Annotated in this window: 55 protein-coding genes (2 of these 55 only partly in view); 15 read left to right on the top strand and 40 right to left on the bottom strand. The window is 66.1% G+C overall.

Annotated elements, in window-relative coordinates:
- The 3 genes in view from L7H23_RS13880 to L7H23_RS13870 are tightly spaced (at most 40 nt apart) and all read right to left on the bottom strand, a layout consistent with a single transcriptional unit that may run on beyond the window.
- Positions 1-1,147 carry the 5' portion of a M20/M25/M40 family metallo-hydrolase gene (locus L7H23_RS13880; RefSeq protein WP_237836459.1) on the bottom strand. 131 nt of this gene lie to the left of the window's left edge, so the window shows 1,147 of its 1,278 coding nt (coding positions 1-1,147); its start codon is at positions 1,145-1,147; the stop codon falls past the left edge of the window.
- A 39-nt stretch (positions 1,148-1,186) separates the two neighbouring features.
- Positions 1,187-1,789 (bottom strand): thymidine kinase, encoded by a 603-nt coding sequence (locus L7H23_RS13875; RefSeq protein ID WP_237836458.1) that lies wholly within the window; start codon positions 1,787-1,789, stop codon positions 1,187-1,189.
- A gap of 40 nt (positions 1,790-1,829) precedes the next feature.
- Positions 1,830-2,261, bottom strand: coding sequence for an Rrf2 family transcriptional regulator (locus L7H23_RS13870; protein ID WP_237836457.1), 432 nt, complete (start codon positions 2,259-2,261; stop codon positions 1,830-1,832).
- Between the two features lie 80 nt (positions 2,262-2,341).
- Here L7H23_RS13870 and L7H23_RS13865 point away from each other — a divergent pair, with 80 nt between their 5' ends.
- The 4 genes from L7H23_RS13865 to L7H23_RS13850 all read left to right on the top strand — a co-directional run bounded on the left by L7H23_RS13865 (position 2,342) and on the right by L7H23_RS13850 (position 5,040).
- Complete coding sequence (locus tag L7H23_RS13865) at positions 2,342-2,818, top strand: group III truncated hemoglobin (protein ID WP_237836456.1); 477 nt, start codon at positions 2,342-2,344, stop codon at positions 2,816-2,818.
- Positions 2,811-3,233 carry a hypothetical protein gene (locus L7H23_RS13860; protein WP_237836455.1) on the top strand — a complete coding sequence of 141 codons (423 nt, stop codon included), beginning with the start codon at positions 2,811-2,813 and terminating at the stop codon, positions 3,231-3,233. The genes L7H23_RS13865 and L7H23_RS13860 overlap by 8 nt, the downstream gene beginning before the upstream one ends.
- A 2-nt stretch (positions 3,234-3,235) precedes the next feature.
- Positions 3,236-3,556 carry a DUF1971 domain-containing protein gene (locus tag L7H23_RS13855; RefSeq protein ID WP_237836454.1) on the top strand — a complete coding sequence of 107 codons (321 nt, stop codon included), beginning with the start codon at positions 3,236-3,238 and terminating at the stop codon, positions 3,554-3,556.
- 65 nt (positions 3,557-3,621) lie between these two features.
- Positions 3,622-5,040 carry a wax ester/triacylglycerol synthase family O-acyltransferase gene (locus tag L7H23_RS13850; protein WP_237836453.1) on the top strand — a complete coding sequence of 473 codons (1,419 nt, stop codon included), beginning with the start codon at positions 3,622-3,624 and terminating at the stop codon, positions 5,038-5,040.
- 12 nt (positions 5,041-5,052) lie between these two features.
- Here the strand turns inward: L7H23_RS13850 and L7H23_RS13845 are convergent, their stop codons facing one another.
- Genes L7H23_RS13845 through rimP form a run of 7 tightly spaced genes read right to left on the bottom strand, consistent with a single transcriptional unit; the run spans position 5,053 to position 12,201 of the window.
- Positions 5,053-5,748 carry a hypothetical protein gene (locus L7H23_RS13845; RefSeq protein WP_237836452.1) on the bottom strand — a complete coding sequence of 232 codons (696 nt, stop codon included), beginning with the start codon at positions 5,746-5,748 and terminating at the stop codon, positions 5,053-5,055.
- On the bottom strand, positions 5,745-6,158 hold the full coding sequence (gene rbfA, locus L7H23_RS13840; RefSeq protein WP_237836451.1) for a 30S ribosome-binding factor RbfA: 414 nt from the start codon (positions 6,156-6,158) through the stop codon (positions 5,745-5,747). Before rbfA ends, L7H23_RS13845 begins: the two co-directional genes overlap by 4 nt.
- Positions 6,155-6,709 (bottom strand): DUF1697 domain-containing protein, encoded by a 555-nt coding sequence (locus L7H23_RS13835; RefSeq protein WP_237836450.1) that lies wholly within the window; start codon positions 6,707-6,709, stop codon positions 6,155-6,157. Before L7H23_RS13835 ends, rbfA begins: the two co-directional genes overlap by 4 nt.
- 36 nt (positions 6,710-6,745) lie before the next feature.
- Entirely contained in the window at positions 6,746-9,277 is a 2,532-nt protein-coding gene (gene infB, locus L7H23_RS13830) for a translation initiation factor IF-2 (protein WP_237836449.1), read from the bottom strand.
- A 17-nt stretch (positions 9,278-9,294) separates the two neighbouring features.
- On the bottom strand, positions 9,295-10,065 hold the full coding sequence (locus L7H23_RS13825) for a DUF448 domain-containing protein (RefSeq protein WP_237836448.1): 771 nt from the start codon (positions 10,063-10,065) through the stop codon (positions 9,295-9,297).
- Entirely contained in the window at positions 10,046-11,656 is a 1,611-nt protein-coding gene (nusA, locus tag L7H23_RS13820) for a transcription termination factor NusA (RefSeq protein WP_237836447.1), read from the bottom strand. The genes L7H23_RS13825 and nusA overlap by 20 nt, the downstream gene beginning before the upstream one ends.
- Entirely contained in the window at positions 11,656-12,201 is a 546-nt protein-coding gene (rimP, locus tag L7H23_RS13815) for a ribosome maturation protein RimP (RefSeq protein ID WP_237836446.1), read from the bottom strand. The genes nusA and rimP overlap by 1 nt, the downstream gene beginning before the upstream one ends.
- Before the next feature lie 155 nt (positions 12,202-12,356).
- Between rimP and L7H23_RS13810 the strand changes: the two genes are divergently transcribed.
- Entirely contained in the window at positions 12,357-13,292 is a 936-nt protein-coding gene (locus L7H23_RS13810; RefSeq protein WP_237836445.1) for a homocysteine S-methyltransferase family protein, read from the top strand.
- Here L7H23_RS13810 and chrA read toward each other — a convergent pair.
- Entirely contained in the window at positions 13,289-14,470 is a 1,182-nt protein-coding gene (gene chrA / locus L7H23_RS13805; protein WP_237836444.1) for a chromate efflux transporter, read from the bottom strand. The two genes, L7H23_RS13810 and chrA, sit on opposite strands and share 4 nt — an antisense overlap.
- A gap of 179 nt (positions 14,471-14,649) precedes the next feature.
- Here chrA and L7H23_RS13800 point away from each other — a divergent pair, with 179 nt between their 5' ends.
- Together L7H23_RS13800 and dmeF are read left to right on the top strand one after the other, a co-directional pair.
- Entirely contained in the window at positions 14,650-14,925 is a 276-nt protein-coding gene (locus L7H23_RS13800; protein ID WP_237836443.1) for a metal/formaldehyde-sensitive transcriptional repressor, read from the top strand.
- An 8-nt stretch (positions 14,926-14,933) separates the two neighbouring features.
- Entirely contained in the window at positions 14,934-15,866 is a 933-nt protein-coding gene (dmeF, locus tag L7H23_RS13795; protein ID WP_237836442.1) for a CDF family Co(II)/Ni(II) efflux transporter DmeF, read from the top strand.
- A 3-nt stretch (positions 15,867-15,869) separates the two neighbouring features.
- On the opposite strand, the gene L7H23_RS13790 is transcribed toward dmeF, so the two are convergent.
- A complete protein-coding gene (locus L7H23_RS13790) occupies positions 15,870-16,337 on the bottom strand; it encodes a hypothetical protein (RefSeq protein ID WP_237836441.1) in 468 nt (155 codons plus the stop codon).
- Between the two features lie 42 nt (positions 16,338-16,379).
- Complete coding sequence (locus L7H23_RS13785) at positions 16,380-16,886, bottom strand: hypothetical protein (RefSeq protein WP_237836440.1); 507 nt, start codon at positions 16,884-16,886, stop codon at positions 16,380-16,382.
- 201 nt (positions 16,887-17,087) lie between these two features.
- Between L7H23_RS13785 and L7H23_RS13780 the strand changes: the two genes are divergently transcribed.
- Complete coding sequence (locus L7H23_RS13780; RefSeq protein WP_237836439.1) at positions 17,088-18,212, top strand: cell wall hydrolase; 1,125 nt, start codon at positions 17,088-17,090, stop codon at positions 18,210-18,212.
- A gap of 45 nt (positions 18,213-18,257) precedes the next feature.
- Positions 18,258-18,647: a VOC family protein gene (locus L7H23_RS13775; RefSeq protein WP_237836438.1), complete on the top strand. Its 390-nt coding sequence runs from the start codon at positions 18,258-18,260 to the stop codon at positions 18,645-18,647.
- A gap of 54 nt (positions 18,648-18,701) precedes the next feature.
- Here the strand turns inward: L7H23_RS13775 and L7H23_RS13770 are convergent, their stop codons facing one another.
- The 5 genes from L7H23_RS13770 to L7H23_RS13750 all read right to left on the bottom strand — a co-directional run bounded on the left by L7H23_RS13770 (position 18,702) and on the right by L7H23_RS13750 (position 24,810).
- Positions 18,702-20,414 carry an ATP-binding protein gene (locus L7H23_RS13770; protein ID WP_237836437.1) on the bottom strand — a complete coding sequence of 571 codons (1,713 nt, stop codon included), beginning with the start codon at positions 20,412-20,414 and terminating at the stop codon, positions 18,702-18,704.
- A gap of 82 nt (positions 20,415-20,496) precedes the next feature.
- Positions 20,497-21,267: a TIGR02186 family protein gene (locus L7H23_RS13765; RefSeq protein ID WP_237836436.1), complete on the bottom strand. Its 771-nt coding sequence runs from the start codon at positions 21,265-21,267 to the stop codon at positions 20,497-20,499.
- Positions 21,264-22,172, bottom strand: coding sequence for a sulfite exporter TauE/SafE family protein (locus tag L7H23_RS13760; RefSeq protein ID WP_237836435.1), 909 nt, complete (start codon positions 22,170-22,172; stop codon positions 21,264-21,266). The genes L7H23_RS13765 and L7H23_RS13760 overlap by 4 nt, the downstream gene beginning before the upstream one ends.
- Positions 22,173-22,279: 107 nt before the next feature.
- Positions 22,280-23,350, bottom strand: coding sequence for a hypothetical protein (locus L7H23_RS13755; protein WP_237836434.1), 1,071 nt, complete (start codon positions 23,348-23,350; stop codon positions 22,280-22,282).
- A gap of 44 nt (positions 23,351-23,394) precedes the next feature.
- Complete coding sequence (locus L7H23_RS13750; RefSeq protein ID WP_237836433.1) at positions 23,395-24,810, bottom strand: glycosyl transferase family protein; 1,416 nt, start codon at positions 24,808-24,810, stop codon at positions 23,395-23,397.
- A gap of 145 nt (positions 24,811-24,955) precedes the next feature.
- Between L7H23_RS13750 and nhaA the strand changes: the two genes are divergently transcribed.
- The 4 genes from nhaA to L7H23_RS13730 all read left to right on the top strand — a co-directional run bounded on the left by nhaA (position 24,956) and on the right by L7H23_RS13730 (position 29,608).
- A complete protein-coding gene (gene nhaA, locus L7H23_RS13745; protein ID WP_237836432.1) occupies positions 24,956-26,230 on the top strand; it encodes a Na+/H+ antiporter NhaA in 1,275 nt (424 codons plus the stop codon).
- The gene (locus L7H23_RS13740) at positions 26,227-27,573 is read left to right on the top strand and encodes a hypothetical protein (RefSeq protein WP_237836431.1); all 1,347 of its coding nucleotides are present in this window, start codon (positions 26,227-26,229) and stop codon (positions 27,571-27,573) included. The genes nhaA and L7H23_RS13740 overlap by 4 nt, the downstream gene beginning before the upstream one ends.
- 143 nt (positions 27,574-27,716) lie before the next feature.
- Positions 27,717-28,484, top strand: a complete 768-nt coding sequence (locus L7H23_RS13735; protein WP_237836430.1) for a tryptophan 2,3-dioxygenase family protein — start codon at positions 27,717-27,719, stop codon at positions 28,482-28,484.
- Positions 28,481-29,608 (top strand): aminotransferase class V-fold PLP-dependent enzyme, encoded by a 1,128-nt coding sequence (locus L7H23_RS13730; RefSeq protein WP_237836429.1) that lies wholly within the window; start codon positions 28,481-28,483, stop codon positions 29,606-29,608. The genes L7H23_RS13735 and L7H23_RS13730 overlap by 4 nt, the downstream gene beginning before the upstream one ends.
- Here L7H23_RS13730 and L7H23_RS13725 read toward each other — a convergent pair.
- From L7H23_RS13725 to L7H23_RS13715, 3 genes are read right to left on the bottom strand one after another with little or no spacing between them, the layout of a single operon-like run.
- Positions 29,605-31,029 carry an amidase family protein gene (locus tag L7H23_RS13725; protein WP_237836428.1) on the bottom strand — a complete coding sequence of 475 codons (1,425 nt, stop codon included), beginning with the start codon at positions 31,027-31,029 and terminating at the stop codon, positions 29,605-29,607. The two genes, L7H23_RS13730 and L7H23_RS13725, sit on opposite strands and share 4 nt — an antisense overlap.
- Positions 31,030-31,076: 47 nt before the next feature.
- Positions 31,077-32,084, bottom strand: a complete 1,008-nt coding sequence (locus tag L7H23_RS13720) for an NAD(P)-dependent alcohol dehydrogenase (protein ID WP_237836427.1) — start codon at positions 32,082-32,084, stop codon at positions 31,077-31,079.
- Entirely contained in the window at positions 32,084-33,823 is a 1,740-nt protein-coding gene (locus tag L7H23_RS13715) for a D-aminoacylase (RefSeq protein ID WP_237836426.1), read from the bottom strand. Before L7H23_RS13715 ends, L7H23_RS13720 begins: the two co-directional genes overlap by 1 nt.
- Positions 33,824-33,963: 140 nt before the next feature.
- On the opposite strand from L7H23_RS13715, the gene L7H23_RS13710 reads away from it, so the two are divergent.
- Positions 33,964-34,713 (top strand): methyltransferase, encoded by a 750-nt coding sequence (locus tag L7H23_RS13710; protein ID WP_237836425.1) that lies wholly within the window; start codon positions 33,964-33,966, stop codon positions 34,711-34,713.
- Positions 34,714-34,716: 3 nt separating this feature from the next.
- The gene (locus L7H23_RS13705) at positions 34,717-35,028 is read left to right on the top strand and encodes an alkylphosphonate utilization protein (RefSeq protein ID WP_237836424.1); all 312 of its coding nucleotides are present in this window, start codon (positions 34,717-34,719) and stop codon (positions 35,026-35,028) included.
- Here L7H23_RS13705 and L7H23_RS13700 read toward each other — a convergent pair.
- The 19 genes from L7H23_RS13700 to L7H23_RS13610 form a co-directional block, all read right to left on the bottom strand.
- Positions 35,025-35,549: a cupin domain-containing protein gene (locus tag L7H23_RS13700; RefSeq protein ID WP_237836423.1), complete on the bottom strand. Its 525-nt coding sequence runs from the start codon at positions 35,547-35,549 to the stop codon at positions 35,025-35,027. The genes L7H23_RS13705 and L7H23_RS13700 overlap by 4 nt on opposite strands.
- 64 nt (positions 35,550-35,613) lie before the next feature.
- Positions 35,614-36,909, bottom strand: coding sequence for an acyl-CoA dehydrogenase family protein (locus L7H23_RS13695; RefSeq protein ID WP_237836422.1), 1,296 nt, complete (start codon positions 36,907-36,909; stop codon positions 35,614-35,616).
- A gap of 22 nt (positions 36,910-36,931) precedes the next feature.
- Entirely contained in the window at positions 36,932-37,759 is an 828-nt protein-coding gene (locus L7H23_RS13690) for a TIGR04222 domain-containing membrane protein (RefSeq protein WP_237836421.1), read from the bottom strand.
- Between the two features lie 16 nt (positions 37,760-37,775).
- A complete protein-coding gene (locus L7H23_RS13685) occupies positions 37,776-38,330 on the bottom strand; it encodes a hypothetical protein (RefSeq protein WP_237836420.1) in 555 nt (184 codons plus the stop codon).
- Positions 38,327-39,658: a phosphotransferase family protein gene (locus tag L7H23_RS13680; protein ID WP_237836419.1), complete on the bottom strand. Its 1,332-nt coding sequence runs from the start codon at positions 39,656-39,658 to the stop codon at positions 38,327-38,329. Before L7H23_RS13680 ends, L7H23_RS13685 begins: the two co-directional genes overlap by 4 nt.
- Positions 39,659-39,785: 127 nt before the next feature.
- On the bottom strand, positions 39,786-40,568 hold the full coding sequence (locus L7H23_RS13675) for an enoyl-CoA hydratase (RefSeq protein ID WP_237836418.1): 783 nt from the start codon (positions 40,566-40,568) through the stop codon (positions 39,786-39,788).
- Positions 40,568-41,563 (bottom strand): cupin-like domain-containing protein, encoded by a 996-nt coding sequence (locus tag L7H23_RS13670; protein WP_237836417.1) that lies wholly within the window; start codon positions 41,561-41,563, stop codon positions 40,568-40,570. Before L7H23_RS13670 ends, L7H23_RS13675 begins: the two co-directional genes overlap by 1 nt.
- An 80-nt stretch (positions 41,564-41,643) precedes the next feature.
- Entirely contained in the window at positions 41,644-42,918 is a 1,275-nt protein-coding gene (locus tag L7H23_RS13665) for a serine hydrolase domain-containing protein (RefSeq protein ID WP_237836416.1), read from the bottom strand.
- A gap of 98 nt (positions 42,919-43,016) precedes the next feature.
- Positions 43,017-43,946, bottom strand: coding sequence for an electron transfer flavoprotein subunit alpha/FixB family protein (locus L7H23_RS13660; protein ID WP_237836415.1), 930 nt, complete (start codon positions 43,944-43,946; stop codon positions 43,017-43,019).
- Positions 43,943-44,692 (bottom strand): electron transfer flavoprotein subunit beta/FixA family protein, encoded by a 750-nt coding sequence (locus L7H23_RS13655; RefSeq protein ID WP_237836414.1) that lies wholly within the window; start codon positions 44,690-44,692, stop codon positions 43,943-43,945. Before L7H23_RS13655 ends, L7H23_RS13660 begins: the two co-directional genes overlap by 4 nt.
- Positions 44,693-44,800: 108 nt before the next feature.
- Entirely contained in the window at positions 44,801-46,009 is a 1,209-nt protein-coding gene (sucC, locus tag L7H23_RS13650; protein ID WP_237836413.1) for an ADP-forming succinate--CoA ligase subunit beta, read from the bottom strand.
- A 127-nt stretch (positions 46,010-46,136) separates the two neighbouring features.
- The gene (locus L7H23_RS13645) at positions 46,137-46,448 is read right to left on the bottom strand and encodes a hypothetical protein (protein ID WP_237836412.1); all 312 of its coding nucleotides are present in this window, start codon (positions 46,446-46,448) and stop codon (positions 46,137-46,139) included.
- Positions 46,449-46,451: 3 nt separating this feature from the next.
- The gene (locus tag L7H23_RS13640) at positions 46,452-47,594 is read right to left on the bottom strand and encodes a serine hydrolase (protein ID WP_237836411.1); all 1,143 of its coding nucleotides are present in this window, start codon (positions 47,592-47,594) and stop codon (positions 46,452-46,454) included.
- A gap of 137 nt (positions 47,595-47,731) precedes the next feature.
- The gene (gene msrA / locus L7H23_RS13635; RefSeq protein ID WP_237836410.1) at positions 47,732-48,406 is read right to left on the bottom strand and encodes a peptide-methionine (S)-S-oxide reductase MsrA; all 675 of its coding nucleotides are present in this window, start codon (positions 48,404-48,406) and stop codon (positions 47,732-47,734) included.
- 289 nt (positions 48,407-48,695) lie between these two features.
- Entirely contained in the window at positions 48,696-49,907 is a 1,212-nt protein-coding gene (locus L7H23_RS13630; protein WP_237839256.1) for a pyridoxal phosphate-dependent aminotransferase, read from the bottom strand.
- A 124-nt stretch (positions 49,908-50,031) separates the two neighbouring features.
- Positions 50,032-53,067 (bottom strand): VIT domain-containing protein, encoded by a 3,036-nt coding sequence (locus L7H23_RS13625; RefSeq protein WP_237836409.1) that lies wholly within the window; start codon positions 53,065-53,067, stop codon positions 50,032-50,034.
- A 1-nt stretch (position 53,068) separates the two neighbouring features.
- A complete protein-coding gene (gene pabB / locus L7H23_RS13620; RefSeq protein WP_237836408.1) occupies positions 53,069-54,898 on the bottom strand; it encodes an aminodeoxychorismate synthase component I in 1,830 nt (609 codons plus the stop codon).
- Positions 54,899-54,924: 26 nt separating this feature from the next.
- Complete coding sequence (locus tag L7H23_RS13615; RefSeq protein WP_237836407.1) at positions 54,925-55,467, bottom strand: hypothetical protein; 543 nt, start codon at positions 55,465-55,467, stop codon at positions 54,925-54,927.
- A gap of 79 nt (positions 55,468-55,546) precedes the next feature.
- A protein-coding gene (locus L7H23_RS13610) for a hypothetical protein (protein WP_237836406.1) crosses the window boundary here: on the bottom strand, positions 55,547-55,994 show its 3' portion. Its footprint extends 329 nt past the window's final position; the window shows 448 of its 777 coding nt (coding positions 330-777); its start codon lies off the right edge, out of view; it ends in the stop codon at positions 55,547-55,549.

Genomic DNA, 55,994 nt, shown 5'->3' with positions numbered 1-55,994 from the left:
TCACCGCCGGAATGCCGAGGCTCATCGGCAGGTTGGAATCGGTCGATGAAAAGGAGGATACGGGATTGAGCCCGTTCGCGCGGATGATCGCATTGGCATTCTGCACGATCGGCTGCGTCGCCGCGGTCTCGCCCGCAGGGCGGTCGCCGATCATCTTGATTTCGGCGGTGATCGGCCCTTCCCTCACCGACCGCGCGGCGTTTTCGCCCTCGACGCTCTTTTTGACCACGCCAAGAAACGCCTGTTCGAGCTTGGCGAGTTCGGCAGGACTTTCGGAGCGCATGTCGAACTCCATGAAGGTCTCGTTCGGGATCGAATTGACCGACGTGCCGCCGCCCGTGACGCTGGCCGCGTAAGTGGTCTTGGGCTTCGCGGGGACTTGTATCTTGTAGAAATCGACGACCGTCTGGCTCATCGCCGCCATCGGATTCACGAGGCCGAACGCGCTGAAGCTGTGGCCGCCCGGCCCCCTGTAGGTGATGCGATAGCGCTTCGACCCGACCCCGCCGGTGACGATGCGCGAGGGATCGAGCCCGTCCATCGAGAAAAAGGCCTTCACCCTGTCCTTGTATTTGCCCTTGGTCAGAAGGTAGCGAACGCCGCGAAGGTCGCCGGGGCCTTCCTCGCCGACATTGCCGACGAAGATGATGTCCTGCTTCACCTTGACGCCGCTCTCCTTCATCGCGCGCGCATAGGCGAGCAGCACCGCAAGGCTGCGCGTATCGTCGCCGATACCGGGGGCATGAAGGCGCGTGCCTTCGCGGCGGACCTTCACCGGCGTGCCTTCGGGAAAGACGGTATCGAGGTGCGCGGCGATCATCACCGCCGGACCGCCCGCGGGGCCGGTACCGCGATAGACGCCCGTCACATTACCCTCTTCGTCGATTTCGACGTCCTCCAGCCCCGCGTCCTTCAGCATGTCGCGATAGGCGGCCGCGCGCGCAGCTTCCTTGAACGGCGGCGCGGGAATTTCGGTCAGCCGGATGATCTCGTCGACCATCCGGTCGTGATCGCGGTCGAGGATCTTCGTCGCCGCCCGATAGGCCCTGGTCTTGAGCACCGCCTCGGGCTTCGACGCCGGGGCCGCCTGGACAGGGGAGACGGCGAGCAACGCGGAGGCAAGGCTCAGCGACACGATCTTGTGCATGATAGTCCTTTCGAAAAAGCCGGAGATAGCGGCGCTGGATCAGGCCGACGTCAGCGCCGCGGCAGCCTCGCGCCGCTTTTCCATGAAATGACGGCGGCACATCGCGACATAGCGGTCGTTGCCGCCGATCTCGGTCTGGGCGCCCTGCACCACCGCACGGCCCCGCTCGTCCACGCGCAGGTTCATCGTTGCCTTGCGCCCGCATTCGCACACGGCCTTCAGCTCGACGAGCGCATCGGCGATGCCGAGCAAGGCCGCCGAGCCCGGAAACAACTCGGCGGAGAAATCGGTGCGCAGGCCGTAACAGAGCACCGGTATGCCGGCTTCGTCGGCGAGCCGCGCGACCTGCAGCACCTGTTCGCGCGACAGGAATTGCGCCTCGTCGATCAGCACGCAGGCGAGCGGGCGCTGGCGGCTCTCCTCGCTCACCGCCTCGAACAAATTGCTCTCGGGATCGAACTTGTGCGCCTCCGCCATCAGCCCGATCCGGCTCGTCACCTGTCCGACGCCGTAACGATCGTCGAGCGCCGCGGTCCACAGCATCGTTTCCATGCCGCGCTCGCGATAGTTGAAGTCCGCCTGCAGCAGCGTCGTCGATTTGCCGGCATTCATGCTGGCATAATAGAAATAGAGCTTGGCCATGCCGCTGCGATACCGCCTTGGCAGCGGCGCGCAACGGGAATCAGACGGCCCCGAGCAGGGCGCGGAACCGGCCGGGCTGCGGCAGCAAGTCGGCGAGCGTATAGTCGTCGAGATAGCGGACGAACGCGCCGAGCGCGCCGCCAAGCACCCCCTGCAATCCGCACGCGCCGCGCACCGGACAGGTCGAGGTCGCGGCGTCCATGCATTCGACGAACGTATCGAGATTCTCGAACTGGCGAACGACCGCCCCGACGTTGATCTCGCCGGTCTGCCGCGCCAGCCGCATCCCGCCGCCGCGTCCGCGCTGGGTCGCGACATAGCCAAGCCCCTGCAGTCGCTGCGCGACCTTTGCGAGATGGTTGCGCGAGACGCCATAATGGCCCGCGATCTCGTCGACCGACATCTGCTCGCCGGTGGCGCCGAGCGCCATCAGGATGCGCAGGGCATAATCGCTGTGAAGGCTTAACCGCATAAAATGCGCATATCAGATATTGATTTTACACTCAATCGCGAATAAAAGGTATTTCAGATACCAATTATCGAGTCGGAACGATGAAACACGCCGCCCCCACCCATCCCCATGCGATCGCTGCGCGCGCGGACCGTCAGGCCGAAGCGCAGGCGATGGGCATCGATGCGGACTTTATCGCGGCGCTCGTCGACCGCTTCTATGCCGCCGTCCGCACCGACGCCGACCTCGGACCGATCTTCGGAGCGCGGGTCGACGACTGGCCCCTGCACCTGGGGCAGATGAACCGCTTCTGGCAGTCGATCCTTCTCGGCACGGGCAGTTTCACCGGCAATCCGATGATGAAACATCTCGCGATCCCGGCGCTCGGACAGGCGCACTTCGAGCGCTGGCTCACGCTCTTCTACGGCACGTTGCGCGAGGTCGCGCCGACGCCGGAGGCACGAAACCATATCGGGGCCAAGGCACGCATGATCGCCGACAGCCTCCTCACCGGAATCCGGGTCCATCGCGACCGGGATGAAGCCTTGTCCAGCAAAGTGGAGCTTCCCCATGTTTGAGCATCTGACATCCGACCATGACAAAGCCGCCATCCACCTGCCGAACGACCCCTATGAGGTCCATGGCATGCAGGCAGGCTTTCAGTTGCCGCGCGCGATCTGGCGGACGATGTTCGCGCTTTATGGCATCTTCTTCGTCGGCATCGCCGCCGCGACGGGGCGCGACACCGCGACGATATTCATGCTCGTCGTCTCGTTGCTCTATACGTTGATGTACTTCGTCACCGCCGGAATCCTGCACGCGCAGAAGGGCGAGGAACATGCCTCGCCGCTCGATCGCAGCGACGGCGTGCTGCAAACCTGGACCGGGCCGATGGACCGCCATACGGTCGCGGCGCAGATCCTGGCCGTGCCGGCGGGCTTCGCCTTCCTCGGCGTTACCTTCCTCGTCATCCGCGCGAGCGCAGGCTTCTGATCGTGGCCGGACCGATCGCCGATCGCGGGCCGCCGCTTCCCGCCGAAGCGCGGCCCTATCGGCACCTCGGCCCCTTCGATACTGACGCCATTCCCAAGGGCTTATGGAGCCGCCATGCGCTGAAGGCGGGCGTCTGGGGCCTGCTGGCCGTCGAGGCCGGATCGATCCTGTTCCGCTGGGACGACGCAAAGGGCGGCGCGCGCCGCCTCTCGGCCGGCGACACCCTGCTGATTCCGCCGGTCGTCCCGCATCATCTCGAACGCGAGGGCCCGGTCACGATCGCGCTCGCTTTCTGTGCCATTCCGGAAATCGCCCCCGCTTGACTCGTCCGCGCCCCCTGCCATGCTGCGCAGCATAAAGTCGCAACATAACAGTGGGGAGAGCGACCATGCGGCTGATGCCGATCAGCGATGCGATGTTCCTGGTGGGGGAAACGCGCGAGATGCCGATGCATGTCGGCGGGATCAACCTCTATACGCTGCCCGACAAGGTCGACGAGACCGAATGGCTGAACGAACAGCTTGCGAACCTCCGCCAGTCGCAGGGGCTGCGCCGTCCCTTCTCCGAAGTCCTGAAGCTCACCCCGCTCGGCCAGTACGGCCCGATCCGGCTCGAGCCCGACCGCGACATCGACATGCACTATCATGTCCGCAGCGCCGCGCTCCCGAAGCCCGGGCGCTATCGCGAAATGTTCGAGCTGGTCTCGCGCCTCCACGGTACGCTGCTCGACCGGACGCGGCCGATGTGGGAGATCACCTTGATCTCGGGCCTGCCCGACCGGCAGATCGCGACCTATTTCAAGATCCACCACGCGCTGATGGACGGCGCGGCGTCGATGCATTTCACCAACGCGATGCTGAGCGCCGACCCCAAGGAGAAGCGCAGCTATTCGCCGATGTCGGTCGAGGCCTATGAAGCCTATAAGCGCAAGTTCCCGGCGCCGAAGAAGACGCCGACCCCCAGCCTCACCGACCTCAAGGCTATCGGCAGCTTCCTGAAGGATCAATGGGGCAACAGCGTCGGGGTGACCAAGGCGCTGAACCAATATGCCGCGGCGATGTTCGGGCTCGGCGGCAGCGACCTTGCGACGCCGTGGGCGGGGCTACCGCGCACCAGCTTCAACCGCAACATCACCGGCGCGCGGCGCTTCGTCGCGCAAAGCTGGTCGCTCGAACGCGTGCGCGCGATGGGCAAGGCCTATGACGGGACGATCAACGATGCGGTGCTCGCGATGTGCTCGGGCGCGATGCGGAAATATCTGCAGTCGCTGAACGAGCTGCCCGACAAGCCGCTCAAAGCCATGGCGCCGGTATCGATCCGTGCGAAGGACGATATCGACTCCGGCAATTCGGTCGCCGCGGTGACCGCGAACCTCGCGACGCATATCGACGACCCCGCGACGCGCATGGCGACGATCCAGGCCTCGATGAACGCAGCGAAGGCACAGCTTCGCGAAATGACCGCGCAGCAGATCCAGATCTACACCGCGATCACCCAGATGCCGCAGATGCTGACCGCACTGACGCGCACCGCCGACAAGTTCCCGGCGTACAGCGTCACCATCTCGAACGTCCCCGGCCCGCGCGAGCAGCTCTACTGGAACGGCGCGCGACTCGACGGCATGTATCCTGCGAGCATCCCGGTCGACGGCATGGCGATGAACATCACGCAGGTCAGCAACAACAAAAATATCGATTTCGGCATCACAGCCTGCCGCCGCAGCGTGCCGCACGTGCAGCGCCTGATCGACTATCTGGAAGACGCACTGGTCGAACTGGAGGAAGCGGCGGGGATCAAGGGGAAGTAGGCATTCCCCAGCTCAGGCGATCCAGCGGCTCTGAACAGCTATGACCCGCCATTTTCCATTTATCTTGCGAAGTGCGTACCCTGTACCCATTCCGCACATATCGCCACAGTGCAAGCCGACTTCGACAAATGCTGTATCTCCGACGACCCAGGGAGCAAGGTAGGTTCGAACATCACCCGGCCGCGTATCGGCACGCAATTTTACATGCTGCCGAACAAGGGCATCCGTGAGCCCCGATGGCACGATCTGGCGGTCTTGCCTTCGCGAGGCCGAAATCTGAAGCCCGAGAAGATATTCGGAGGCGGGTGACGCACTCTCTTCAAAGCTCTCCGTCAACTGGCCCGCTTTCTTGCTGCGATCAGCGATAAGCTTTGAGGCATCTTGCCAAGATGCGAGAAGCATCCGGCCGATCTCGCTCCTCTGCTCGATTTCGATCGGATGGCATTTAATCGGCTCAGCTATTTCACCGCACGGCGCAGCATCCAGAACTCTTACTTTCCCAGTCTTCTCCGCTTCCGGCATCAACGGCCCGGGGGCAGTGCCATACTCTGCCGCAATCGACTGAAACTCGTAGTCGCCGACAGCTTCGATTATGCCCAAGGCTTCCTCGGAAGAAGGACGGACGAACTGCGGGGTCAGGAAGGGCGAAGACAGCGCCACAGCGATTGCCACCAACGTGGCCACCACGAGCGGCACCATTTGCTTCATTCGCTCTGGCCACCGCTCTCCAGATCGCGCGCCACCTTCGGATCGCGCAGCAATTTTTCTATGTGGCTTGCTTCGTCAAAGCTTTCGTCGGGCAGGAATTTCAGCTTCGCGGCATATTTCATCCGGATCTTCGCGGCGACGCTCTTCTGCAGATAGGCGGTGTTGGTGCGCAGCGCCTTGATCACCGCTTCCTCGTCCTTGCCGAGCAGGGGTTTGACGAAGACCGTCGCGTGGCGCAGGTCGGGCGACATGCGGACTTCGGTGATGCTGACCGGATGCGTCGCGAGAACATCGTCGTGCACGTCGCCGCGCGCGAGAATTTCCGACAGCAGATGCCGCACCTGCTCGCCGACGCGCAGCACGCGCACCGACGGGCCTGCATCCTGTTTCCGGTCCCTGTCCTGCTTCATGACGCCTTCGTCTCTTCATCCAGTTTCGCGATGATCCGCGCGATCGAGCGCATGTTGCGCGCCGTTCCCTTGTGCCCCAGCCGCCGTTCGATCAGCCGCGGGTGCAGCTTGCTGTCGGCCGCGCCGTCGCCGAAATCGATATAGAGCGCACGGTCGCCAAGCGCGAGGCGCTCGTTCGGGCGGACCCGGTGATCGGTCGCCAGCGCATCGAACTGCTCCGCCGTCGGCTGCCCGTCGAGGAACATCGTGTGGACGATCCGGTCCTCGTTCGTACCCGCAAAGGGATTGTCGGCGATCGCCGCGGCCAGTTCGTCACGGCTCCGCACAAGCGCGGCGCTGACCATGTCGAAGCGATCCTCGACCATCAGCGTCAGCTTTTCTTCCAGCCCGCGCGTCGGCCGCGCCGCGTGGTCGAACAGCACATTGCCGCTCGCCACCACGGTTTCGACATTGCCGAAGCCCTCGGCCTCGAACGCCCCGCGCAGGTCGGCCATCGTCAGCCGGTTGCCGCCGACATTGATGCTGCCGAACAACGCCACATAGCGAGCCATGCCGGCACCTCCTGATCCGCGCGGAGCGGACGCCTGTTAGAGCGTCCGTTCGCGCAGCTCGACTTCGAAGACTTCGAGGTGGTCGCCCGCCTTGATGTCGTTGGTGTCCGCCAGCACGACACCGCACTCCAGACCCGCGCGCACTTCGGCGACGTCGTCCTTGAAGCGGCGGAGCGAGGCGATCGTCGTCGCCGAAACGATGACGTCCTCGCGCGTGAGGCGCGCGTGGAGTCCCTTGCGGATGACGCCTTCGAGCACCAGCAGACCCGCCGCCTTGTCGCGCTTGCCGGCCGGGAAGACTTCCTTGACCTCGGCGCGGCCGACGACGTTTTCGATCCGCTCCGGACCCAGCTCGCCCGCCATCTCCTTCGCGACTTCGGCGGTCAGGTGATAGATGACGTCATAGTACATGAAGCGCACTTTTTCGCGGTTCGCGATCTCGCGCGCCTTGGCGTTCGGACGGACGTTGAAGCCGATGATCGGTGCGCCCGAAGCGGCCGCCAGCGTCACGTCGCTTTCGGTGATCGCGCCGGCCCCCGACTGGAGCACGCGGACGCGGATCTCGTCGGTCGACAGGCGGTTGAGCGCATTGACGATCGCTTCGACCGAACCCTGCACGTCGCCCTTGATGACCACCGGATATTCGATGACCTTCGCCTTGTCGGCGAGCGCCGAGAACATGCCTTCGAGGCTGACCGGCGCCTGCGCCGTCCGCTTCTTGAGCGCTTCGCTCTGGCGATAGGCGGCGACCTCGCGGGCGCGTGCCTCATTCTCGACGACGGTCAGCGTGTCGCCCGCCATCGGCACGCCGCCGAGGCCGAGGACCTCGACCGGCATCGACGGACCGGCTTCCTTGATCTGCTTGCCCTGATCGTCGACCAGTGCACGGACGCGGCCGCTTTCGGCGCCGCAGACGAAGATGTCGCCGACGCGCAGCGTCCCGCGGCGGACGAGGATCGTCGCAACGGGACCGCGGCCCTTGTCGAGCTTCGCCTCGACCACCGTGCCTTCGGCGGCGCGATCGGGGTTGGCTTTCAGCTCCATGATCTCGGCCTGCAGCGCGATCGCGTCGAGCAGCTTGTCGAGACCGGTCTTCTTCAGCGCCGACACTTCGACATTCTGCACGTCGCCGCCCATTTCCTCGACCACCAGCTCATGCTCAAGCAGGCGTTCGCGGACGCGCTGCGGATTGGCGCCTTCCTTGTCGACCTTGTTGATCGCAACGATGATCGGCACGCCGGCCGCCTTCGCATGGTTGATCGCCTCGATCGACTGCGGCTTCAGGCCGTCGTCGGCCGCGACCACCAGGATCACGATGTCGGTGACGTTCGCCCCGCGCTGGCGCATCTCGGTGAAGGCTTCGTGGCCCGGCGTATCGAGGAAGGTGACGAGCGAGCCGTCGGGGGTCTTCACCTGATAGGCGCCGATATGCTGGGTGATGCCGCCGGCTTCGCCCGCCTGCACATTCGCACCGCGCAGCGCGTCGAGCAGGCTGGTCTTGCCGTGGTCGACATGGCCCATGATCGTGACGACCGGCGCGCGCGGCTTCATATGCGCCGCATCGTCGACGTCCTCGTCGTGGCGGATGTCGACGTCGGCCTCGCTCACGCGCTTGATCTCGTGCCCGAATTCGGTGACGAGCAGTTCGGCGGTGTCCTGGTCGATCGTCTGGTTGACGGTGACGGGCATGCCCATCTTGAACAGCGCCTTCACCAGGTCGGCGCCCTTTTCGGCCATGCGGTTGGCGAGTTCCTGCACCGTGATGCTGTCGGGCACAACGACTTCGCGAACCTGCTTCTCGCGCGGGCCGCTCGACACCATGTGCGAACGCTTTTCCTTTTCGCGGGCGCGCTTCAGCGCGGCGAGGCTGCGCGCACGCGCGCCCTCGTCGTCGTTGAGCGCACGCGTGACGGTCAGCTTGCCCGACTGGCGGCGGTTATCGGCGCCGCGGGTCGCCTTCGGCTCGGGGCGCTTCGGCTCGGGACGCTTCGGCGCCTCGACCGGCGTGAAGCGGCGCGGCGCGGGGGCGGCGCTGGTCGTCGCGCGCGGCGCGGCCTCGCCGGCTTCCTTCGGCGCAGACGCCTCCACTGCGGGCGCTTCGGCTTCGGGCGCCGCAACAGGAGCCGGGGCGGCCTCCGGAGCCTTCGCTTGGCGTGCCTCGGCGGCACGCGCCTTTTCTTCCTCGGCGGCGCGGGCGCGCGCGGCCTCGTCGCGGCGGCGACCTTCCTCGAGCGCATTCATGCGCGCCTCTTCGGCCTCGCGCAGCAGCTGGGCCTGGCGTTCCTGCCGCGACATCAGGCTGTCGGCGGCGGGCTTCGGCGCCGCGGGCTTCTCCGCAACCGGTGCGGGCGCAGGCGCGGGAGCCGGCGCCGGAGCGACAACTTCCTCGACCTCGGTCGCGGGGGCGGCTTCGCCCGGGCGGCCAAGTACGCGGCGGCGCTTCACCTCGACCACCACCGTGTTCCGGCGGCCGTGGCTGAATTGCTGCTGCACCTGGCCGGCCTCGACCGTCCGCTTCAGCCCCAGCGGCTTGCGGGTAAGGGTCGGCTTGTCCTGTTCGTCGCTCATCTAAACTCTATTTTCCTTCAATACGCGCCCGAAGCGTCGGAAACCGTATCGGAATCCGTGGACGCCGTCCCATTACCCGCCATGCGGGAACCTGTGTCGGAAACGCGGTTGGCCGCGTCCCTACTCCATCCGGTGAAAAACTGCCAGCGGCCAAGATGCGCCAGCACCCGGTCTGCGGCACGGGCGTCGGTGACAGCCAGATGTACCGCATTTTCACGCCCCAATGCCATAGATAGGGATTGCCGGTCCACCGGCAAGATCATCCCTTCACGGCCCGAGCCTTCGTCGTCTTCGCCTACGCGCCACGCCTGCGCGAGCTTCTTGCGACCATCCTCGCCCGCGTCGCTTGCGTGCAACAGCAGGCGGACCTGTCCGCGCCGCGCCGCCTGCTCGATCTTGTCGTTGCCGCTGATCAGCGTGCCCGACCGCGATTCGAGCCCGAGCCGGTCGAGCGTCGCGCGCTTCAGCTGCGCCTCGATCCGCTCGCCGAGATCGTCGGGGATCGTGAAGCTGCCTTCGTGCAGCGCCCGCGCGAGCCCGCCCTTGAGCTTGCCCTTCGCCTGCGCGGCTTCGAGCGTCGCGCGGTCGACGCCGATCCACGCGCCGCGCCCCGGCGCCTTGCCGAGAACGTCGGGCGCGATTCCGCCGTCCGGCCCGAGCGCAAGGCGCACGAGCCGTTCGGCCGGCGCAACCTCGCCGGTCACCACACAGCGCCGCTCGGGCACGTGGCTTCCGCGCTTACCCGCGCGGTCGGTTTGGCTTAGCTGATCATTGCGCGGGGTCCGCATCGGCGGCCTCCCCGGCTTCAGGCTCGTCCGCAAACCAGTGCGCACGCGCCGCCATGATGATCTCGTTGCCCTGCTCTTCGCTCAGGCCATATTCGCCAAGCACGCCGCCCTTGTCCTCGGCACGCTCGCTGCGCGCCGGGCCGCGGCGGTTGTCCTGCCGCTTCTTGGCGATCAGCTCGTCGGTCGCGAGATCGGCCAGATCGTCGAGCGTCTTGATGCCGGCCTTGCCGAGCACGACGAGCATCGCTTCGGTCAGGTGCGGGATGTCGGCCAGATCGTCGTCGACGCCAAGCTCGCGGCGTTCCTGACGCGAGGCTTCCTCGCGGCGTTCGAGCGCCTCGGTTGCGCGGCTCTGCAGTTCCTGCGCCAGTTCGTCGTCGAAACCCTCGATGCTCGCGAGTTCGTCGATGCCGACATAGGCGACTTCCTCGAGCTCGCCAAAGCCTTCGGCGACGAGCAGCTGTGCGAGCGTCTCGTCGACGTCCAGCTCTTCCTGGAACATCGTCGAGCGTTCGACGAATTCGCGCTGGCGCTTCTCGCTCGCGTCGGCCTCGGTCATGATGTCGATCTGGCTGCCGGTCAGCTGGCTGGCGAGACGGACATTCTGGCCGCGGCGGCCGATGGCGAGGCTGAGCTGATCGTCGGGAACGACGACCTCGATGCGGCTGTCATCCTCGTCGATGACGACGCGCTGCACCGTCGCCGGCTGGAGCGCGTTGACGACAAAGGTCGCCGTGTCTTCGGACCAGGGGATGATGTCGATCTTTTCGCCCTGCATTTCCTGGACGACCGCCTGGACGCGGCTGCCCTTCATGCCGACGCAGGCGCCGACAGGGTCGATCGAGCCGTCATAGCTGATCACGCCGATCTTCGCGCGCGAGCCCGGATCGCGGGCTGCGGCCTTGATCTCGATGATGCCGTCATAGATTTCGGGCACTTCCTGCGCGAACAGCTTCTTCATGAAGTCGGGGTGCGCGCGGCTGAGGAAAATCTGCGGGCCGCGGTTCTCGCGGCGCACCGACAGGATCAGCGCGCGGACGCGATCGCCGACGCGCATCAGTTCGCGCGGGATCTGCTGGTCGCGGCGGATCACGCCTTCGGCGCGGCCGAGGTTGACGACGATGTGACCGAATTCGACCGACTTCACGACGCCGGTGATGATCTCGCCCGCACGGTCCTTGAATTCCTCGAACTGGCGCTCGCGATCGGCTTCGCGGACCTTCTGGAAGATCACCTGCTTTGCCGACTGCGCGTCGATGCGGCCAAGGTCGACCGCGGGCAGCGGGTCGACGATGAAGTCGCCGATCTTGGCATCCTTCTGCAGCTTCTGGCCGGCGGCCAGATCGACCTGCTTGAAATAATCCTCGACCTGTTCGACGACCTCGACGACGCGCCACAGGCGAAGGTCGCCGGTCTGCGCATCGAGCTTGGCGCGGATGTCGTTCTCGGCGCCGTAGCGCGCGCGCGCGGCGCGCTGGATCGCTTCCTCGATGGCCTCGATAACGATGCCCTTGTCGATCATCTTCTCGCTGGCGACGCTGTTGGCAATCGCGAGGAGTTCGGCCTTGTTGGCGGAAATGGCAGTGGCCATCAGTCCTGTCCTTCTTCTTCCATTTCGTCGGCGCCCTCGATCGAGAGCGGGACGGTTGCGGCAATCAATTTATCGGTGAGGACCAGCTTCGCCGTGTCGATCGCGTCGAACGGCAGCTTGTGCTCCACACCTTCCTTGTCCGAAATCGTGACGGTATCGCCGTCAATGCCGACGAGTTCGCCGTTGAAGCGTTGGCGCCCATCGCGCTTCTCCTTGAGCGCAATCTTCGCCTCATGCCCCGCCCAGTCGGCGAAGTCGGCGCGGCGCGTCAGCGGCCGGTCGATACCGGGCGACGAGACCTCGAGCCGGTAAGCGGCGTCGATCGGGTCCTTGCCCGCTTCCTCGAGCGCGTCGAGCCGGTCCGAAATGCGGCGCGACAGATCGGCGCAATCGTCGATCGTCAGCTGGCGCGTGTCGGGCCGCTCGGCCATAACCTGCAGCGTGGGGTCGCTCTCACCACCGAAGAAAGCGACGCGCACGAGCGCAAGGCCCATCGCCTCGGCTTCGGGCGCGATGATCGCATTGAGGGCGTCGAGATCGACCAATTATCCGTTCCTTGTCGCAAGACCGGAAACCCATGCGGGAATAGCCGCCGCGGCCCGCGGCCCCGACGTCCCATCTGGCTAGCCATGTCTAGGAGTGAGGCGCATATAGGCTGCCACACGAGAGTCGGCAAGTGCGAAGTGGGGAGGCGATTGCGATGGCCGGATTTGCACCGCAGCGAGAAGGCATCTTCTATCTGACCGAAGGAGGCCAGGAAACCGAAATCCAGTATCGGCACGGGCACGACCTGCCCGAATTCGCCATGTATCCGCTCCTCGACAAGCCCGACGCGATGGCCGATCTGAAGGCGATGTACAGCCGCGTGCTCGACGTCGCGGCCGAACATGGCTGCGCCGCGATGATCAGCGGCCTCGACTATCGCGGCAGTCCCGACTGGGCAGAAAAGCTCGGCTATTCACGCGAAGGGCTTGCTGACGCCCTTACGCAGGCGATCGCCTTCCTGCGCGAGGTCGCGCGGCCTTATGAAGGACAGGTCAGCGAGATATTGATCGGCGGTCAGGTCGGCCCGCGCGGCGACGCCTATTCGCTCAACCGGACGATCACCGCCGACGAAGCCGAGGAATATCACAGCTTTCAGCTCGACGTGCACAAGCGCAATGCGGTCGATTTCGTCTGGGCCGCGACTTTCAACAACGTCCCCGAAGCGGTTGGCGTCGCGCGCGCCGCGGCGCGGATCGGCCTTCCGCTCCAGATATCGTTCACGCTCGACAGCAACCATCGCCTGCAATCGGGGCCGAGCCTGAAGGAGGCGATCGAATCGGTCGATGCCGAGGCCGGCGACGCGCGTCCCGACTTTTACGGCATCAACTGTTCGCACCCGCTCGAATTCGAGCCGGCGCTGGAACCCGGCGACTGGATCAAGCGGATTCGCAGCCTGCGGCCGAACGCCAGCGCCAAGGACAAGATCGATCTCTGCCAGCTCGGCCATATCGAGGACGGCGATCCGGTCGACCTTGGCCAGCGCATGGGGGCGCTGGCGCAGCGACACCCGCACCTCGACATCTTCGGCGGCTGCTGCGGCACCTGGGCGCCGCATCTCGACCAGATCGCACGCAACCTGAAGCAAGCCTAGGGATTGAGCAGCCACCCCGCGAGGCCGGCCGCGACGACGAGCAGCGGCGCGACCCATTTGCCTTTGAGCCGGAACACCGCCGCCGCCGCGCCGGCAAAGATGATGATCGCAGCGACGGGATTGGCCACTCGCAACGCAGTTACCCAGCCGAGTTGCAGCAGCGTCGCCGCGATCACGCCGACGACCGCCGCCGCAACCCCCGCGAGAGCGCGATGCAGCGCGGGATTTTCGACCACCGCCTCCAATCGCTCGAAGAAGATCATCGAAAAGGCGAAGGCGGGCAGGAACATCCCCGCGGTGATCGCCAGCGCACCGGGCAAACCACCCGCGACATAGCCCGCGAAGGTCGCGAAGATGACAAGCGGCGCGGGCAGCATTCCCGCGAACGCAACGCCGTCGAGAAAGCTCGCGTCGGACAGCCAACCGCGCCCGACGGTGTCGGTGCGCACATAGGGGATCGCAGTGTAGGCGCCCCCGAAGGTCAGCAGCCCGCCCTTCAGCCCGGCGATGAACAGCGCGATGACGCCCGCTTCGCTTGCGGCGACACTGGCCTTGACCCCCGCCCCCTCACCAGAGACCACAAAGGTCAGCGCGATCGCCGCCGCGAACACCGCAGCCGCAACGATGGGCCGGGCAGCAAAGCTATAGATCAGCGCCGCCGCGATCAGCGGAATCCAGAATGGCACGCCCGCCAGTGTCGCGCCGAGCGATACAGCAGCCAGCGCCCAGAGCAGCTTGTCCTCCAGGATATGCGTGCCGATCCGCTGCACCGCGCGCAGGATAATCGCGAGTACTGCAATCTGGACGCCGAGGAAGACCGGCGCCATCGCCGGGTTGCCGGCAATCCAGTCCTTGTAGAGCCATGCCGCGCCGAGCATCAGCACGAAGCCCGGCAGCATGAAGCCCAGCCCGGCGAGCAGCCCGCCGATCCGTCCCCGCGCGACCATGCCGAGGTGGACACAGAGCTCGTGCGCCTCCGGCCCCGGCAGGATCTGCATCACCGCGAGCAACCGGTTGAAGCGCGCGGGCGAAATCCAGCGCTCCTCCTCGACCAGCGCCTGCTTCACCATCGCGATCTGCGCCACCGGCCCGCCGAAGGCGAGAAAGCCGAAGCGCAAAAAACGCAGGAACAGTTGAACAAGGGAAAGTCGCGGTGGCGAATAGGATTCGGTCGTCATTGCAAGCACGCTCCTTGCCGCGAACGCGGCTCATGGAGCGGAACTTGGACGGCGCGCCGTCTGGACGGGCGTCCGCGTTGCCCGTGGCGCAATGGATAGCATGGCCGTCCCGCGATGAAAGATAGTTTGCCTTTCAGCGGCCTTGCCCCTTCTTCAAATATAGGATAGGGGGGTACCCTATGTCGCACACGCACGCCAACAAGGACCAGCTCCTCGCGCGCACCCGCCGCATTGCGGGGCAGATCGCGGCGATCGAGCGGGCGATCGCCGGCGAAGCCGGCTGCGCGGCGATCCTGCATCAGGTGGCAGGCGTGCGCGGCGCGGTGGCGGGATTGATGGACGAACTCGTCGCCGAGCATCTGCAATCGCATGTTGTTGCGCCCGACCTGTCCGACGCCGACCGCGCGCAAGGCGGCGACGAATTGCTTGCGGCAATCCGCCGCTACGCGAAATAGGGGGAAGAATGTCGCTCGACGGCGAAATCGACGCGCTGACGCATAGCCATGTCTATCTGGGCAAGCGGCACGACGCGAATGCGCGGCGCACGCTGTGGGTCGTGCTGCTGACCGCGCTCATGATGGTGGGCGAGATCGCCGCCGGGATCGCCTTCAATTCGATGGCGCTGCTCGCCGATGGTTTTCACATGGCGACGCACGCGGGCGCGCTAGGCATTGCCGCCCTCGCCTATCGCTATGCGAAGCGCCACGCGGAAAGCGGCCGCTACACCTTCGGTACGGGCAAGGTCGGCGACCTCGCGGGCTTCGCGTCGGCGCTCGTGCTCGGGATCGTCGCGATCGGCATCGCATGGGAATCGGCGATGCGCCTTGTCGACCCGAGCCCGGTCGAGTTCGGCGAAGCGACGATCATCGCCGTCATCGGCCTCGGTGTGAACATCGTCAGTGCGCTGTTGCTCGGGCACGGACACGATCATGGCCACGACCATCATCACGGTCATGCGCACGATCACAGCCACTCCCATGATCACGGCCACGAAAAGGACAACAACCTCCGCTCGGCCTATCTCCACGTCGTCGCCGATGCCTTGACCTCGGTGCTCGCGATCGCGGCGTTGCTCGGCGGACGTTATCTCGGCTGGGTGTGGCTCGACCCCGCGATGGGGGTCGTTGGCGCAATCGTCATCGCGGTCTGGTCATGGTCGCTGATGAGGGACACCGGCGCGGTGCTGCTCGACGCGAGCGATGCGAAGCTGGAGGCCGAAATTCGCGCGCGGGTCGAAGGACCGGGCGACGCCAGAATCTGCGACCTCCACGTGTGGCGCGTCGGTCCGGGCGCGCATGCGGCGATCGTCAGCGCCACCGGCGTCGCCCGCGCGGCGATCTGCGAACGGCTAAGGCCGGTGCACGAGATCGAGCATCTGACCGTCGAGATTCGCTAGCTCTCAGCGATCTGACGGCGCCTGCGGGACCATCGGCAATTCTTTCGCAGGCGGTGGCGGCGCCGGAGTTGCCGGCCGGTCGGGCGGCAGCGCATCGAAGCGGCCGAAACGGCAAAGCGCGGGCGTACACGGCAGGCGGGTATCGACATAGGCGCGCAAACGTTGCGCGGTCGCGCAATCCAGCTCGCGATCGTCGATCAGGATAATCGGCTGCTCCGCGAAAGTCCGGATCGTTTCGATATAGGTCCGCACGGCCGCTTCGTCGACCGGGCTGCCGTTCCAGCGCAAGCCGTCGCTTTTCCTGTAGAGATAGTTGATCGGCTCGTAGAGGCCGGCGGGCGCCGCTGGTCCCCACGCCGCGGACGGCGGACAGGTTTCGGCGAGGCCGTCGGCCGCGCCGGCGGTGAACGCTGGCGCAGCCGATGCGGACCAGACGAGGACCGGAAACAGCGCGATCAGCTTCTTCTTCATCGACACACCTCATTTCGCTTCAGGTGTATCTGGTACCGGCAGTCAGCCTTCGATCTCAACCACGATATGCGGCGCCAGCGCCCGCAGTTTCTCCGCCCAGCGCTCATAGGGCCAAGGGATCACCTCCTGATCGAACCAGAAGAGGCGATTGCCCTCGCGGTCGTACAGATGGACCTCGTCATCCTGCTCGTCGCGGCGGACGATGCGCAATTTGCCGATGTTCGAAGGATGGATGCGCCCCTCGTCGCCGCCCGCCTTGCCGATCCGCCCCTGCCACCAGACGAGTTCGCCGGTCTGCGGATCGATGAAGCTGCCGCGCCGCGGATTGGCGAGCATGTTCGCAAGCGCGGCGAGGCCCACGAGCGCGCCGAAGCCTTGTGCCAGCGGCACCAGCCACGGCGCGCATTCACGGCCGTCCTCGCTGCAATTATCGTCGGGACGCAACATCGACCCCGTCCAGAAGAAAATCAGGCCGAAGGCAAGCAGCAGCCACATCCGGAAATCGGTTCGCGCACTGCGGCGATAGGTCGGCATTCCCGTATCGGTCATGACGATCCTTTACCATCGACAGCCTCAACAGAGACCTAATGCGGCCGCATTTCGACCCGCTTCGGGGGTTAAGGGGCACGCCTGCCATTGTCCCCCTGCGGTACATGCCGGATACAGCGAAACATTTTATTGGCGTTTCGGGGCATAAGGCAGGGTGAGAGCGGCCGTGCGAATCGGCCCCGGAGATTTTGACGCGACGCCATGAAGCCCGAACTCAACCTTGCAGCCCGCTCGACGTGGCGCGATCCGGCACCGCAGAAGACGGTGGGTCCGGGCCGCGAATATTGGGGCTTGCTCGTCGCGGTGGTCGTTGTCGCGTGCCTCGCGCTCCTGCTCTCGACGGGCCAGTATCGCCCGCGCGGTTTCGGGCCGTACAGCGTCTCGGTGCCGCTGAGCTTCAAGACCTATGATCCGGCGCGCTGGGCGGTGATGAACGCCGATACCTATGAGGACGCACTGAAGATCGACCCGACGCTGCCGAGTCCCGACAGCGTCGGCTATGCCGATGCCACCGCGACCGCCCCTCTGACCGCCGCGCAATTGCAGCAGGAGGCGTTTGTCGGCCCGCCGGCCAAGCCCTATGTCTTCCGCGGCCTCACCGCGCTCGATCGCGAACGCGCGCATTATTGTCTGACCTCCGCCATCTATTACGAGGCAGCGTCGGAAAGCGACGACGGCATGCGCGGGGTCGCACAGGTGATCATCAACCGCGCGCGCCACCCCAGCTTCCCGAACACGATCTGCGGCGTCGTCTTCCAGGGATCGCAGCGCGCGGGCGTGTGCCAGTTCACCTTCTCGTGCGACGGCGCGATGGCGCGCGTTCCCGAAAAGCGGAACTGGCTGCGGGCCAGCCGCATCGCCTCTGCAGCGTTGAACGGGTACGTCTTTCCCGGCGTAGGTTTGGCGACGCATTACCACACGACCGCAATCTGGCCGCGCTGGGGCAAGAGCCTGGTGATGACCAACATTGTCGGCGCGCATATCTTTCACCGCTGGCGCGGCCGCTGGGGAATGCCCGACGCGTTCCGCGCGCCCTATCTGGGCCGCGAGCCGGTTCCCGGGCCCTATCTGCCCGTCGCGCAGCAGCTCGCGATCCTGAAGGGTCAGGGGATCGCGCCGGGCGCCGGTCCTGTTCCCGCTCTCGCCGGCCCCGCCGCCCCCCTGCCCGACGTTCCGGCTGCGCCTCTTCCGGGCGCCATGTCTGCGCCGGTCGCGGTACCGGCGGCGCCAGCTCCCGCCCCTGCCCCGACCTACACCGATCCGCGGCTCAACCAGTCGGGCCAGATCAAGGAAGAGTTCAGCAAGAGCGGGGAGTGGATTCGCTGACCGAAGCCGCCTAGTCTCTCGCCATCACCCCCGAGGGAGGATGCAATGGGACATGTAAAGGGTATCGGCGGCCTCTTTTTCCGTTCGAAGGATCCCGAAAAACTGGCCGCCTGGTACCGCGCGCGCCTTGGCGTCGGCGGCGGGTGCAGCGCCGACGACAGCGTGCCGCCGAACCAGTGGGTATGGAACGTCACAGCAGGTCCGCTCGTCTTCGCGCCCTTCAAGGCCGAGACCGACTATTTCCCCGCCGACCGGCAGCATATGCTCAACCTGCGCGTCGACGATCTCGACGCGGTGCTGGCGCCGTTCCGCGAGGCCGGCGACGAGATTATCACCAAGCCCGAATGGGACGATCCGGCGGTTGGCCGCTTTGCGCGCGTTCACGACCCCGAGGGCAATCCGATAGAATTGTGGGAGCCGCCGGCTTCCGCATGACAAAACGGCGCCAGCTCCAGGGAGCGGCGCCGTCCTGTATTGGCCGAGGGAGGCTTAACGCCCCTGGCTGCGCCAGCGCTTGACGACGCGTTCGAGAATTTCGGCCTCGCCGCCCGTCTCGCGCCACAGCTTCGAAAAGAGCGGGTCGCTCGACGCCGGACGCTTGTCCTCTTCGAGCGTGTCCAGATAGACGCGGATCGGGATCGACACGCCTTCGCCGCAGACGATGCATTCGCGGTTGCGGAGCGCCGGGATCGAGTCGATGAAACCGCGCGCGCCTTCGGGCATCGCCGCCTTCACGAAATGCTGGTCGCGCTCGTTGTTGAGGCGCATCGAGATGATCGTGCCGCACTGCGACAGCACGCCTTCGGCCAGGTCCGACGGACGCTGGGTGATCAGGCCCAGCGAGACGCCGTATTTACGGCCTTCCTTGGCGATACGCTCGAGGATCTTGCGGACCGCCTGACCCTGTCCGACATCCTTCGCCGGGATGTAGCGGTGCGCCTCCTCGCAGACGAGCAGGATCGGGCGCTGCGGTTCGCCGCGCGACCAGATCGCATAGTCGAAGGTCAGGCGCGCCAGCACCGCGACGACGACGCCGGTGATATCCGACGGAACGCCCGACACGTCGATGATCGAGATCGGCCGGCCGTCGGACGGCAGGCGGAAAATCTTGCCGAGGAAACCCGCCATCGTGTCGGCGACGAGCATTCCCGAGAACATGAAATTATAGCGCGGGTCGGCGCGCATTTCCTCGATCTTGCCCTTGATGCGCATGAAGGGTGCCGACGAGGTCGCCTTGTCGAGCTTGCCCATCTCGTTCTGCAGGATGTTGAGGAGGTCGGAGAGCAGATAGGGGATCGGCGAGTCGACCGTGATCTTGGTCATGCCTTCGGCAAGCCGGTTCTTCATGCGCGCCTGCAACAGGCAACGCGCCAGAATATCGCAGTCGGCCTGACGCTCGCGGCCCTGCGCGGTGACGAACACCTCGCAATGTTCCTCGAAGTTCATCAGCCAATAGGGGAGCGCGAGATTGTCAACGTCGAACAGCGCGCCCGTGCCCTTGAAGGCGGCCGAATATTCGCCGTGCGGGTCGACCATCACGATATGGCCCTGCGGCGCAAGTTCGCAGATCTTGTGAAGGATCAGCGCAGCGCTGGTCGATTTACCCGTACCGGTCGAACCGAGCAGCGCGAAATGCTTGCCGAGCATCGCGTCGACATAGAGCGAACCGCGAATATCCTTGGTCGGATAGACGGTTCCGATCTCGACGTGCGCGCGCTCGTCGGCGGCGTAGATCTGCTTGAGGTCGTGGCTCGTCGCCGCATAGCACTGGCTGCCCGGGATCGGATAGCGCGTCACGCCGCGACGGAAATTGTGAATGCGCCCGGTGATCTTTTCCTCGTCGCCTTCGCCGAGGAAGTCGATCGTCGCGACGATCAGACCCTCGCCGCGCTCGTGGAGCTGCTGGTCGCGGATGCTGGCGAGCAGCCAGGTGTTGCCGACGCGAATCTTGACCTGCGCGCCGACCTGCCCCGCCATCGCCACGGCGGCGTCGTTCGATGTCGAAAGCTGGCCCACGGCCGCCGCATCGATCAGGATCCGCGAGGCCGAGCCCGAGATATCAATAACTTCGCCGATCAGCAGATCATCGCGGTGATGCGTGGTCGTCGGCACGACCGACGCGGCAGCACCCCCGCCGGCCAGTCGGACATGCTGTACAGCCGTCGAATCTCCGGCGGGAAATCCGCCGCTCTGCATATCCATATTCAGCCCCGCCGTTATTTGTCCCGCCGCCGCTATCGCAGACGAGGGTAAATAGGCCGTGAACTTTGCAGATAATCCCGCCTCAGCGGCGGCGGAAAATGGCCGATGCGCCGTAACCGAGGAGGAGCGACAGCGCGACCGCACTGAGGCCGTAGAGGAAACCGTGCCGCTGCGCCGCCAGCGCGACGAAGCGTTCGAAGCCCGCCTTGCGGATCTGGACATCGCGCGAGGCGACCGCAAGCACGCGCCCGCGGCTGATCAGATAGGTTTCGGCCCGATAGGTCCCGACGGGAACCCGCGCCGGGACGGGGATGCGCGCCCGGTAAAGCACGCCCTCGCTGATTTCGACGGCGGCCGGATTTTCATAGAAAAGGCCCATGCGGCGATAAAGATCGATAAGACCGCCCTCGAACCGCTCGAGCTTCCTCGCTTCCGAAAAGCCGGTCGGCGACATCGAAAGATTGTTGAGCCCGAGCTCGAAGATCGCCGCGGTGCGCTCGTCGACGAGCTTGTCGATCGGACGCGAAGAGCCGATCGCATAAAAGCCCGGCGAGGTGCGCAGGCGAATGCTGCTGGCATTGACCCACATGCCGGCGACACGGCGTTTCTCGCGCAGCACGATCGGTCGCACCGGACCTTTCAGCACGACGACGATGTCGGCGCGGTCGTCGGGAAGGCGCTGCCCGGGATAAAGGATCGCGCCGAACAGCAGCAATTCCTCGCCGGTAAAGCTGTACTGGATGTCGATCGCCCGGCTCGACACATCGGGCACGAGGCGTGGATCGGCGCCATAGGCAATTGGTACCCCGACGAGCAGCGCCAAAGCGGCGATCAGGGCGCGAAGCGGGCTCATTGCACGGTGTAGATTTCGTCGGGGCGGATGAAGAGCCCGACCGCCATGCGCGCCGCAACGAGCAGCACGATCACCGCGAGCGCCATCCGCAGATATTCGGGTTTCACCTTCTGCGCGAAACGCGCACCGACCTGCGCCCCGGTGACGCTGCCGAGCAACAGCAGCCCCGCCAGCACGATGTCGACCGCCCCCGTCGTGAGCGCATGGACCATCGTCGTCGCGATCGTCACGAACAATATCTGGAACAGCGAGGTACCGACGACGACCTGCGTCCCCATGCCGAGGAGATAGAGCATCGCGGGAACCATGATGAAACCGCCGCCGACGCCGAGCAGCATCGTCAGCACGCCGACAACCATGCCAAGGAGCAGCGGCGCGAGCGGCGAGATATAGAGGCCGGAACGATAGAAGCGCCAACGCAGCGGCAGATTGGCGACCATCGGATGATGGCGCCGCTTCCGCGCCGGTGCGGGAAGCCCCGAACGCACCGCGCGCAGGGCACCCCACGCCTCGCGCGCCATGAATCCGCCCACGGTGCCCAGCATCAGCACGTAAAGGATATTGATCGTCGTATCGATCTGGCCCCACGCGGTGAGCAGTTCGAACAAGCCGGCGCCGATCAGCGAACCGAGCAGGCCGCCGGCAATAAGGACGACGCCCATCCGCACGTCCACCCCGTCGCGCTCGAAATGCGCGAGCGCGCCGGACACGCTTGCGCCCGTCACCTGCGTGGCGGCCGAGGCCGCGGCGACCGTCGGCGGAATGCCATAGAAGATCAGCAGCGGCGTGGTGAGAAACCCGCCGCCGACGCCGAACATCCCCGACAGGAAGCCGACGCCGCCGCCAAGCAGGATGATCACCAGCGCGTTGACCGACAGATTGGCGACTGGAAGATAGAGATCCATGGGCCCCGAAACATGCGTCTGCGGCGTAAAACTGCGCCGAGTCCCGCGACCCTAGAGCATTTTTTCGGGCCGGGGAATCGGCAGGGAGACCTAAATTTGATCGGCGCCTAGAAGTCGGCGGCAAGCGTCAGCGCAACACCGCTTTCGGGCGCTGCGTCGCCCGCAACGCGTTGGCGCCAGTCGAGCGCGATCCGCCCGCCATCCCCGACCTCCGGAAGCTTCAGCGTCAGCCGGGGACCGACGTCGACGCGCGCGGCGCCGGGTTGTACGGCTCCTGCCGCGAGTGCCCCGAGCCGCAGGCGCGCGCTTTCGTCCGGACCGATCCGGTGATCGACCGCCACCGCCCCGTCGGCAAAGCCGTCGCGCCGCCGCGCTCCCACGAAACCGGCCTGCGCATAGGCGTCCAGCCGGAAGCCCGCCGGGAGCGCAACGTCGGCCACCCCTCCCGCCACCATTGCCGCAAGCGCCGTTCGCCCCTCCGGCCCGATGGCGACGCGCTGCTCGATCGCAACATCGACCGGCCAGCGCTCGACCGGGGCGAACGAAAGACCCAACGCCGCCTCGCTCTGGCCCGGCCGTTCGATCGCGACGGTCGCGCGGCCATATGCGCGCAATCGTCCGCTCTCGCCGAACCCATAGGCAAGCCGAAGCCCGCCTTGCGACCCGCCCAGCTGCCCGGCCGTCGCGATACTACCGCGCGTGCCCCCGGGGCGTACGTAGAGCCACCCGCCTAGCGACCAGCCGGCAAGCGAGCGCCGGATCCAGAATGGCTCGCCGCCGGCCGGAACCGCGCGCGCAGGCGACGACGGGACGAAGCCCCGGGATCCAGCGGCCGCCCCGGCGGGCGAAGGGAAAAGCCGGGCCATCAGCGCCAGCCGCAGGCTGTGCCGGTCGGCGCCGGGACCGCCTCCGTCCATCGTTTCGGCAGCCGCAAGGATCCGACCGGGCCTTCGCCCGCCGGTTGCCGTCGGAACCAGTTCTTCGACATAAGTCGCAACCGGCCGGCCGGCTGCGCGAGGCCCGGCCGCCGCGACTATTGCAAGGTCGTCGCCCGCCGGCGCCGAAAAAGGCGAAGGCGGCGCCCATGGCTGCGTCGCACCTTCGGGCATGGCGGGATTCCAGAGAAGCAGGATCCGCACCGTCGCCCAGCCGCCGAGAAGCAGCAGCAGAAAACGCAATGCGCCGGCATCATGCAGGGCTTGCGGTCCTGACAAACGGCTGTTCAAGGCGTCATGGCCTTCGACATCTGAACGGCAGACGGAAGCGCCGCGCGATGTTCGGTCTTGTCCCACAGGACTTCGCCCGACCGCAGCATCCGCCAGTACAGCATGAGCGCCCGGCGCGCCGAGAGGATCGCAATGACGTTCGAGACAAAGGCACGCGGTATCGCGCGGAGGGCCTCGTTCCGGCCATAGCAGCGCGCCGTGAAATGGCAGCGCATCGCGAGGCGCCACATCAGCAGCGCGGCATTGGTCGCGAGCAGCCACCGCATGCCCTCGCTCATCTCCGCGGCGTGCCACCCTGCCCAACGCTCGCCGATCAGTCCGGCGCCGGTCAGGATCACGCCGGCATAGGCGGCGAGCAGGATGATCGCGGCAAGCGGCGCGCGGCGGTCGCGCCACAGCATCCAGCGCGCGAACCACAGCCGGGCCGACGGCATGCCGCCGCCGGCCGTGCGCGAGCCCGGCCAGCCGAGATGGTCCCATCCAGCAAGCGCGATACCAGCGATCCACCGCGCTTTCTGCCGGATCGCGTCCTCGAAGCGGCCGGGAAACTCGCCGCGCGAGACGATCCGGCTGCCTCCCGCGCCCAGGGTATCGACGAAGGCCGCCCGCAGGCCATAAGCCCCGATGAGCATCCCGACTTCATAATCCTCGGTCAGGCTGTCGGCGCGGAATGGTCGTCCCCCGCGCTCGATCGCAAGCAGGGTCAGCGCGTTGCGGGTCAGCGCGCAACCGACGCCTGCGGACGGCAGGGCAACACCGAAGCTTGAGCGCAGCGCCATTTCCTTGCCATGCGCCTCGGCAAATTCGTCGGCATAATGACCACCGATCCAGCGCGACGCCGGCTCGATCAACGGCACGACAGGAATCTGCACCATCGCATGATCGACAAGGTGGCGGCGATAGAGAGCGAGTTCTTCCGCATGGACGTGATCCTCGGCATCGTGGAGCACGACTGCGGCGAAACGCATGCCCTCCCTTCGCTCGTCCTCGCCAAGCGCCGTCCACATGCGATTGAGGTTGTCGCCCTTGGTCGTCGGACCGTCGCTTTCGCCGACGACCAGACGCAGGCGCGGGTCGCGCGCAATCAACTGCGATACCGCGAAGAGCGTCGGAGCATCGTTGGGATAGCAGCCGACGTAGATCCGGAAGTCCTCGCCCTCCCACGCGGCAAGCGTGCGCCGCAAGGTTGCAGCAAGCACCGCCTCTTCCTTCCACGCGGGAATGAAGACGGCAAATTTCCCGGCAAGCCCGGAGCCGCTTCGTGGCGCGTCCGCGTCGCCCCGACCCAGCCAGAAGAGATCGAACAGCAGGTCGTCGAGGCCGACAAGCAATATTCCAACCGATGCAAACAGCATCAGTTCGCGGCCGGCTCCCAGCACCAGCCACTCCAGCCATGCGGACCACAGCTCCACCGGCTTTCCCGCTCCCCTGATGACGCCCTCGCGCCGACCGGGCATTGCGTAAGTGGGACTTAATTTTTGTAAAGGGTGACGGCTTGGCCCCCACCGGCTAGGAAAGCGCATCCCGTTTTTCAGAGAAGCAGGTCGCTTTCGATCAATGTCCAGTATTTCCGCCAATCGTTCGGCGCTGCGCGACTTTCTCGAAAGCGAAAGCGCGGGCGGAATGCTCCTGATTTTCGCAGCCATTATGGCTATAGTTGTTGCGAATTCGTCGTTTGGTGAAAGCTACGCGCATCTGATCCACGCGACGACCGGTCCGACTCTCTCGGACAAGCTCGGGCCGATGACGGTCCATCTGTGGATCAACGACGGGCTGATGGCGATATTCTTCCTGCTCGTCGGGCTGGAGATCAAGCGCGAGTTCGTAGACGGCCGCCTCGCGAGCCGGGACCGGCGGCGCCTGCCCTTCATCGCCGCCGCCGCGGGCATGGCTGTCCCGGCGATCATCTACATGGCATTTGCCGGCGGAACCGAAGGGCTCGCCAAAGGCTGGGCGATCCCGGCTGCGACCGACATTGCCTTCGCGATGGGCGTGCTCGCGCTGCTCGGAAAACGCGCACCGACCTCGCTCAAATTGTTCCTCGTCACCGTCGCGATCGTCGACGACATGGGCGCGGTCGCGATCATCGCGCTCTTCTATACGGCGAAGATCAACCTGCTGGCGCTCGGCGCGGCGGCGGCGCTGCTGGGCGTCATGATCGCGTGCAACCGCACGGGGGTGAGGAGCCTCGCCCTCTATATGCTGCTCTTCGCGCTGCTCTGGTACGCGATGCTGCTTTCGGGCGTGCATGCGACGATAGCAGGCGTTCTCGCAGCAACCGCGATTCCGCTCGACCGCACGCCGGGGGCGCCCGACAGCGCATCCTCGCCGCTCCACCGGCTCGAACATGCGCTCCATCCATGGGTCGCCTTTGCGATCGTCCCGGTCTTCGGCTTCGCCAACGCCGGAGTCGATGTCCGCGGCCTCGGGGTCGACCAGATTTTCGCGCCGCTTCCGCTCGGGATCGCCGCCGGGCTTTTCTTCGGCAAGCAGATCGGCATTTTCGGCAGCGTCTGGCTGTCGGTGAAACTCGGTATCGCGGGCAAGCTGCGCGGCGCGACCTGGCTGCAGATCTACGCGGTTGCGATGCTGTGCGGCATCGGCTTTACGATGAGCCTGTTCATCGGCGGGCTCGCCTTTCCGGATACGCCGGCGCTGATCGACGAAGCCAAGATCGGGGTACTGATGGGATCGCTCGCCGCCGCACTGACAGGCTTTGCCGTGCTGCGGTTCGCTCCGCTGCATCCCGAGCATGACGCGATCGAAGCCGAAAGCGACCGCGAAATTGCCGCCGACGGCGACGTGAGCGATACATCGGAGGCCCGCGCGTGAAAAAGGCCGCACCCCTCGTGCTCGTGCTGGCGCTCGCCGGATGTGCCACCACCGAAACGCGGATGCCGAATCCCGCGACCGACATCGCGTCGATCGATGTGCGCCGTACGCCCGCCTCGTCGCAGGCGCTGAACGAGATCGCCGACGCCTATGTGAAGCTGAGCCTCGAGATCGGGACGCACGAGGACGGCTATATCGACGCCTATTATGGTCCCGCGGAGATCAGGACCGCCGCCGAGGCCGCGCCGCGCGACAAGGATGCGCTGCTCGCCGCGACGCGCGCGCTGAGCGCGCAGCTCGAAACCGCCGCGCGCCGTCTGTCGGACCCGATGGAACGCCGCCGCGCGATATCGCTCCGCGCGCAGCTTCGCGCCGCCGAGACGCGCCTGCTGATGATGCAGGGCACGCGCTTCACCTTCGCCGACGAGGCCGAACGGCTGTTCGGCATCCGCCCGCGCCTGAAGCCACTCGCCAGCTACGACGCCGACCTCGCGAAGATCGAAGCGCTGGTGCCGGGCGAAGGCCCGCTTTGGCAGCGCGTCGAAACCTATCTCGACCGCTTTACCATTCCCAAGGACCGGCTGCAGAAGGTCTTCGACGCGGCGATCGCGCGTTGCCGCGGGCGGAGTGCCGCGCAGATTGCGATGCCGGAGGGCGAGAGCTTCCGCCTCGAATTCGTCACCGGCAAGAGCTGGAGCGGCTATAATTATTATCAGGGCGGCTATCACAGCCTGATCCAGGTCAACACCGATCTGCCGATCCGCCTGTCGCGCGCGCTCGATCTGGGCTGTCACGAGGGCTATCCGGGGCATCATCTGCTCAACATGAAGCTCGAAGAACAGCTCACCAAGGGCCGCGGCTGGAGCGAGTTCAGCGTCTATCCGCTCTACAGTCCGCAGAGCCTGATCGCCGAAGGCAGCGCGAATTACGGCATCGACCTCGCCTTCCCCGGCGCAAGCCGCGCCGATACCGAACGCGACGTGCTGATGCCGATCGCCGAAATCGCGGTGCCGCCCGACGACCGCTACTGGCAGCTTCTGGGCGCGATCAAGAAGGTGTCGGGCGCCCGGCTGACGATCGCGCAGCAATATCTCGACGGCGCGATCGACCGGTCGACGGCGGTCGCGTTGACGCAAAAGTACATGCTCGTCTCGCCCGAACGCGCCGACCAGTCGGTGCGCTTCACCGAGCAGTATCGCAGCTATGTGATCAATTACGGGCTCGGCGAACAGCTTGTTCAGGCCTATATCGAGCGCGGGAAACCGTCCCGCGAGGAAATGTGGCGCCGCATGGCGAAGATATTGAGCGAACCGACGCTGCCCGCGGACCTGCTGCCGCGATGAGTGCGAAAGCGATCCTTCCCTGGCTCGGCCAGGCAGGCTCGCCGCGGCGTCCGCCCGCGGGAGTGATGCCGCGCGGCTGATGGTTCCGGCGCGTCCGCGCGCCATCCGATCATCCGAGCCATCAAGACCCGAAGGAGCAGACCATGCTCGACAAGACCGACCTCCACCGCCGCATCGAGACGCCCGACATGAAGGATTATGGCGTCTATCTCGCGGTCGACCGCCTGCTCGACTGCCAGAAGCCGCTCGCCGAGCTGTGCACTGCCGACGAATTGCAATTCCAGATCGTCCATCAGGTCGAGGAATTGTGGATGAAGCTCATCGCCTTCACGCTCGGCGAGATCGACGGCCATATGGCCGCGGGCGAGACGATGCGCGTCATCACGCTGTTCGACCGCGTCAACCGCATCATGCGGCTGATGACCAGCCAGCTCTCGCTGCTCGAGACGATGAGCCCCTTCGACTATCAGTCGATCCGCCTCCAGCTCGGCAACGGGTCGGGGCAGGAAAGCCCGGGCTTCCAGCTGCTGCTCACCATGCCTCAGCCGCTCTGGGTGCGCTACAAGGCCGCCTATCTGGAGCCCACGGGCCGCACGATCGCCGACGTCTATGACACCGGATACAAGCACGACGACGCCTATATGGTCGCCGAGGCGCTGATCGAGTTCGACGAGCAGTTCCAGATCTTCCGCGCGCTCCACATCTATCTGATCCACCGCTCGATCGGCATGGGGTCGAAGTCGCTGAAGGGTCGCCCGGTCGAGCTGCTCAACGCCGGCACGCGGCACCGCTTCTTCCCCGAACTCTGGGACATCCGCGCCGAGATGACCGACCGCTGGGGCGCCGAATATGGCGTGAAGCGCGACAGCATCAGCGGCCATTCGGCCGCCGGGCACGGCAGCGGGCTGTGACGGGCGCACTGCTGCCGGAGGCGGTCGGCGACCGCTTCCACCTGCCGCCGGACGCCGTCTATCTCAAAAGCCACAGCGTCGGCTGCCAGCCGCGCGCGGCCGAAACGCTGCTGCGCGACAAACTGTTGACCCCTTGGCGCGAAACGGGCGAGGCTTGGCCGCACTGGCTGGAATCAATCGACGAGTGGCGCGCGGCGCTGGGCAGCCTGATCGGCGTCGAGGCGCGCGATCTGTGTCCCGCAACCAATGTCAGCGCGGCGTTGTCGCGCTATATCTCGGCGCTGGGCAAGGCGACCGACCGGCGCACGATCTTGCTCGCGCCGAGCGCCTTTCCGACGATCGGCTATCTCGCGAGCGGGCTTGCGGCGGCGGGATGGACGACGCGCTATCTGCCCGACGACGCCGATGTCCGCGACGTCGCGAGCTGGCAAGCGGCGCTGGGCGACGATGTCGCGCTGGTGATCGCGATGCACGTCAGCTCGAACAGCGGCGCGCTGACCGACATCGCCGCGGTCGCCTCGGCTGCGCGAGCCGCCGGCGCCCGCTGCATTACCGATTGCGCGCAGTCGGTCGGCGTCGTGCCGGTGACGCCCTCCCTATGGGGCTGCGACGCCGTGCTCGGCACCAGCGTCAAATGGCTGTGCGGCGGTCCGGGCGCCGCGTGGCTCTGGGTCGCGCCGCACGACCGCACCGCGCTCGATCCGATGGAGCGCGGCTGGTGGAGCCACGAAAATCCGTTCGAGATGGATATCCGCGACTTTCGTTATGCACCCGACGCGCGGCGCTGGTGGGGCGGCACGCCCGACGTCGCGCCGTTCGTCCTGTCGACGGCGGGGATCGGCGAGATCGCCGCGATCGGCGTCGATGCGGTGCGCGGCCATAATCAGGCGCTACAGGCGATGCTGCACGAAGCGCTCGAACGCAAAACGCCGCAATGGCGCTGGCCGACGGGTGCGATCGGCGGGACGCTGTGCATCGACACCGGCGGCGATCGGCCGCGCGTCGCCGAAGCGCTCGACCGGCACCATCTCCGCGCCGACTTTCGCGGCACGGTCCTGCGGCTGTCGTTCCACGCCTATAGCAGCGCCGCCGATGTCGAGGCGACCGCGAAGGCACTCGGCTAGAGCGCCGGCCGCCGGTCGAACCAGGGCTGCGCCGTCTCGAGCTGCGTCGCGAGCTGGAGCAGCAGCGCCTCCTCGCCCACGCGGCCGACGAACTGCGTGCCCATCGGCAAGCCTTCGGGCGTCCACCACAGCGGGACATTGATCGCCGGCTGGCCGGTCGCATTCTGGATCGCGGTGAAGGGGACATAGTCGGTCATCGATCCGAAGCCGGCGGCGACGTCCTCGCTGTCGAGCGCGAAGCTGCCGTTGCGCGGCGGCGGCGCGCCGAGCGTCGGGGTCAGCCAGATGTCGTAATCGGCGTGCCATGCGGCGACCGCGCGCGCCATTTGCTGGAGCTGAAAGATCGCACCCCACAGCTGTGGCGCGCTGATCCCCTTGCCCATTTCATAGAGCCCGCGCGTCAGCCCTTCCAGATTGTCGGGGCCGGGCACCTGTCCGGTCATCATCGCGATCCCATCGATCTGCATCGCCGCGCCGCTCGACCAGATTGCCATGAAGGCGGGCACCATCGCATCATTGTCGACCGGCGGCGAGACCTCCTCGACATGGTGGCCAAGGCTTTCGCACAGCTTCGCCGCATGCTCGACCGCGGCGACTGCCTGGTTGTCGAGCGTACCACCGCCCGGACGCGTCTTCGCAAAACCGATACGCAGTTTCGGACAGGGTTCCTCGGCCGCGCGGCGCCAGCTCGGCGGGGCGGGCGGCGCCGCGTAGGGATCGCCCGGTTCCGCGCCTGCCGTCACGTCGAGCATGGCAGCGGTGTCGCGAACGCTGCGGCTGACGACATGCTCGGCGGCGAGCCCGCCCATCACATCGCCGAGCATCGGCCCCAGCGGATTGCGTGCGCGCGTCGGCTTCAGCCCGACCAGCCCGTTGCAGCTCGCCGGGATGCGGATCGATCCGCCGCCGTCGTTGGCGTGCGCCACCGGCACAATCCCCGCAGCGACCGCAGCGCCCGATCCGCCCGACGATCCGCCGGTCGAATGAGCCAGGTTCCAAGGGTTGCAGGCGGGACCGTAGAGCACGCTTTCGGTCGTTGCGACGACGCCGAATTCGGGCACATTGGTCTTGCCCAGCGGCACCAGCCCGCCCGCAAGGAAGCGCTGCACCAGCGTCGCGGTAAAGGGCATCGGCACCGGCGGCGAGATGCGCGAACCGTTGCGCGTCGGCCAGCCCGCGAGGTCGCCCAATATATCCTTCAGCAGAAAGGGCACACCCTTGAACGGGCCATCGGGCAGCGCGCCCTTCGCGCGGTCGCGGGCGCCGTCATAATCGGTGAAGATCACGGCGTTGAGTCGCGGGTTCAGCGCCTCGGTCCGCTCGATCGCGGTATCGACGAGTTCGAGCGCCGATACCTCGCCTTTCGCAACGAGTTCGGCGAGGCCGAGCGCATCGTAACGGTCATATTCGGCGAAACCCATCCGTTTCCTCCCTTTTCGATGATCCGGCCGCGCCCTGCGCGCCCTATTCAGATGTCGACGACGATCTTGCCGAAGTGCGCGTTCGCAATCTGGTGGCGGAACGCGTCGGCCAGACGTTCGAGCGGGAAATGATCGCTGATGACGGGCCGGATGCCGTTCGCGTCGACCCCCGCGATCATCGCCAGCTGCTGCGCGCGGCTCCCAACGGTCAGTCCCTGCACCCGCAGATTCTTGCTCATCAGCAGCGCGGTCTGCACCGGCCCGGCGATGCCCGCGAGGACGCCGATCAGCGCGACGTGGCCGCCGACCCGCGCGGCGCGCATCGACTGGTCGAGCGTTCCCGCGCCGCCGATCTCGACGACGGTATCAACACCGCACCCGCCGGTCAGTTCGAGCGCCCGCGCGCCCCATTCGGGCACCTCTTTGTAATTTATCAGTTCGTCGGCCCCGAGCGCCTTCAGCCGCTCGAGCTTCGCATCGGACGAGCTCGTCGCGATCACGCGCGCGCCCGCGGCCTTGGCGAACTGCAGCGCGAAGACCGAAACGCCGCCGCTGCCCTGGATCAGTATCGTCGATCCAGGTTGGGTGTCGCCGTCGACGAACAGCGCGCGCCATGCGGTGAGGCCGGCGCAGGTCAGCGTCGCCGCCTCCGCCGCCGAATATCCCTTGGGCGCGTGCGTGAACCAGTGCCGCGGCGTCACGACCACTTCGCGCGCATAACCGTCGGTGCTGTCGCCGGGGACGTTGGCCAAGGCGGCCGGCGGCACGGGGCCGTCGTTCCAGTCGGGAAAGAACAGCGAGACGACCGGATCGCCGACCTGATAGTCGGTGGCCCCCTCGCCCACCGCCTCGATCGTCCCGGCGCCGTCGGACATCGGGATGCGGTTCTCGACGGTCGGGATCATCCCCGCGACGACCGCGAAGTCGTGGAAGTTCAGCGACGACGCCGTCAGCCGGACGCGGATCTCGCCCGGCCCCGGATCGCCGGGATCGGGCAGATCGGCGGGCACCAGATTGTCGAGAGACGCCGGTGCCCGCAGCTGGATGGCGCGCATTACTCCGCGGCCATCGCCATTTCGACGCGCTGCGGGCCGCGGATCACGCCGCCGGGGGTCGGCCCCTGCATTTCGCCGCCCTTGAAGGTGACGACGCCCGACTTGACCGTCGCAACATAGCCGTCGGCCTTTTGCAGCAGGCGCTTGCCGCCCGCGGGCAGGTCGAACGCGAGCCAGGGCTTGCCGAGCTTGATCTCATCCATGTCGATGACATTGAGATCGGCGAGATAGCCCGGCGCGAGCACGCCGCGATCCTCCAGACCATAGAGCATCGCGGTGTCACGGCACTGGCGCTTCACCGCATGTTCGAGCGCGATGCGCTTGCCCGCTCGGTCGCGCACCCAATGCTGGAGCATGAAGGTCGGCGAGGCGGCATCGCAGATCGTCCCGCAATGCGCGCCGCCGTCCGACAGACTGTTCACCGTGTCGTCCGACGCCTGCAGATCCTCGAGGAAATTGAGGTTGCCGTCGCGGTAGTTGAGGATCGGGAAATAGATGAAGCCCTTGCCATCGTCCTTCATGAGGAGGTCGTAGGCATATTCGGCCGGCGAGACGCCCGCGGCGGCGGCGCGCGCCATGATACTTTCGTCCGTTCGCGGCTCGTAGTTGAAATCGGGGTCCATTTCGAAATGGACGGGCCAACCCTCGGCGACGACCATCAGGAAGTCGAGGATGTCGCTTTCGGGCCAGACGTTCGCTTCTTCGACCATGCGCTTTTTGAACGCCGGGTCTTTCAGATGCGCAAGCTGCTGGTCCCACGGCAGGTCGATGATCTCGTTCCATGCCGGCTTGAAACGGAACGGATGCACCGTGCCCTGCCATGCCATGATCACGCCGTTGCCGCGCAGCGCGATCTGCGCGACGATGTTCGCACCAGTCGCATTCTGGCGGCGCATTTCCTCGATCTGCTCCTCGAGCGGAAGCTCCTTGGCGATCGACTGGAGCGCGGCGAAGGTCACGGGCAGCCCGGTTTCGCGGCTGAGGTCGCCCATCCACTCGAACTCGTTCCACTCGCGCTTGAGGTCGCTCGCCATTTCGAACACGCCATAGCCGACGCGGCCCATCGCACGGCCGATCGCGATCAGCTCCTCGGCGGTCGCGGTCGTGCCGGGGACGAGTTCGCCGTCGATCGACTTGTGGAGCACGGTGCGGCTGGTCGAGAAGCCGAGCGCGCCGGCGCGCACGCCTTCCTCGACGATGCGCGACATTTCGGCGATATCCTCGTCGGTCGGGATCGCACCGGGTTTTTCGCGGTCGCCGAGCACATAGGCGCGGACGGCGCCGTGCGGTACGTGGCACGCGACATCGACGGTGCGCGGCAGCTTTTCGAGCGCGTCCATATATTCGGGGAAGGTTTCCCAGTCCCACGACATGCCCTCCGCCAGCGCGGTGCCGGGGATATCCTCGACCCCTTCCATCAGCGAAATCAGCCATTCGTGGCGGTCGGGCTTGGCGGGCGCGAAGCCGACGCCGCAATTGCCCATGACGACCGTCGTCACGCCGTGCCAGCTCGACGGCGCCATTTCGGCGTCCCATGTCGCCTGCCCGTCATAATGGGTGTGGACGTCGACGAAGCCGGGGGTAACGATCTTGCCGCTGGCGTCGATCTCCTCGCGGCCGGCACCAAGATTCTGCCCGACCGCGACGATGCGATCGCCCTCGACCGCGACGTCCGCCACGAAGGGCGCGCCGCCCGAACCGTCGACGACCGTGCCGCCGCGTATCACCAGATCATGCATCCCGACTCTCCCGATTCTTTTGGCTCGATTTTTTAGTTTCACCGAAAAACCTATCATCAAAATCGGGATATGCAAATAAACGCGCCCGATGCGCGGCGAGCCGCTATGATGCCGCGATAAAACCACCGGGAGTCGCTGCCATGATCCGACCGCTTACCCTCGCCCTGCTGCTCGCCATCTCTGCCGCGCCGATCGCCGCGAAGCAGGCGCCCGCGCCCTCCTACAAGGCCGCGCTCGCCGATCCTGCGCGCCCCGCCGCCGACCGCGAGCGCGACGCCGCGCGCAAGCCCGCCGAGCTGCTCGCCTTCGCCCAGATCAAGCCGGGGCAGAAGGTCGGCGACTATGTGATGGGGGGGGGCTACGTCACCCGGCTGCTCGCCGCCGCGGTCGGGCCGACGGGCAAGGTCTTCGCCTTCCAGCCCGCCGAGTTCATCAAGTTCAAGGCGCAATATGGCACCGATCAGGCCGCAGTCGACGCGGCTTATGCGAATGTCGACGCGGTCGCCGGACCCTTCGCGGCGCCCGCTTTCCCCGAACCGCTCGATGTCATCATCACGGTGCAGAATTTCCACGACCTGTATCTGAAGCCCTTCCCCGAAGGCACCGGCGACAAGGCGAGCGCGGCGCTGTTCGCGGCGCTGAAACCCGGCGGTGCGCTGATCGTCGTCGATCATAGCGCTGCGAAGGGCAGCGGCACGACGCTGTCGGACAGCCTGCACCGCATCGACAAGGATGCGGTCGTCGCGGCGCTGACGAAAGCGGGGTTCAAGCTGGAGGCTGAGAGCAAGCTCTACAGCCGCCCCGCCGACCCGCGCACCGCCAACGTCTTCGATGCCGCGATCCGCGGCAAGACCGACCAGTTCACCCTGCGCTTTCGCAAACCGGGATAAATCATGACCAGCGACGACGAAGATTATGTCTATGACGAGGCGAGCGGCGAATGGCTGTCCGCCGCCGACGCGAGGGACCGCGCCACCGCCGCTGCCGCGGGCCCCGAAGTGCGCGACGCCGTCGGCAATCTGCTCGCCGACGGGGATTCGGTGGTTCTCGTCAAGGATCTGACCGTCAAAGGCGCGGGGCAGACGCTGAAGGTCGGCACCGTGATCAAGTCGATCCGACTGACCGGCGACGATCAGGAAATCGACTGCCGGTTCGAAGGGATCAGGGGGCTGGTGCTGCGCGCGGAGTTCGTGCGCAAGCGCTAGCCGCGCGCCGAGGGCGGCGTTTCCGAACCCCAGTTCGGCCGCGCCGCCTCCATTCCCGCGACGACCTTGTCCCAATAGGCTTCGGTCCGGCCCTGAAACTTCATGTCGAAGCTTTCGACCGTCCGGAACTCGAGAACTTCGACGCCGTCGGGGCCGGGCTTGTAGGTATAGGGCACGTCGCTGCCAACGAAAAAGCCGTCGCCCGCCCCGAGTTCCTCGGTCCCGAGCTTCAACGAACCGGCAATGATATAATAGAGGCAATCGGCGTCATGGCTGTGGAGCGGCAGCGCGAAGCCGCTTTTGAACCAGGCGTAGGTCAGGCTCATGTGCGGCAGGGAAAACAGCACCTTAGTGATGTTCCCTTCGCCCACGCCTGCCTCGACCCAGCGCCCGATCCCCGCTTCGACAATCGGGGTCAGGCCCGCGAGCGTCATCTTGTCGGTTTCATTGAGGTCGGGGGCGTCGATACCCCGGTAGATGCGGAACGGTGCTGCGCCCTGCTTGAGATCGGCCTCGGCCATGGCTCTCTCCTCTTCCTTTGTCGCGGCGATCATGCCGCAACCGGAAGAGGAGAGTCCAGCCCGGTCAGATTTTACCGAGCGTCTCGCGCCGGGGGCCGAGATAGCCGAACAGATAGGCGCCGACCTTGCGCATCTGGATTTCCTCGGCGCCCTCGGTGATCCTGTAGCGGCGGTGGTGGCGATAGATATGCTCGAACGGCTTGTGGCGCGAATAGCCGATGCCGCCATGGACCTGCATCGCACGGTCTGCGGCTTCGCAGCACAGGCGGTTCGCCCAATAGTTGCACATGCTGACCTTGTCGGAGAGGGTGCGCTCGATCTCCTTGTGCGGGGTGTTGTCCATGTCCCACGCGGTCTTGCGGATCAGCAGCCGGAGCATCTCGGCCTGCGTCGCCAGTTCGACCAGCGGAAACTGGATCGCCTGGTTGCGCGCCAGCGCCTCGCCGAACGGCTTGCGTTCGCGCGCGTACCGGACGCTTTCCTCGATGCAATAGACCGCGGCGCCGAGCGAGGACGCCGCCTGCCGGATGCGGTTCTGGTGGACAAAGCTCTGCGCGATCGACAGACCGCCGCCCTCCGGGCCGAGCCGCGCGTTGTCGGGGACCCAGACGTCGGTGAAGGTCATCCGCGGGTGATCGGTCGGCATGTTGAAAGTCCACATATATTCGTCGACCGTCATCCCCGGCGTGCCCGTCGGCACGAGCAGGCAGGTGATACCCTTGGCATCGCCATCCTCGCCCGATGTACGACAGAAAGCGGCGCAGTGGGTCGCGACATGCATGCCAGTGATCCACATCTTGCGCCCGTTGATCAGCCAGCCGTCGACGCCGTCGCGGGTCTCGCGGACGGCGCGCGTCTCCATATGCGTTGCGTCGCTGCCATGGTCGGGTTCGGTCAGGCCAAAGGCGGTACGGCGCTTGCCCTCGAAGCCGCCCAGAATGAACTCCTGCTTCTGTTCCTCGCTCGTCGCGAACTGCTCGAACATCTCGACGAAGGGGAAATTGCCGACGATACTGTGCTCGTTCTGCAGGTCGTTGTGGAGGCCGAGGCCCTTCGCGGCGAAATGCTCGCGGATCACCGCCATCCACAGATTCGACCCGTCCTTGCCGCCATATTTCTTGGGTGCAGAAAAGCGCCAGTGCCCCGCGGCATCGGCCTTGCGCGTTGCCTGCCGCAAGAGTTGCTCCCACTCATGGCGCGGCAGGCCCTGATTGTCCCAGTCGGTGCGCGCGTGCTCGCGGCGATGGTCGAAGAAGCGGATATTGTCGTCCGCCAGTTCCAGCGGCCTGATCTCCGCCTCGATGAACGCATCGAGCTCATCCAGATAGGCCTGCAGATCGGCCGGCATCCCAAAATCCATTACCTTCTCTCCCTTTGATTTCTCAGTCGCCGCCCCCGCCGCAGCCTCCGCACCCGCTGCTGCTGCCGCCACAACCGCTATCGCTGCTGCTGCTCGAACTGCTGTCGCTCCATCCCCCGCCGTCAGACGAGCGCGAGCGGTGAAAATCGGCAAGAGCCGATCCGGCGAGTACCGTCGTTCCGAACAGCGCGACCGCAAGTCCCGTCTCACCGGTCGTCGGTGCGCGTTTCAGCCGGTCATGCTTCTGACGTGCTTCCTTCAGCGCTGTGCGGCCGGCACGCGTCTGGTTGTCGACGCTCGCCCAGCGCCCGAACGCCCAGACGAGCGTGATGACGAGCAGGATGGCAAGAAAGAGGATCGGCTTGCCGCGCGAGAGGCCCACAAGCAGCTTGGTACCGCCGGCGATCAGCAACAGGACCAGCGGCGCGACCGAAATCATCGCGACGCGGCGGCGCTCCCCGGCGTCGAGCAGCAGTCCGCCGGCTTCGAGCCTCCGCTCGATCGCCGCCCCTTCGGGCTTGAGCGCCGCCTGGATATCCTTCCACCGGAAGGGCGACGGCAAGGCAAGCACCGCGCGTTCGCTCGCGGCCGAAGCCTCCCCCGTTCCGCGCGTGAAGGCTGTCCCGTCGAAACTGATCGCCCCCGATGCGAGCATCCGCGTCGTGACGCCGTCGGCGAGGCGATCATTCTTGCCCGCCAGATAGGCGAGGCTGTCGGGGTCTGCGAGCGGCTGGCTCCGCCCGCTCGGACGAGCGAGCCGCGACAGGATCGCCGAGATCGATACCGATGCCACCATCGCAATCACATAGGCCATCAGAAAGGCCGGCCCGCTCCATTCCAGGACATTCATCGTTACCGCCTCCCGCTCAAAGCGTCCACCAAAGCGCGACCCCCGCCAGCGCTATCACGCTGAAGGCGGCCGCGCCAAGACGTACGGGACGTTTGGGGACGATCCACGCTTCGGCGAGGACGACGCGGCGCGCTCGCGGATCGACATGGAAACGCTGCCAGCCCGAGGGCCAGATATCGGCGGGCGGATTCTCGCCGAACAGGCGTTCGTAGCTCGCGAGCGTTTCGGCATAGAGGTCGAAGTGGCGTCGTCCTTCGTCGGGTCCGCCCTCCGTCGGACCATGATGCAGCGGCGTTCCGAGCACCTGGCCGCACAGCCGGTCCCAATAGTCGCGGCTGTAGGCAAGATGGAGGTGCCACGCCTGATCGACCGCCTCCGACGGCACCGCCATATGCCCCGCCGCCATCGTCAGGAACAGGAAGCGGCGATATTCGTCCATCACGCGCGCGGCGTAGGCAGCGCTCCAGCCATTCTCGCGCGCCAGCCGCACCTCGAAATCGAGCGCCGCGCCCTCGGGTCCGACGCGATAGATCGAGAGAGCCTGCCACAGCGGATGGTCGCCCGCGTTCATCCGCCCCATTCGGCGCGCGCGGCAGCGAGCGCGGCGTATTTGGGGCTATCCACGGCGCATTTTTCCAGCACGGCGCGGCGCAGTTTCGCGAGCAGGCCCGGCTCGGCGAGTGTGGTCCTGCCCGCCAGCAACGCCTGTGACAGCGCGGCATCCTCGGCGCGCGTTCCCGCATCGAGATCGCGCAGCACGATCCCCAGCGCATTCATCGCAACCACCGCCTCGAACTTCGCATGGCCTTGCGATGCGGGTTTGATCGTGCCTTCGATCCAGTCGCGCACCGCCTGCACAATTTCGCGGTTGGTCGGCTCACCGACCGGCACGGGCGCCGCCTCGCCTGTCGTCGGCAAAGGCCGCGCGCGCTCGGCCTCGGGAGCCTCTTCTTCGAGGAGCGCGATCAGATCAAGCTCCTGTTCGGCGGTGCGCCTTCCGACGACGACGCGCTCGACGGTCGTATCGGCGCCGCTCCTCCACGCCTGCCCCATCTGCAGGCAGCCGAGCGCCCACCAGAGAGTGCGATAGACAAGCCAGAAACGGAAACGGGTGCGATCGACCTTTTGTCCGCCGGCGGCTTCATAGGCGGCGAAATAATCCTCGAGACTGCCGACCCCGAAGGCGGGCTTGTCGAGCTGGCCAAAGCGCCACACGGTCATGCAGCCGAAGGCCAGATCCTCATGCGCGTCGCCCAGGTGCGCGAGTTCCCAGTCCAGCACCACCGCAAGGCCGCCCGCGTCGACCATGATATTGCCCATGCGATAATCGCCGTGGACAAGCACGGGATCGGCCGGTTCGGGCAAATGATCCTCGCACCACCGGACCGCCAGCGCGATCGCGGGCCGGTCGCCGCCATAGGTGAGGAAACGGGCTTTCAGCTCGGCCAGCGCCGCGGCGGTATCCATCACGGGGATTTCCGGCGGGATCGCGGCGCGCGGCAGCGCATGGATCAGGGCCAGTTCACGGCCGAGATCGGCAACGAGCGACGATGGCGGCTCGGGCAATATTTTTGCAGGGCTGACCTCCGCAACGACGCGGCCCATCACATAACCGGTGCCCATGCCGTCACTGTCCGACAGCACGCCCACGACCTCGGGCGCCCTGACTCCGCCCCCGTGCGCTGCCTTGACCAGCGCCGCCTCGACCGGATGGCCATAGGGGCGCCCTTCCATATATTCGGCAGACGGCGCGCGACGCAGCACATAACCGCCGCCCGCCCAGTCGAACGCCCAGCTTTCCATATTCGCCCCGCCCGACAGCCTGGCGAGGCCCGTGAGCGAGCCGGGGCCGGCGATGCGCGCCATGAAGGCGGAAAGCGGTTCGGAGAGGTCGACCATTACTTAGCCATGCTAAGTATTTTTGACCGCCGCAACCCCGTAATCTCGCCAGGGCCGGGGAAGCGCAAGAAAGTGCAACTTTCGCGGCAACGCGCGATGCTTCGTCCGGCAAGCGCAGGGCCGCGCATCAATCGGCGCGCTCGCGCCCGCGCTGCATGACCGCAAGGCGCCGGGCTTCGACGTCTTCGGCACCGACCTGCCGGTTCGCCGCGGAGGTCGTTCGGTGCTCGAATGCCAGCGCTTCGCCGAAGGGCATCGCAAAGCCGTCGTCGATCAGCTTCTTGTACGTGCGCACCATGGCGGAATCGACGCTTGCGATGTCGCGTGCCAGTGCTCGCGCGGCAGGCAGGAGATCGTCCGGCGAAACGACCCGATTGACCAGACCCCAGTCGCGCGCAGCTTCGGCGCCGAGGAAATTTCCCGTCAGCGACAATTCTTTCGCGCGGCTGATGCCGATGATTCGCGACAGTTTCTGCGACAGGCCCCAGCCCGGCAAAATGCCGACCCGCGCGTGGGTGTCGGCAAAGCGGGCGTTGGTCGATGCGATCAGGATGTCGCAAGCGAGCGCGACCTCGAACCCGCCAGTGATCGCGACGCCGTTGATCGCGCCGATCACCGGTTGCGGGCAAAGCTCGATCGCCCGAACCGGATTCTCGTCCGCATCTTCGGCATTGGCCGCACCGAGATTGCCCGTATCGGCGCCAAGCTCCTTGAGGTCGAGCCCGGCCGTGAACGCGCGCTCGCCCGCCCCGGTCAGAATGATTGCGTGGACGCTCCCGTCGACGGCAAGTTTGCGCATTGCCTGCGCCAGTTCGCTGCGCAGCGCCCGCGACAATGCGTTCATCGCTTCGGGGCGATTGAGCGTGACCGTCGCGACACCCTCGTCGCGTGCAACCAGAACGAGCGCCATCAGGCAATTTCTCCCCACGAGGCATAATCCTCGACATGTACGTTGGGCCGGCGAAAGCTGGTAAAGCTCATGCTGGCCGACAGGTCGAGCGCTTCGACCTGATGCCACCAGCCGACCGGCAGGAAAACCCCCTCGCCGGGCCCGATGACCGTTTCGAGAACGGGCGGCGTCGCGGCATCGCCCTCGCCCGCGGGCAGCGCGTCATTGCCCCAGTCGGAGAAGCAATGGCGGCTGTTGCGCATGCGCGCAAAGGCCCAGGGCGGCGCCATGCGCACGCGCTTGCGGCCGAGCACCTGGACGAGCAGATTGTTGGTGAGATCGTGATGCCAAGGGGTGAGCGTGCCCTTCGGGCCGAGCCAGAAGAAGCCGTCGCGCTCGCGGCTGTCATCGAGCAACGCGATCGGCGCCATGTCGTCCCGCAGCGGCGTCAGCGCCGCCGCATTGGTCCCGCTGTTATAGGCGGTCAGATAAATGTCGTTGCTGGCCTCGTCCTTGCGGAGCCAGTCGATCAGTTCGTCGAAGCGGACGAGGCGGCGATGGCTGTCCTTGTCGAGCTCATAGTCCGGATCGCGCTCGCGTCCGACCTGCGCTTCGACCGCGTTGTTTCCCGCAACCGCCGCAAAATGATCGAGCGACCAGCGCGCGAGCGCGGGCCAATGGTCGATAATGCCGGTCAGCTTCGCGGGACGGTTCGCCTCATAATAGTGGCGATAAAAGAAGTCGGGGTCGGGGTTGCCCAGCGTATCGAGCGCAAATCCGCCCTCGGCCTCGAACGCCAGCCGCTGCTGGTTCGCAAGCAGCCAGCCCTGCTTCGCCATCCGCGCGGCCTGCCGCCGCAGCATCGTTGCCATCGGATCCTTGCCGACCCGGTCGATTTCATATTTTGCCGATGCTGCCGAGACGCCCGCGCAGACGAGCCGGACGTGCAGGGCGGCATCATCGTCGCCCGCGGCAAGTCCTTCGGCAAGGATCGCACGCTTGTCGGGCTGGGACATGAAGACCTCCGCTGGAACCGCCGCAGACTAGCGGACAAAGCCCGAGGCTCAAGCGCAAGTCGATGACAGGAAAATGACGGTCAGTCCCCCGGCGGTCCCTTATAGTCGGGGCCATAGACCGCCGCGCGGAAATCGCGGTGGAGCGTCCCGTCGAAGGGGATGCTCTGGACGAAGAAGACCGCGGTCAGCCTGTTCGCCGGATCGACCCAAAAGAGCGTCGAAGGCAGCCCGTCCCAGAAGAACTCGCCGACCGCGCCGCGATTTTCCTGCGGCGTCTGCGGCTGCGCCTTGCGCACCGCGAAGTCGAAACCGAAGCCCATCGCCCCCTTGCCCGGCAGCCACGCGCGCTCGGTGATCGACGGGTCGAGCTGGTCGGTCGCCATCAACCGTACGGTCGAGGGTTTCAGGATGCGCACGCCATCGAGTTCACCCTTGTTCAGCAGCATCTGGGCGAAGCGCTGATAATCGTCGAGCGTCGAGGCGAGCCCGAAACCGCCGGGGGTCAGCGCATGGTCCTGAAAATTGAGCATGCGCGCCTCGGCGTCGCTCTGCTGGACGAGCTTGCCGTCCTTCATCACGTTCATCGCGGCGAAGCGCGGCAGCCGCGCATCGGGCTGGCGCCACGCGGTCTCGGTCATTTTCAGCGGCTCGAAGATATGCCCGCGGACATAATCGGCGAAACGCTCGCCTGACAGTTTCTCGACAAGCCCGGCCTGCACGTCGACCGCCATGCTATATTCCCACTGCGTTCCCGGCTGGAAGAGCAAGGGCACGCCCGCGAGGCGGCGGCTCGCCTCCGACAGTGGCACCGTCAGCGCGAGCGGGTCGGCTGCGACATAGGCGTCATGGACAGGCGTCGGGCCGGCGCCATAGGCAAAGCCCGCGGTGTGGCGCAGGATGTCGCGCACCAGGATCGGCCGCTCGGCGGGCACATAGCGCGGCGTGCCATCGGCATTCTTGCCGGCATAGACGCGCATCGACGCATATTCGGGCAGATATTTCGCCAGCGGATCGTCGAGGTGGAACTTGCCCCGTTCCCAGAGCTGCATCAGCGCGACGCCGGTCACCGGCTTGGTCATCGAGAAAATCTGGACGATCGTGTCGCGGCGCATCGGACGCTTCGCATTGCGGTCGGCCATGCCGGCGGTCCCGAAATAGACCTCGCGCCCGTCCTGCCAGATCAGCGCCGACGTGCCCGCAGCGCGGCCGCTGTCGACCATCTGCTTCAGTGCCGCGTCGATGCGCGCCTTGTCGATGTGTAGCGTTTCGACCGGGGCGGCAGGCTTGGCGACCGCCGTTGCCGGGATGACCACCGGCGCGAGCGCCAGAGCGAGTGCAAAAAGACGGTTGCGCATGCCTCTCTCCCTTTTCGGGTGAGCCTAGCAGCGCGCGGGCAAAGAAAAAGGGCGGCCCCGACGGGACCGCCCCTTTGCATTGCTATTCGGTCAGACGATCAGATCTTGCCGGTCAGCTCCGGAACGGCGTTGAACAGATCGGCGACGAGGCCGAAGTCGGCGACCTGGAAGATCGGGGCGTCCTCGTCCTTGTTGATGGCGACGATCGTCTTCGAATCCTTCATGCCCGCGAGATGCTGGATCGCGCCCGAGATGCCGATCGCGAAATAGACTTCCGGCGCGACGATCTTGCCGGTCTGGCCGACCTGATAGTCGTTGGGGACATAGCCCGCATCGACCGCAGCGCGGCTGGCACCGAGCGCGGCGCCGAGCTTGTCGGCGAGCGGCACGATGACTTCCTGATATTTCTCGCTCGAACCCAGCGCGCGGCCGCCCGACACGATGATCTTCGCCGAGGTGAGCTCGGGGCGATCCTGCTTGGCGATTTCGGCGCCGACGAAGCTCGAGATGCCGGCGTCGCCGCCAGCCGAGACGGCCTCGACCGCACCCGAACCGCCAGTGCTGGCAGCCTTTTCGAAGGCGGTGCCGCGAACGGTCAGGACCAGCTTCGCGTCCGAGCTTTCAACGGTCGCGATCGCGTTGCCGGCGTAGATCGGACGGGTGAAGGTCTTCGGACCCTCGACCGACAGGATTTCCGAAATCTGCATCACGTCGAGCAGCGCGGCGACGCGCGGCGCGACATTCTTGCCGGTCGTGGTGGCGGGAACGACGAATGCGTCGTGCGACCCCATCAGCTCGGCGACGAGCGGCGCGATATTTTCGGGCAGGTTGTGACCGAAAGCGGCATTGTCGGCGACATGGACCTTGCCGACGCCGGCAATGCCGGCCGCAGCCTTGGCAACGCCGTCGACGCCGCTACCGGCAACGAGCAGATGGACTTCGCCGAGCTTCGAGGCGGCGGTCACCGCGGCGAGCGTGGCATCCTTGACGGCGCTGCCGTCATGTTCGACCCAAACGAGCGTTTTCATGAATGCACTCCCATCGCCTTCAGCTTGGCAACCAGTTCATCGACGTCGGCGACCTTGATACCGGCCGAGCGCGCGGCCGGTTCGCTGACCTTGACCGTCTTGACGCGCGGCGTGGTGTCGACGCCATAATCGGCGGGCGACTTGGTATCGAGCGGCTTCGATTTCGCCTTCATGATGTTCGGCAGCGAGGCATAGCGCGGCTCGTTCAGGCGAAGGTCGGTGGTGACGATCGCGGGAAGCTTCAGCTTCACCGTCTCGAGGCCGCCGTCGACTTCGCGGGTTACGCTGACATGATCGCCCTCGACGTTCACCGCGCTGGCGAAGGTGCCCTGCGCCCAGCCGGTGAGGGCTGCGAGCATCTGGCCGGTCTGGTTGTTGTCGCCGTCGATCGCCTGCTTGCCGAGGATCACCAGACCCGGGGCTTCGGCATCGGCGATCGCCTTGAAGATCTTGGCGAGCGCGAGCGGTTCGACGTCGTCATCGGTCTGGACGAGGATCGCACGGTCGGCGCCCATCGCGAGCGCGGTGCGCAGCGTTTCCTGCGCCTTCGCCGGGCCGACGGACACGGCGACGATCTCGGTCGCGACGCCCTTTTCCTTCAGGCGGATCGCCTCTTCGACCCCGATCTCGTCGAACGGGTTCATCGACATCTTCACATTGGCCAGGTCAACGCCCGTGCCGTCGGCCTTCACCCGCGGCTTGACGTTGTAATCGAGCACCCGCTTTACGGGGACGAGGATTTTCATGGCTTTAAAAGCTCCTCTCAACAAATTGTGCACTGCGTCATAGTTGCGGTTTACGTAAACGTCAACTAGCAGTCCCTCCCCTCCCTCGCGGGGAGGGGATGTGGATTATCACGCCGCCTTGGCAACCTCGGCGACGATTTTCTTTGCCGCGTCGCCCAGATCGTTGGCCGCCACGATCGGCAGCCCCGAATTGGCGAGGATGTCCTTGCCCTGCTGGACGTTCGTGCCTTCGAGGCGGACGACGAGCGGAACCGACAGGTTCACTTCCTTCGCCGCGGCAACGATGCCCTCGGCGATGATGTCGCACTTCATGATGCCGCCGAAGATGTTGACGAGGATGCCCTCGACCGCGGGGTCCTTGAGGATGATCTTGAATGCCGCGGTGACCTTTTCCTTCGAGGCGCCGCCGCCAACGTCGAGGAAGTTCGCCGGGAAGGCGCCGTTGAGCTTGATGATGTCCATCGTCGCCATCGCGAGGCCGGCGCCGTTGACCATGCAGCCGATGTTGCCGTCGAGCTTGATGTAGGCAAGGTCATATTCCGACGCCTCGACCTCGGCCGGGTCTTCCTCGGTCAGGTCGCGCAGTTCGGCGATATCCTTGTGGCGGAACATCGCATTGCCGTCGAAGCCGAGCTTGGCGTCGAGGACGAGCAGCTCGTCGCCGTTCGCGCCTTCGCAGACCGCGAGCGGATTGATCTCGATCTGCTCGGCGTCTGTCGCGAGGAAGGCGTTGTAGAGGCCGGCGAGAACCTTGGCGGCCTGCTTGGCGAGGTCGCCTTCGAGTTCGAGCGCAGCGGCGACGCTGCGGCCATGATGCGGCTGCAGGCCCGTCGCGGGGTCGATGGTGATGGTGTGGATCTTGTCGGGCGTGTTGTGCGCGACGGTTTCGATGTCCATCCCGCCTTCGGTCGAGGCGACCACCGCAATGCGGCTGGTGGCGCGGTCGACGAGGAGAGCGAGGTAATATTCCTTTTTGATGTCGGCGCCGTCGGTGATGTAGAGACGGTTGACCTGCTTGCCATGCTCGCCGGTCTGGATCGTCACCAGCGTGTTGCCGAGCATGTCCTTCGCGTGCGCTTCGACCTCTTCGAGCGTCTTGGCGAGGCGGACGCCGCCCTTCGCGTCGGGACCGAGTTCCTTGAACTTGCCCTTGCCGCGGCCGCCGGCATGAATCTGCGATTTCACGACATAGAGCGGCCCGGGGAGCTGCTTCGCCGCGGCGACGGCTTCCTCGACACTCATCGCGGCGATGCCCTTCGGGACAGCGACGCCAAATTTCGCGAGCAGTTCTTTCGCCTGATATTCGTGGATGTTCATGAGGTCTGCCGGGCCTTTCGACTCTGGAGCGGGAGAAGTTTGGCGCCGCATAAGCACAAGTTGCACGGCAAGGCTACCCCTGCCGCGCCCAGAAAAACTTGGGCTGTCGAAACTGCGAGCTAAGTCGTTAGCGCAGCGCGCAAAGCGCCGCCGAGCTGGTCGATACCGTCAATATTTCGGGATCTTTCAGCGCCCGGACCTTGTGCAGGAACTGGTCGAGCGACAGATCGGTGATCCGCTTGTCCTTGAGACTGCCGAGCGCCGACAGGCGGCGAAGCTGGACCAGCGACAGCCGGTCGACCATGCGCTCGGCCATGCACGCCGACATGCCTTCCGACAAACCTGCGTTGTGAAGGCCGTTGCGCAGCCGCGTCTCGGGCGTCGCGCAGCCCGCGAGCATCAGCGAACCCGCGATCAGGGGAATAACGAGAAGCCGCATCGTCTATCTTCCGTGAAATTCTGCAACGGCACCCGATACAGCCTGCATCAACGCCATGCGAGCGGGAATCGACGATGTCGTGCTGCCCATCATCACGACGATCGCATAGCGCGTTCCGTCAGGGGCGGTCGCGATGCCGATATCGTTATAGCCGGCGGTCATGCCGTTCAGGTCCTGTCCGGTGCCGGTCTTGTGGACGAAGGTCCAGCCCGGCGGCAGCCCCGCCTTCAGCCGCTTCGGCCCGCTCTTGGTCCGGCTCATCACGCCAAGCAGAAAGTCGGTCGATTCGGGCGACAGCAATGTACCGCGGGCCAGCCGCGTCAGCGCACTGGCGATCGCCGAAGGACTTGCGCCATCGACGGGGTCGGCGAGATATTTGTTCATCGCCGCCTGCCGCGTCGCCATAGGGAGCGCGGCGCGCGCCGTCTGGAAATTGCGGCCGGTCGCATAGCTCTGCTGCCAGGTCAGCCCCGCGGTGCCGGCCTGCAGCAGCCGTTCGCCGGGGCCGAAGCGGATTGATCCCAGATCCTTTTTCGACACGAAGGCGCGCACCGCATTGGGGCCGCCGACGGTACGGAGCAGGCTGTCATTCGCCAGATTGTCGCTCTGCGTGATCGCGGTCTCGATCAGGTCGCGCACGCTCATGCTGACCGAGCCCTCGGCCTGAACACGGCTTGCCAGCGGCTGGTGAAAGACGACCAGATCCTCGGGGCCGATGCGGACCTTCTGGTCGAGGCTGATGCGGCCGTTGTCGACCGCGTCGAGGATCGACATCGTCACCCACAGCTTCGACACACTTTGCTGCGGGAACAGATCGTTGCCGCGCTGGGCGATCGCCCATTCGCCGTCGATGCGCTGGACCGCAATTCCGGTCTTGCCCGGAAAAGCGCGCCACAGACCGGCGATCCGCTCGCTGAGACCCGGAGCGGGGCGGCGGAAGCCCGGATCGAGCGTGCCGCGCGGCGGCGGGGTGGCGGCGGATGTACGAACCGGCGGGCCGATGGGAACGGTGACCGGGTTTGTCCCGTGCATCGTCTGCGTCTGGCGCGGCGCCGGCACGATGGCCGCGCTGCTTACGCAGCCCGCAAGCAGGGCTGCGCCAATACTGATGCCGAGCAGCGACCTGCCCGAAAAACTGAACTTCATTTACACCCCGCGGTTGCGACCGTCTTTTATTCCCGGCCCCTACAGGCCCGGATCGGTCGTCCCGCAGGTCCACGGGTCGGACCAGCGATTTGCGATGAACGATTCAAATGTCGCGACAAGCGGGGGAACGGCCGCGTTCAGGGTGCCGGCTTGGCGCGAACAAGGTCGGGGAACAGCCGCTTCAGCGCCGCAAGTTTCGGCGCATCCCAATAGGCGATGTAGCTGTTCTTCGGATTGCGCTGCATGAAATTCTGATGCCCCGGCTCGGCGGGATAGAAGGCCTTGTAGGCCTCGACCGGTACGACGATCGGCTTGGCGAAATATTTGCCCTTGGCGATCTGCGCCAGATAGCTTGTCGCGACCTGCCGCTGCGTCGCGTCGAGCGGAACGATCGCGGCCCGATATTGCGGTCCGCTGTCGGGGCCCTGCCGGTTCTTGAGCGTCGGGTCGGCGATCACCGAGAATAGGACGCGCAGCAATGTGCCGTAGCTGACCTGCGTCGGGTCATAGACGATGCGGACCGCCTCGGCATGGCCCGAGGTGCCATCATGCGTCAGCTCATATTTGGCGGTCGCCTTGCTGCCGCCATGATAGCCGGACTCGACCGAGATGACGCCCTTCACGTTCGAGAAGACGCCCTCGACGCCCCAGAAACAGCCGCCCGCCAGCACGGCGGTCGCCTTTTTCGCGTTGACCGCCGGATCATAGGCAGCGGCGGGGAGTTTGATGACGCTTTCGGCCTGCGCCGGCGCGGTGCATTGCGCGACGACGACCGCCGCCAGGATCACGCCGAGCGAACGGCGCACCACCATCAGAGCGGCATTGCCATCGCGGGCTGCTGCATGACGACGATTACGGCGCCAATCGCGAAGCCGGCGAGCATGGTCGGAAACCAGTCGGAGCGAAGCATGGACAGCATATAGATCTCTTCTCATATCATGTCGATTCGCGGGCGAAGCCGCTTTGGTTACACCGACGATATGGAGCGCCCCGACCAGACGTGCAGTGATGGCAGTCACCCTTACGGAAGACTGCTTACTATCCGGTGAACCGGTTGGTTGTGCGGCGTTCAGGAAGCGGGCCGGCGCCGTCCAAAAGACGTCAGCTAAGCGCCGCACACGCCTGCTGGATACGCACGCACGCTTCCTTCAGCACCGCTTCCGACGTCGCGTAGGAGACGCGGAACGCCGGCGACAGGCCAAAGGCGCCGCCATGCACCGCAGCGACGCGCGCACTGTCGAGGAAATAGTCGATCAGCGCCTCGTCGGTGTCGATCAGCTTGCCGTCGGGGGTCTTCTTGCCCATGCAGCCCGAAGCATCGGGATAGACGTAGAAGGCGCCGTCGGGCACCGGACACGACAGCCCGGGCGCATCGTTCAGCATCGCGACCACCATGTCGCGGCGCTTCTTGAAGGCGGCGTTGCGGTCGTCGAGGAACTGCTGCGGCCCGCCAAGTGCCGCCGCCGCGGCAGCCTGCGCGATCGAGCAGGGGTTCGAGGTCGACTGCGACTGAAGCTTGCCCATCGCCTTGATCAGCCACGCCGGACCGCCGGCATAGCCGATGCGCCAGCCGGTCATCGCATAGGCTTTCGAACAGCCGTTCACGGTGAGGATGCGGTCGATCAGGTCGGGGCAGCGCTGTGCGATCGTCGAGAATTCGAAATCGGCGTACCAGACATGCTCGTACATGTCGTCGGTCATCACCATCACATGCGGATGGCGGCGGATCACGTCGCCGATCGCGTCGAGCTCTTCCGGCGAATAGGCGGCGCCCGACGGGTTCGACGGCGAGTTGAACATCACCCAGCGCGTCTTCTTCGTGATCGCCGCATCGAGCTGTGCGGGGGTGATCTTATAGTTCTGCGCCGCGGTGCCCTCAATGATCACCGGCGTGCCGCCGGCGAAGGCGACGATATCGGGATAGCTTACCCAGTATGGCGCGGGGATGATGACCTCGTCGCCAGCGTCGACCGTCGCGACGAGCGCGTTGAACAGCGTGTGCTTGCCGCCGACGTTCACGGTAATCTGGTCGAGGCCATATTCGATTCCGTTGTCGCGGCGGAACTTGCCACGGATCGCTTCCTTCAGCGCCACGGTGCCGTCGACGAGCGTATACTTCGTCTGACCGTTGCGGATCGCCTCGATCGCAGCTTCCTTGACGAAATCGGGGGTATCGAAATCGGGCTCGCCTGCGCTGAGCCCGATCACATCGACGCCTTCCGCTTTCAGCTTGGTCACGCGCGCGGTCATCGCGAGCGTCGCCGACGGCTGGATGCGGTTGAGGGCAGCGGAGGTATGCGGCTTCAGCGACATGAAAGGCGTCCCCTGTTCGATAAGGAAATTGCGCGCGCCGCGCATAGCCGCGACATGGCATTGCCGCAACCGCCGCCGGCCAAAAAACAGAATTACCGTGCCCGCGAATACGTAGGCGCGTGATTCAGCGTCGCGAAGGCACCGTCAGCGTCGCAATTCCGCGGCTGCCATCGCCTTGCTCCTCGTCCTTGCCAAAGCCGATCTCGGCATCGACGAGCTGTTCCTTCTGGCTGACCCGGCCGAAGTCGCGGATCAGCCGGACCGTCACCCGCCCCGTTCCATTGGGATTGATGCGGTCGGGCGAATAGCCGTGAATGCGCACCCTGTAGTCGCCACCGCGGGCGCGGCGAATGACATATTCTTCGGGTCCGTACCCGTCGGTCATGTCGTTCGAGATCGTTCCGCCCGCGGCGCTGAGGGCATTCGCATAATAGACCCGCTCGCCATTGGGTTCGATCACCCACAGGTCGATGTCGGCGTCATCGTTGGTCCATTCGATGACCAGCCTTACGTCGGTATCGAGCAGCGCCACGAATTCGGGATCGAGCTTCCAGGCTATGCCGGCCCTGTCGAGCGCCGGAACCAGCGCATTCGCTTCCATCAGGGCGATCGTGTCTATCCCCTCGAAGGCATTCGGGAAGGGTTCGAGCGCGACCTCGGTCAGGAGCGCGAAGGCACGCTCGAGATCGGCAGGACGACCACGCTTCGCCAGCGCGAGCGCAAGCAGGCGTTTAGGCTGCGGGCGTTCGGCGTTGAGCGCGGCAAGGCGCTCGAGGATCGCGATCGCGTCGTCGATCCGCCCGTCGCGTTCGAGCCGGAAAGCCACGATCTGGCGCGTTTCGTCGTCGGCCGTTGGCGCGTCGAGCGCCGTCAGCAGCAGGCGCGTGGCTGTCGGGCCGTCGCCCTTGACGCGATACCATTCGGCCACGTCGAGCCAGAAGCCCGCAAGGCTGCCATATTGCTTCGCCTGTTCGCGAAGCACCGTTTCGCGCGCGGCAGGAGCGGCCGCATCCAGCGCCTTGATATAGGGGCCGTCGGACAGAAGGTCGGAAATCTCGACCTTGCTGTCCGCCATCGCACTGCCCGAAAGCGCCGAAATCGCCAGCGGAACGTCCTGCGTCCGCTCCGCGCGGCGCTGTGCGGTCACGACGACTTCGCCCGCCTCGCCCTCGAGATACCCCGAACCGGCAGGCTCGGTTGCGGCGGTATAGTCGACCACACCCGGCAATTCGGACAGCGCATCTGCCGATGCAGGCGGCGGCGGTGCGGCCGGCGGCGGGGGCGGTGCGAATGCCGCCGCTGCATCGGCGCCTTCGTCATCCTGATCCTTCTTCGCGCGGCTGTCGGGATTGAAGCGCGTGGCCCACCATTGCTTTCGCGAGGCCCAGTTTTCGCGGACCATCGCAAGATGCCCGGCGCGTTGCTCCTGCGCCGCGTCATCCTTTTCCTTTTTGAGTTCGCGATACTCTTCGCGCCACGTATCGTCGAACCCACCCGCCGGCGGCGCGACATCGGCATCGACATATTGTCCGGGGCTTTCGAGGACGAGGAAAGCCAGCGAGGCGCTCGCCACCTGGAACTTGCGCGCCAGCTCGACCATCGCCTCGTGATCGGCGGGATCGTCGGCAAGCCGCGCGACCTCGCCGGCGGCCCAGAGGGCAGCCGCGCCGTCATGCCGTTCCCTGCCCGCACCTTCCACGTCGAAACGCTCGATCGTCACGCGCCCGCCGGCGTCGGCGATCCACAACGACAATCCTTCCTCGCCACGCATCGGGCCGACGATGTGCCAGCCGCCGCCCGTTGTTGCGAGGGCACGGAAAGGCACCCGCCGCCCGGACGCGCTGCGAACGCGGACGACCCCCGGTCCGGGATTCAGCAGGGCCGCCAGCACGGCGCTTTTGTTGTCGGCGCCCAGCTGCAGCAATCGCCCGCCGCTGTCCTGCGCCAGATTGCCAAGATAGGTGATGTCGGCGTCCGGCGCCGAGGCGATGATCGACAGGCGGCAATCGGGCGCGAACTCCGCGGCCGGATCGAGGGTCCGTGCCCCATCGGTAAAGAGCAGGCATTGCGCCGCGTCGGCAAGCCGAAGCGCGTCGAGTCCGGCCAGGCGGGTTGCCCCAAGATAGGATTGCCCGGCGAGCGCAGCGCGAAGATCGGCCGCGCTCGCCACGCTTGTGACGACCGGCGTATCCTCGGCAAAGCTCACGAGGTCGATCCCGCTCACCGGCCGCGCTTCCAGATAGGCGTCGAGCAACGCCATTTCCGCGTCCAGCGCATCGTCGCTGCGCGACCAGCTGCGGTCCCAATAGATACGCAGCCGACCCGGGGGCGCGGGCGTCTTGGCGACGGTATCGGCGGGCTCCGACCCGAGTTCGAAAAAGGCCTGCCCGTTCGCATGCTCGGCGACCACCAGCTTCCGCGGTAGCCGGACGTTCCTGATCGCCAGCGTACCGCCGGCCACCGCGACCGCAGGCACCGACGCCTCCGCTTTCCACGTGTTACCGACACTCTTCGCCGCGAGAGGCTGGCCCCAGGGAAGCGACAGTTGCGGCTGGCCGTCGATGGCGGTTCCCGCGTAGCGAACCGTGACGGGGCCGGTAACCGGAACATCGGGCCAAGGCAGGACAAAGCCTGCAAGCGCATCGATCGGCGCCGAGAAATGCACGCGGATCGTCCGCGACTTGCCCTGCGCGATCGGGAATACCCGCGTGCTGAAGCGGTTGCCGGAAACTTCGGCGAGGCCGGGGTCGATGCCCTTGCGCACTTCGGCCTCATAGACGCGCCGTGCCTTGGGCTGGTCGAGCAGCGTGCCGGCAACCATCACGCCCCCGATATCGAGCTCGTAACCGGTGACGACCGCCTGCTGCGGCAGCAGCAGCGACAGGCGCGCCTCGATCGGATCGTCGTTCTGCTGGCTGCGGTGCGACAATTCGGCCTCGACGCTGGTATCGACCATTCCGCCGCGCTGCCTGATCTCGACCGTCAGCCTGGTGATCGCGAGGTCGCCGGCCCCCGCCGGCTCTCCGTCATCGATCCCGTTCCAATAGCCCCTGAGCGTCGATCCCGCAGGGGTCTGCGCCGCCGCTGATGCGGGGCCGGCAAGGAGGGTGAAGGCGGCGAGGAAAAACGCAAGAAGGCGCATCGCAGGCCGTTTCACCATCCTATATCTCCTGAAGCCGCGCTGGAACGAGCCCGCGCAGCGAATTTCCGATGAAAAATCCGTCGTTCAGGTCGGCGACCCGCAAATGCGATTCGACGGCGCGCCCCTTCTCGATCAGCTCGGCGCGCAGCACGCCCGGAAGCAGTCCCAGCGAAAGCGGCGGAGTCAGCAACTGCCCGTCACGCTCGACGAAAATATTGCTCCAGCTTCCTTCGGTAACGAAGCCCGGTTCGTCGACGAAGACGACTTCGGGAACGCCCGCCGCCTTGCGCTCCTCGTCATAGACGGCGCGCAGGCTCGTCTTGTGCGCGAGGCGAAAATCATCGGCGGCCATCGGCGCAGGCCGTATCGCGACGGGCACCGGCAGTTCGGCAAGGCGCGGCAAGGGGGAGACCTCGACCGCGAGCGCGCCCGAGCGCGCAAGCCGCATCCGCACCCGCGCGGCATTGCGGAGGCGGAAGGTCGCCGATTGCAGGCTGTTGCGGGCGCCATGGCGGTCGAAGGCGAAGCCGAGCGCCGCAGCACTCGCCTTCATTCGCGCCAGATGCCCCTCGAGCCGCTGGACACCCTCGACGGGATCGAAAAACATCGTTTCAATCAGGTCGAAGCTTTCGCCCGCTGCGCCCACAAATTCCCCCTTGGCAAGGCATTCGCGCCATTCCTCAGCCGGTCGGCTGTCGGCGACGATTCCCGAACCCAGACCCAGCGTGGCGCAAGCCGCGCCTTGCCGCAAGTCGCTCTGCGACGGAAAGACGCCGGGAAAAACGAGCGTGCGGATCGCGACATTGAAGGCCGCGTCACCGCTCGCCTCGATGAAACCGATCGATCCGGTGTAAATTCCGCGCGGATCGGCCTCGAGCTCGTCGATGATTTCCATCGCGCGGACTTTCGGCGCGCCGGTAATCGAACCGCACGGGAAGGCTGCCCGCAGGATGTCGATCGCCGTCGCCCCCGCCGGCAACCGCGCCGACACGTCGGAGACGAGCTGGTGGATCGTCGGAAAGCTTTCGACCCGGAAGAGGTCGGGCACCGCAACGCTTCCCGGTTCGGCGACGCGCGACAGGTCGTTGCGGATCAGGTCGACGATCATCAGATTTTCGGCGCGCTGCTTCGGATCGGTGGCAAGGTCGCGCGCTGCGGCCGCGTCGGCTTCGGCATCGCGCTGCCGTTCGGCCGTCCCCTTCATCGGACGCGCCATCACCTGCCGCCCGCGCAGCGCGAAGAAAAGCTCGGGCGACAACGAGGCGACCGCCTGCTCGCCGGTCCAGATGAAGCCGCCATAGCCCGCGCGCGCCGTCCGTCGCAGCCGGGCGTAGACGGCAAGCGCATTGCCCGCGAACGGCACGTCGGCGCGGAAGGTGTAATTCGCCTGATAGATATCGCCCGCTTCGATCAGGCCGAGCACAGTTTCGATAGCGGCAAGGTAATCCCGGCGACCGACGCGCGGCGCGACCTCGCCCACCCAGCCGCTTGCAGGGTCGGGCAGCCGCGCCGGAATTGCATCGGCGTCGATGCGTTCGAGGCGCTCGAACAGCCCGAACCAAGCGAGAGGCGCATCCTCGCGGCCGGCATCAACCGCACCGCGCCAGGCCGGGGACAGTCCCTTCCCCGCTTCATAGGCAAGATAGCCCGCGGCGTGGAGGCCACGCCCCGACGCCTCTTCCAGCTTCGCGAGCAGCGCGGTCACCTCGCCGGGCGAATGTGCCGTGACGATCTCGACGGGATTAAGGAACAGCCGCGCCGGAACCGCGCCCTCGGCGCGTGCATCGTCGAGCAGCACGAACGGCGGACATCCGGGACCCGGAACCGGAATCGCCGCCGCGCCCGCCATGACTATCCCGGACTAATCGAGGACGATCAGCGGTCGCGCTTCAGGCGGATCGCGCGGCCGCCCTCGATGGTCGCGAAATAGCTGCCCATCGTCGCGGTCTTGATATGGATCTTCTGGCCGGGTTTCGGCTGCCGCGGCAGCTTGGTGGTGTCGATCTGGACCCACACCGCATCGTCTTCCATCACGAGCGTATATTTGCCCGACCGGTCCATGCTGACCGAACGGATGACCGTATCGATCTCGTTGATCTCGTCCTCGTCGCCGCCGAAGATTCCGCCGAGCTTGGGAAAGGAAAAGCCGAACAGGCCGCGCCGCGTCTTTTTCGCGGTTTCCTTGTCGGTGAAGACAATCTCCCGCGCCTGGTCGGCGTTCGCCAGTTCGCCGACCTCGCGGTCGAAGCAGGCGAGACGCGCCGACGGATCGGCGATGTCGCGGCACGCATAGAGTTCCTGGATCTGCGCGGGGCGTGCCGGCGGATCCTTGTCCTTGTCCCGGGCGGCCGCAGGCGTCGCAACGGCCAGGCTCAGGAAAAGGATCGGCGCGACGAAACGCGAAGCAGGCTGCAACATGGAAAACCCCCGGCGAGAAAGATGGCCCTGACTAGCCGCCGCGCCGACGCGCCGCAAGCGCGTGGCGCGGAACCAGTGACTAGCTGCCCAACTCGCAGATCAGGTTGCAGTCGGTTCCGGCAAGAACCGCCGCGATTTCCTGCGCCTGCTTGGCCAGCGCGGGCGGCAGGCGCGGAATGACCGCGACGACGCGGCCGCGCAGCGCTTTCCGCTCGGCCGGCGGGAAATTGGAAGCGGCAAAGCGCAGATCCTCAAGTACCGCCGACAGGATCTTCGCGCGATTGGCAACGCTCATCGTTTCCGCAGTCGCCGTCTCGACCGAGCTCGCAATCGTCTGCGCGCCGCCTTCGCGCATCTGTGCCAGCGCGCCGCCGATATTCGCGCGCTGGTCGGCCGTCAGCGTTCCGGCAAAGCTGTTCACCGCCCGAAAGCCCTTTTGCACGCACAGATTTGCCGCGACCGATCCCGCGGTCAGCTCCGCCTGCAATTGTGCCAGCCTGGCTTCGGACACGGCCGCGCGGTCGGGC

This window comes from Sphingopyxis sp. BSN-002 (genome assembly GCF_022024275.1).
Taxonomy (GTDB): Bacteria; Pseudomonadota; Alphaproteobacteria; order Sphingomonadales; family Sphingomonadaceae; genus Sphingopyxis.
This window is presented reverse-complemented; position numbering and strand designations above follow the sequence as displayed.

Coding starts and splice junctions, on each gene's coding strand:
- L7H23_RS13660 (WP_237836415.1), bottom strand. CDS start 43,946: ATGAAAACGCTCGTTTGGGTCGAACATGACGGCAGCGCCGTCAAGGAT.
- L7H23_RS13735 (WP_237836430.1), top strand. CDS start 27,717: ATGCTCGACAAGACCGACCTCCACCGCCGCATCGAGACGCCCGACATG.
- L7H23_RS13850 (WP_237836453.1), top strand. CDS start 3,622: ATGCGGCTGATGCCGATCAGCGATGCGATGTTCCTGGTGGGGGAAACG.
- L7H23_RS13760 (WP_237836435.1), bottom strand. CDS start 22,172: ATGGATCTCTATCTTCCAGTCGCCAATCTGTCGGTCAACGCGCTGGTG.
- L7H23_RS13865 (WP_237836456.1), top strand. CDS start 2,342: ATGAAACACGCCGCCCCCACCCATCCCCATGCGATCGCTGCGCGCGCG.
- L7H23_RS13810 (WP_237836445.1), top strand. CDS start 12,357: ATGGCCGGATTTGCACCGCAGCGAGAAGGCATCTTCTATCTGACCGAA.
- L7H23_RS13695 (WP_237836422.1), bottom strand. CDS start 36,909: ATGGATTTTGGGATGCCGGCCGATCTGCAGGCCTATCTGGATGAGCTC.
- L7H23_RS13645 (WP_237836412.1), bottom strand. CDS start 46,448: ATGCGGCTTCTCGTTATTCCCCTGATCGCGGGTTCGCTGATGCTCGCG.
- L7H23_RS13845 (WP_237836452.1), bottom strand. CDS start 5,748: ATGAAGCAAATGGTGCCGCTCGTGGTGGCCACGTTGGTGGCAATCGCT.
- L7H23_RS13780 (WP_237836439.1), top strand. CDS start 17,088: ATGAAGCCCGAACTCAACCTTGCAGCCCGCTCGACGTGGCGCGATCCG.
- L7H23_RS13835 (WP_237836450.1), bottom strand. CDS start 6,709: ATGGCTCGCTATGTGGCGTTGTTCGGCAGCATCAATGTCGGCGGCAAC.
- L7H23_RS13765 (WP_237836436.1), bottom strand. CDS start 21,267: ATGAGCCCGCTTCGCGCCCTGATCGCCGCTTTGGCGCTGCTCGTCGGG.
- L7H23_RS13770 (WP_237836437.1), bottom strand. CDS start 20,414: ATGGATATGCAGAGCGGCGGATTTCCCGCCGGAGATTCGACGGCTGTA.
- L7H23_RS13625 (WP_237836409.1), bottom strand. CDS start 53,067: ATGGTGAAACGGCCTGCGATGCGCCTTCTTGCGTTTTTCCTCGCCGCC.
- L7H23_RS13785 (WP_237836440.1), bottom strand. CDS start 16,886: ATGACCGATACGGGAATGCCGACCTATCGCCGCAGTGCGCGAACCGAT.
- nhaA (WP_237836432.1), top strand. CDS start 24,956: ATGTCCAGTATTTCCGCCAATCGTTCGGCGCTGCGCGACTTTCTCGAA.
- L7H23_RS13775 (WP_237836438.1), top strand. CDS start 18,258: ATGGGACATGTAAAGGGTATCGGCGGCCTCTTTTTCCGTTCGAAGGAT.
- L7H23_RS13640 (WP_237836411.1), bottom strand. CDS start 47,594: ATGAAGTTCAGTTTTTCGGGCAGGTCGCTGCTCGGCATCAGTATTGGC.
- pabB (WP_237836408.1), bottom strand. CDS start 54,898: ATGGCGGGCGCGGCGGCGATTCCGGTTCCGGGTCCCGGATGTCCGCCG.
- L7H23_RS13680 (WP_237836419.1), bottom strand. CDS start 39,658: ATGGTCGACCTCTCCGAACCGCTTTCCGCCTTCATGGCGCGCATCGCC.
- L7H23_RS13665 (WP_237836416.1), bottom strand. CDS start 42,918: ATGCGCAACCGTCTTTTTGCACTCGCTCTGGCGCTCGCGCCGGTGGTC.
- msrA (WP_237836410.1), bottom strand. CDS start 48,406: ATGGTGGTGCGCCGTTCGCTCGGCGTGATCCTGGCGGCGGTCGTCGTC.
- L7H23_RS13700 (WP_237836423.1), bottom strand. CDS start 35,549: ATGGCCGAGGCCGATCTCAAGCAGGGCGCAGCACCGTTCCGCATCTAC.
- sucC (WP_237836413.1), bottom strand. CDS start 46,009: ATGAACATCCACGAATATCAGGCGAAAGAACTGCTCGCGAAATTTGGC.
- L7H23_RS13705 (WP_237836424.1), top strand. CDS start 34,717: ATGACCAGCGACGACGAAGATTATGTCTATGACGAGGCGAGCGGCGAA.
- L7H23_RS13720 (WP_237836427.1), bottom strand. CDS start 32,084: ATGCGCGCCATCCAGCTGCGGGCACCGGCGTCTCTCGACAATCTGGTG.
- L7H23_RS13685 (WP_237836420.1), bottom strand. CDS start 38,330: ATGAACGCGGGCGACCATCCGCTGTGGCAGGCTCTCTCGATCTATCGC.
- dmeF (WP_237836442.1), top strand. CDS start 14,934: ATGTCGCTCGACGGCGAAATCGACGCGCTGACGCATAGCCATGTCTAT.
- L7H23_RS13825 (WP_237836448.1), bottom strand. CDS start 10,065: ATGCGGACCCCGCGCAATGATCAGCTAAGCCAAACCGACCGCGCGGGT.
- L7H23_RS13800 (WP_237836443.1), top strand. CDS start 14,650: ATGTCGCACACGCACGCCAACAAGGACCAGCTCCTCGCGCGCACCCGC.
- L7H23_RS13630 (WP_237839256.1), bottom strand. CDS start 49,907: ATGTCGCTGAAGCCGCATACCTCCGCTGCCCTCAACCGCATCCAGCCG.
- L7H23_RS13870 (WP_237836457.1), bottom strand. CDS start 2,261: ATGCGGTTAAGCCTTCACAGCGATTATGCCCTGCGCATCCTGATGGCG.
- L7H23_RS13675 (WP_237836418.1), bottom strand. CDS start 40,568: ATGGCGCTCGTTCTGGTTGCACGCGACGAGGGTGTCGCGACGGTCACG.
- rbfA (WP_237836451.1), bottom strand. CDS start 6,158: ATGAAGCAGGACAGGGACCGGAAACAGGATGCAGGCCCGTCGGTGCGC.
- L7H23_RS13670 (WP_237836417.1), bottom strand. CDS start 41,563: ATGTCCCAGCCCGACAAGCGTGCGATCCTTGCCGAAGGACTTGCCGCG.
- L7H23_RS13790 (WP_237836441.1), bottom strand. CDS start 16,337: ATGAAGAAGAAGCTGATCGCGCTGTTTCCGGTCCTCGTCTGGTCCGCA.
- L7H23_RS13715 (WP_237836426.1), bottom strand. CDS start 33,823: ATGCATGATCTGGTGATACGCGGCGGCACGGTCGTCGACGGTTCGGGC.
- infB (WP_237836449.1), bottom strand. CDS start 9,277: ATGAGCGACGAACAGGACAAGCCGACCCTTACCCGCAAGCCGCTGGGG.
- L7H23_RS13690 (WP_237836421.1), bottom strand. CDS start 37,759: ATGAATGTCCTGGAATGGAGCGGGCCGGCCTTTCTGATGGCCTATGTG.
- L7H23_RS13860 (WP_237836455.1), top strand. CDS start 2,811: ATGTTTGAGCATCTGACATCCGACCATGACAAAGCCGCCATCCACCTG.
- L7H23_RS13655 (WP_237836414.1), bottom strand. CDS start 44,692: ATGAAAATCCTCGTCCCCGTAAAGCGGGTGCTCGATTACAACGTCAAG.
- L7H23_RS13725 (WP_237836428.1), bottom strand. CDS start 31,029: ATGGGTTTCGCCGAATATGACCGTTACGATGCGCTCGGCCTCGCCGAA.
- L7H23_RS13875 (WP_237836458.1), bottom strand. CDS start 1,789: ATGGCCAAGCTCTATTTCTATTATGCCAGCATGAATGCCGGCAAATCG.
- L7H23_RS13615 (WP_237836407.1), bottom strand. CDS start 55,467: ATGTTGCAGCCTGCTTCGCGTTTCGTCGCGCCGATCCTTTTCCTGAGC.
- nusA (WP_237836447.1), bottom strand. CDS start 11,656: ATGGCCACTGCCATTTCCGCCAACAAGGCCGAACTCCTCGCGATTGCC.
- chrA (WP_237836444.1), bottom strand. CDS start 14,470: ATGACGACCGAATCCTATTCGCCACCGCGACTTTCCCTTGTTCAACTG.
- L7H23_RS13710 (WP_237836425.1), top strand. CDS start 33,964: ATGATCCGACCGCTTACCCTCGCCCTGCTGCTCGCCATCTCTGCCGCG.